Origin of the sequence: Streptomyces sp. SN-593, assembly GCF_016756395.1 — a bacterium.
In the GTDB taxonomy this organism is placed as follows: Bacteria; Actinomycetota; Actinomycetes; order Streptomycetales; family Streptomycetaceae; genus Actinacidiphila; species Actinacidiphila reveromycinica.
Window position 1 is genome coordinate 225574 of the sequence record NZ_AP018365.1, and the last position, 57671, is coordinate 283244.

The 57671-nt window shown below is 75.2% G+C and carries 32 protein-coding genes (2 of these 32 only partly in view); 12 read left to right on the forward strand and 20 right to left on the reverse strand.

Translation table 11 applies throughout. From position 1 onward, the window contains the following. On the reverse strand, window positions 1-310 hold the 5' portion of the coding sequence (locus RVR_RS01045) for an STAS domain-containing protein (protein ID WP_202231968.1). 86 nt of this gene lie to the left of the window's left edge; only the first 310 of its 396 coding nucleotides appear in the window; the start codon lies at window positions 308-310; its stop codon lies beyond the left edge, outside the window. A 267-nt stretch (window positions 311-577) separates the two neighbouring features. Between RVR_RS01045 and RVR_RS01050 the strand changes: the two genes are divergently transcribed. Genes RVR_RS01050 through RVR_RS01060 form a run of 3 tightly spaced genes read left to right on the forward strand, consistent with a single transcriptional unit; the run spans window position 578 to window position 4175 of the window. After that, window positions 578-1855: a lycopene cyclase family protein gene (locus RVR_RS01050; protein ID WP_202231969.1), complete on the forward strand. Its 1278-nt coding sequence runs from the start codon at window positions 578-580 to the stop codon at window positions 1853-1855. Beyond that, window positions 1852-2616: a methyltransferase domain-containing protein gene (locus tag RVR_RS01055; RefSeq protein WP_202231970.1), complete on the forward strand. Its 765-nt coding sequence runs from the start codon at window positions 1852-1854 to the stop codon at window positions 2614-2616. The genes RVR_RS01050 and RVR_RS01055 overlap by 4 nt, the downstream gene beginning before the upstream one ends. Next, entirely contained in the window at window positions 2613-4175 is a 1563-nt protein-coding gene (locus RVR_RS01060) for an FAD-dependent oxidoreductase (RefSeq protein WP_202238293.1), read from the forward strand. Before RVR_RS01055 ends, RVR_RS01060 begins: the two co-directional genes overlap by 4 nt. Window positions 4176-4215: 40 nt before the next feature. Here RVR_RS01060 and RVR_RS01065 read toward each other — a convergent pair whose 3' ends face one another. The 5 genes from RVR_RS01065 to RVR_RS01085 form a co-directional block, all read right to left on the reverse strand. Continuing rightward, window positions 4216-5169: a DUF5914 domain-containing protein gene (locus RVR_RS01065; protein ID WP_202238294.1), complete on the reverse strand. Its 954-nt coding sequence runs from the start codon at window positions 5167-5169 to the stop codon at window positions 4216-4218. A 38-nt stretch (window positions 5170-5207) separates the two neighbouring features. Next, complete coding sequence (locus RVR_RS01070) at window positions 5208-6188, reverse strand: phytoene/squalene synthase family protein (protein ID WP_202231971.1); 981 nt, start codon at window positions 6186-6188, stop codon at window positions 5208-5210. Beyond that, window positions 6185-7744 (reverse strand): phytoene desaturase family protein, encoded by a 1560-nt coding sequence (gene crtI, locus RVR_RS01075; RefSeq protein ID WP_202231972.1) that lies wholly within the window; start codon window positions 7742-7744, stop codon window positions 6185-6187. The genes RVR_RS01070 and crtI overlap by 4 nt, the downstream gene beginning before the upstream one ends. Window positions 7745-7949: 205 nt before the next feature. Then, window positions 7950-9254, reverse strand: a complete 1305-nt coding sequence (locus tag RVR_RS01080) for a polyprenyl synthetase family protein (protein WP_237404497.1) — start codon at window positions 9252-9254, stop codon at window positions 7950-7952. A 217-nt stretch (window positions 9255-9471) separates the two neighbouring features. After that, window positions 9472-10035 carry a Dps family protein gene (locus RVR_RS01085; protein ID WP_237404498.1) on the reverse strand — a complete coding sequence of 188 codons (564 nt, stop codon included), beginning with the start codon at window positions 10033-10035 and terminating at the stop codon, window positions 9472-9474. Window positions 10036-10246: 211 nt separating this feature from the next. On the opposite strand from RVR_RS01085, the gene RVR_RS01090 reads away from it, so the two are divergent. From RVR_RS01090 to RVR_RS01115, 6 genes are all read left to right on the forward strand, one after another. Further along, window positions 10247-11050, forward strand: a complete 804-nt coding sequence (locus RVR_RS01090; RefSeq protein WP_202231973.1) for an alpha/beta fold hydrolase — start codon at window positions 10247-10249, stop codon at window positions 11048-11050. Then, a complete protein-coding gene (locus RVR_RS01095; RefSeq protein WP_202231974.1) occupies window positions 11050-12360 on the forward strand; it encodes a PP2C family protein-serine/threonine phosphatase in 1311 nt (436 codons plus the stop codon). Before RVR_RS01090 ends, RVR_RS01095 begins: the two co-directional genes overlap by 1 nt. 1 nt (window position 12361) lies before the next feature. Next, window positions 12362-12715, forward strand: coding sequence for an STAS domain-containing protein (locus RVR_RS01100; protein ID WP_202231975.1), 354 nt, complete (start codon window positions 12362-12364; stop codon window positions 12713-12715). A 183-nt stretch (window positions 12716-12898) separates the two neighbouring features. Next, window positions 12899-13273: a hypothetical protein gene (locus RVR_RS01105; RefSeq protein ID WP_237405199.1), complete on the forward strand. Its 375-nt coding sequence runs from the start codon at window positions 12899-12901 to the stop codon at window positions 13271-13273. A gap of 265 nt (window positions 13274-13538) precedes the next feature. Beyond that, window positions 13539-14438 carry a SigB/SigF/SigG family RNA polymerase sigma factor gene (locus tag RVR_RS01110; RefSeq protein WP_202231977.1) on the forward strand — a complete coding sequence of 300 codons (900 nt, stop codon included), beginning with the start codon at window positions 13539-13541 and terminating at the stop codon, window positions 14436-14438. Window positions 14439-14985: 547 nt separating this feature from the next. Then, entirely contained in the window at window positions 14986-15723 is a 738-nt protein-coding gene (locus RVR_RS01115) for a GAF and ANTAR domain-containing protein (RefSeq protein WP_202231978.1), read from the forward strand. A gap of 46 nt (window positions 15724-15769) precedes the next feature. On the opposite strand, the gene RVR_RS01120 is transcribed toward RVR_RS01115, so the two are convergent. Both RVR_RS01120 and RVR_RS01125 read right to left on the reverse strand, forming a co-directional pair. Continuing rightward, window positions 15770-16486 (reverse strand): GAF and ANTAR domain-containing protein, encoded by a 717-nt coding sequence (locus tag RVR_RS01120; protein WP_202238297.1) that lies wholly within the window; start codon window positions 16484-16486, stop codon window positions 15770-15772. A gap of 426 nt (window positions 16487-16912) precedes the next feature. Continuing rightward, window positions 16913-17653, reverse strand: a complete 741-nt coding sequence (locus RVR_RS01125) for a Crp/Fnr family transcriptional regulator (protein WP_237404499.1) — start codon at window positions 17651-17653, stop codon at window positions 16913-16915. A 146-nt stretch (window positions 17654-17799) separates the two neighbouring features. On the opposite strand from RVR_RS01125, the gene RVR_RS01130 reads away from it, so the two are divergent. Both RVR_RS01130 and RVR_RS01135 read left to right on the forward strand, forming a co-directional pair. Further along, on the forward strand, window positions 17800-18306 hold the full coding sequence (locus tag RVR_RS01130; protein WP_202231979.1) for a Pycsar system effector family protein: 507 nt from the start codon (window positions 17800-17802) through the stop codon (window positions 18304-18306). A gap of 198 nt (window positions 18307-18504) precedes the next feature. Then, the gene (locus RVR_RS01135; RefSeq protein WP_202231980.1) at window positions 18505-19194 is read left to right on the forward strand and encodes a Crp/Fnr family transcriptional regulator; all 690 of its coding nucleotides are present in this window, start codon (window positions 18505-18507) and stop codon (window positions 19192-19194) included. Window positions 19195-19202: 8 nt separating this feature from the next. On the opposite strand, the gene RVR_RS01140 is transcribed toward RVR_RS01135, so the two are convergent. From RVR_RS01140 to RVR_RS01165, 6 genes are all read right to left on the reverse strand, one after another. Then, on the reverse strand, window positions 19203-20801 hold the full coding sequence (locus RVR_RS01140) for a hypothetical protein (RefSeq protein ID WP_202231981.1): 1599 nt from the start codon (window positions 20799-20801) through the stop codon (window positions 19203-19205). Next, window positions 20798-21862: a protein phosphatase 2C domain-containing protein gene (locus tag RVR_RS01145; RefSeq protein ID WP_202231982.1), complete on the reverse strand. Its 1065-nt coding sequence runs from the start codon at window positions 21860-21862 to the stop codon at window positions 20798-20800. The genes RVR_RS01140 and RVR_RS01145 overlap by 4 nt, the downstream gene beginning before the upstream one ends. 1 nt (window position 21863) lies before the next feature. Then, complete coding sequence (locus RVR_RS01150; protein ID WP_202231983.1) at window positions 21864-22544, reverse strand: vWA domain-containing protein; 681 nt, start codon at window positions 22542-22544, stop codon at window positions 21864-21866. 183 nt (window positions 22545-22727) lie between these two features. Next, window positions 22728-24521: a vWA domain-containing protein gene (locus tag RVR_RS01155; protein WP_202231984.1), complete on the reverse strand. Its 1794-nt coding sequence runs from the start codon at window positions 24519-24521 to the stop codon at window positions 22728-22730. Then, on the reverse strand, window positions 24518-26821 hold the full coding sequence (locus tag RVR_RS01160; RefSeq protein WP_202231985.1) for a hypothetical protein: 2304 nt from the start codon (window positions 26819-26821) through the stop codon (window positions 24518-24520). Before RVR_RS01160 ends, RVR_RS01155 begins: the two co-directional genes overlap by 4 nt. After that, window positions 26818-27747 (reverse strand): nucleotidyl cyclase domain-containing protein, encoded by a 930-nt coding sequence (locus RVR_RS01165; protein ID WP_202231986.1) that lies wholly within the window; start codon window positions 27745-27747, stop codon window positions 26818-26820. The genes RVR_RS01160 and RVR_RS01165 overlap by 4 nt, the downstream gene beginning before the upstream one ends. A gap of 278 nt (window positions 27748-28025) precedes the next feature. On the opposite strand from RVR_RS01165, the gene RVR_RS01170 reads away from it, so the two are divergent. Next, a complete protein-coding gene (locus tag RVR_RS01170; RefSeq protein ID WP_202231987.1) occupies window positions 28026-29582 on the forward strand; it encodes a hypothetical protein in 1557 nt (518 codons plus the stop codon). A gap of 25 nt (window positions 29583-29607) precedes the next feature. On the opposite strand, the gene RVR_RS01175 is transcribed toward RVR_RS01170, so the two are convergent. From RVR_RS01175 to RVR_RS01200, 6 genes are all read right to left on the reverse strand, one after another. After that, a complete protein-coding gene (locus RVR_RS01175; RefSeq protein WP_202231988.1) occupies window positions 29608-30933 on the reverse strand; it encodes a lipase family protein in 1326 nt (441 codons plus the stop codon). 304 nt (window positions 30934-31237) lie between these two features. Then, a complete protein-coding gene (locus RVR_RS01180) occupies window positions 31238-31438 on the reverse strand; it encodes a hypothetical protein (protein ID WP_202231989.1) in 201 nt (66 codons plus the stop codon). Further along, window positions 31438-32196, reverse strand: a complete 759-nt coding sequence (locus tag RVR_RS01185; protein WP_202231990.1) for an SRPBCC family protein — start codon at window positions 32194-32196, stop codon at window positions 31438-31440. Before RVR_RS01185 ends, RVR_RS01180 begins: the two co-directional genes overlap by 1 nt. Window positions 32197-32228: 32 nt before the next feature. Then, window positions 32229-33476, reverse strand: coding sequence for a cytochrome P450 (locus tag RVR_RS01190; protein WP_202231991.1), 1248 nt, complete (start codon window positions 33474-33476; stop codon window positions 32229-32231). A 10-nt stretch (window positions 33477-33486) separates the two neighbouring features. Continuing rightward, complete coding sequence (locus RVR_RS01195) at window positions 33487-33702, reverse strand: MbtH family protein (RefSeq protein ID WP_202231992.1); 216 nt, start codon at window positions 33700-33702, stop codon at window positions 33487-33489. A 3-nt stretch (window positions 33703-33705) separates the two neighbouring features. Next, a protein-coding gene (locus RVR_RS01200) for a non-ribosomal peptide synthase/polyketide synthase (RefSeq protein WP_202231993.1) crosses the window boundary here: on the reverse strand, window positions 33706-57671 show its 3' portion. Its footprint extends 109 nt past the window's final position; only the last 23966 of its 24075 coding nucleotides appear in the window; its start codon lies beyond the right edge, outside the window; the stop codon is at window positions 33706-33708.

Genomic DNA, 57671 nt, shown 5'->3' on the forward strand with positions numbered 1-57671 from the left:
AGACGGCGAACACGTCCTCCGTGCCGGTCAGGGCCAGGAGCTGGCCCACCTTCGGAGGAGGTGCCGCCAGGGCGAGCCACCCCTCGGCCTCCAGCACCCTGCGACGCAACCTCAGCAGCACGTTGAACCCCGTGGAGTCGCAGAAGGTGACCCCCGACAGGTCCAGCACCAGGTGCGGATGGGACTCCAGCAGCTCCGTCGCCCGCACGTACACCTCGGGAGCCGACATCATGTCCAGCTCGCCGTCCAGCCTGGCCACCGCCAGGGGCCCGGAGGTCTCACCCACGCTCAACCGCACGTCATCCGTCACGACTGCTTCGCCTTCGTCCGCCGCCTTCCCGGCCCCGCCCGGGACCGGCGACGGCTCACCGACCCCGCCCCCGGGCGCGCCGCCGCACCACCGCCTACCCCGGCTCACGCGTTCCTCACGCGGCGACACGCGATCCGGCCGTACGGGTGACGTGCGCCACGTCGTCCCTCGCGGGCACCATGCTGGACGCGGCGGCGATCGGCGATCGGCGGAACTCCCGCGCGGCGGGGCGTCGGAGGCCGTCCGCGGCGCGGGAAGGCGGCAGCGATGGGATTCGACGCGGACGTGCTGATCGTCGGCGCGGGCGCCGCCGGCCTGTCGCTGGCACACCGACTGGCCGACCCGTCCTTCCGCGGCCGGCTGGAGGTCCTGCTCGTCGACGCCCCGCCGGGTGCGCTGCGGCCGCCGGAGCGCACCTTCTGCTACTGGGAACCGCCCGGAGGGGAGTACGACGACGTGCTCGCCGCCTGCTGGGACCGGCTGCGCGTGACCGGGGCCCGCGGGCCCGCGACGACCGTGCGCACCGGCCCGCTGCGCTACAAGATGCTCGACTCGCGCGCGTTCGAGGCGTTCGCCGCCCGCCGCCTGGCCGCGGCGCCGTGGGTGCGCCGGAGCGTGGCCCGGGTGCGGGACGTCGCCGACGCCCCGGGGGGCGCGCGCGTCGCGGGCCTGGACGAGCGGGGCCGCCCGGCCGTGTGGCACGCCCGGTGGGTGTTCGACTCACGCCCCCCGGACACGCCCCCGAGGGCCCGGACGACGCTCCTCCAGCACTTCCGCGGCTGGTTCGTGCGCTGCGACCGCCCCGTCTTCGACCCGCGGGTGGCCGAGCTGATGGACTTCCGCACGCCGCGCCCGCGGCACGGGCTGTCCTTCGGCTACGTCCTGCCGCTCGGAGCACGGAACGCGCTGGTGGAGTACACGGAGTTCTCGCCGGCGGTACTGGACGGGGCCGGGTACACGCGGGCGCTACGGCACTACACCGGGGAGGTGCTGCGGCTGCCGCCGTTCCGGGTGGTACGCGCCGAGCAGGGGGTCATCCCCATGTCGGACGCCCGGCCCGCCCGGCGGGCGGGCGCCTGTGTCTTCCGGATCGGCGCCGCGGGCGGGGCGACCCGGCCGGCCACCGGGTACACGTTCGCGGCCGTCCAGCGCCAGTCCCGTGCGGTGGCCGCCGCGCTGGCCGAGGGCCGCACCCCGCTGCCGCCCCCCGCCTACCCCCCGCGCGCCCTGGCGATGGACGCGGTGATGCTGCGGGCCCTGGCCACCGGCCGGGTGGACGGCGGCGACTTCTTCACCGGGCTGTTCGCCGGTGTGCCCGCCGACCGCCTGCTCCGCTTCCTCGACGGCCGTACCCGCCTGCGCGAGGACGTGTCCGTCGGCCTGCGCACGCCCGTCCTGCCGATGCTCCGCACCGCGCTCGAACTGCCGCTCCTACGGCGCCGGCCGCCGGCCGGGTCGCGCGGCGGCCGAGGTCCGTACGGCGCCGCGCCGCGCGTCGCCGTGGCACCGGGTGCCCGCCCCACCGACGAGGAGAACGACTCGTGACGCCGCTTCCAGGAACCGGCCCGTCGGGCCTGTCCGCCGCGTTCGACCGCGCGGCGGCCGGCTACGACCGGCTGACCGCGTTCAACCCGGGATACCGGGCCGACCTCGCCCGCTCGGCCCGGCGGCTCGGCCTGCCGGGCTCCGGCGCCGGGCTGCGCGTCCTGGACCTGGGGTGCGGCACGGGCACGTCGACGGCCGCGCTGCTCTCCGCCGCGCCGGGAGCGGAGGTCGTGGCCGTGGACGCCTCCGCCGGAATGCTGGCCCGCGCGTCCGCCAAACGCTGGCCGGCCGGGGTGAGATTCGTGCACGCCCCGGCCGAGCGGTTGTCGGAGGCCGGTGTGGCCGGGCCGTTCGACGCGGTGCTGGCGGCGTACCTCTTCCGCAACCTCGCCGATCCGGACGCCGTGCTGGCCTCGGTACGCGACCTGCTCGTCCCGGGCGGACGGCTGGCGGTGCACGAGTACACGCTCAGCGGCCGGCCGGTGCACCGGATGGTGTGGAGGGCGGTCTGCGCGGCGGTCGTGGAACCCGCCGGAGCCCTGACCGGCGACCGCGGCATCTACCGCTACCTGAGGCGCAGCGTGCTGGGGTTCGACACCGCCGGCGCCTTCGCCAGGCGGATGGAACTGGCCGGCTACACCGGGGTGCGGGCGCTTCCGATGCCCGGGTGGTCGACGGGCATCGTGCACACCTTCGTCGGCCGGACGCCCCTGGCGCGGCGCGAAGACGCCCGTGGGGCCGGACAGACGGCGGCGTGGTGACCGGCGCACCGCGGTCGCAGCGCGGGGCCGCGGGGGTCCGCCGCGGGCGGGACCGCCGCGCCGAGGTGTGGCCGGCCGGCCCCGGCCTCCCGCGCGTGCCGAGGGACGACCCGCCCCGGGTCGCGGTCGTCGGCGGGGGCATCGCCGGTCTGGCCGCCGCCACCGGGCTGGCCGAACGAGGCGTGCGGGTCGTGGTGTCGGAGCGTGAGCCGCAGTTGGGCGGCCGACTGGCCGCGTGGCCGACCGTGCTCGCCGACGGACGGGCGGCCACGATGAGCCGGGGCTTCCACGCCTTCTTCCGCCAGTACTACAACCTGCGGGGGCTGCTGCGCCGGGCGGACCCCGGGCTGGGCATGCTGACGCCGCTGCCGGACTACCCGCTGTGGCACGCCGGCGGTCTGCGGGACAGCTTCGCGAAGGTCCCCCGCACCCCGCCGTGGAGCGCGGTGGGGTTCGTGGCGCGCAGCCCGTCGTTCGGCTGGCGCGACCTGGCGGCCATGGACCCGCGGGCGGCGCTGCCGTTGACGGACGTGCGGGTCCCCGGCGTGTACGACCGGCTGGACGGCACCAGCGCGAGCACGTTCCTCGACGCGATCGGCTTCCCCGCCTCCGCCCGCCACCTCGCGTTCGAGGTGTTCTCGCGCAGCTTCTTCGCCGACCCGCGGGAGCTGTCGGCCGCCGAGTTGGCCCTGATGTTCCACATCTACTTCCTCGGCTCGTCGGAGGGCCTGCTCTTCGACGTGCCGGCCGAGCCGTTCTCGCGGGCGCTGTGGGAGCCGCTGGCGGCCTACCTGTCCGGCCTGGGCGTGCGGGTGCGCTGCGACGCGCCGGTGGGGACGGTGCGGCCCCTGGGCGGGGGCAGGGTGGCGGTGGACGGCGAGGTCTTCGACGGGGTGGTGCTCGCGCTGGACACCGGGGGGCTGCGCAGGGTCGTGGCGGACTCCCCCGGCCTCGGCGGGGAGGGCTGGCGGGCGTCGGTGGCCGCGCTGCGCACCGCGCCGCCGTTCCTGGTCTCCCGGTTGTGGCTGGACGCTCCGGTGGACCGCGACCGGGCCGGGTTCCTCGGCACCAGCGGCTACGGACCGCTGGACAACGTCAGCGTGTTGGAGCGCTGGGAGGGCGAGGCGGCCCGCTGGACGGCGGCGACCGGCGGCTCGGTCGTGGAACTGCACGCCTACGCGGTCGACGAGGGCGCCGACCGCGCCGCCGTGCAGGAACGGCTCGTGCGGGAGCTCCGCCGGGTCTACCCCGAGACCTGCCGGGCGCGGATCGTGGACGCGCGGCACGAGTGGCGGGCGGACTGCCCGCTGTTCGACGTGGGCGGGTACCGGGGCCGGCCGGGTGTGCGCACCGGGGAGGAGTCCGTGGTGCTGGCCGGGGATCTGGTGCGCACCGGTCTGCCGGTCGCCCTGATGGAGCGCGCCGCGACGTCCGGGTTCCTGGCCGCGAACACGCTCCTGGCCCGCTGGGGCGTGCGCGGGCAGACGTTGTGGACGGTTCCGGACCGCGGCCGCGTCGCCGCCCTGCGGGCCCTGAACCGCGCCGCGTCCAGGAGGTGACCGGCCACCCGACCGCGATCTGCGCCCGGGTGGCCGGACGTCAGCCGGGGAAGCGGCCCGCGGCGCGCAGCGCGTAGCGGCGCTCGGCGTAGGCGAGGTCGTCGCGCCACAGCCGGGCCGCGGCGGCGCGCATCAGCGGACGCAGGACGGGGGCCGCCGCGCGGGCGGCGGGGAAGCCGGGCCGCTCGGAGGTGGCGAGCACCGCCTCGACCACCGCGGTGCGCGGTCGGCCGGCGCCGTCCGTGCCGAGCGGGGTGGCGTGGGTCTCCACGCTGGAGCCGCGCCCTTCCCCGTCGGTGATGTGCATGACGACGGTGCGGGGTTCGGGCGCGGTGAACACCGCCCGGACGGGGACGACGAGCCGCCCCGCGAGCCGGAAGGACACCCGGACGGCGAAGGCGTCCTGGTCGGCGGGCTCCTCCACCGTCAGGTCCACGAAGGAGTAGGGGTGGAACCAGGCCCCGTGCCAGGGGTCGAGCCGGTTGGCGAGCACGTCGGCGGGTTCGCACACCCCCGTCACGTCGTGGACGGCGGCGAGCGTCGCGGCCGGCGCGGGGCGGGCGGGCACGACCGGTCGCCGCGACGGCCGTTCGCCGCCGGCGGCGTCCAGCCGTACCCAGGCGAGCACCCCGTCGTCGTGTGCGGGCAGCGGCGACCAGCCGGGCGCGGTCCCGCCGTCGAGCGCCAGTCCGTGCCAGCGGCAGATCAGGGTGCCGCAGTGCACCCGGGCCTCCTTCAGCGGCGCGCCCAGGTGGGGGCAGGCGCCGGGGCCGGCTTGCAGCCGCCCCGCCGCGTCCCGCCAGGCCACCACCTCCACCCCCGCCACCGTCCGGCCGAACGGCCGGCCGGCGGTCACCGCCGAGGACGCGGCGAGCACGTACCAGTTGCCGGACGGCCGCTCCTGCGCGCGCCGCAGCGCCCCGGCGATCAGCGCCGGCCGCGCCTCGCGCCAGGTGGGGCGCTGGCGCTCCCACGGCACCGCCCGGCCGCGCATCCTCAGCGGCACGCGCGCGCGGCGCGGCGCGGCCCCGCTCACGCCGCCTCCCGGACCGCGACGTGCCCCCGCCGCCTGGTGCCGGCGGCCCGTGCCCGGGCCGCGCCGACCCGGACCAGGCCGTCGAGCGCGACGCAGGCGCGAACCGCGGTCGGGACGGCCGACCGCCGGTGCAGCACCGACCAGCCGTCGCGCTCGACCGCGGTCAGGATGCCGCCGTAGAGGACCGACGCGGTGCGGATGCACGGCCGGGCAACGGGGTCGAGCATGGGGATGCCGGGCAGGGCCTCGCGGTAGACGCACCGGGTCAGGTGGGCGAACTCGCGCAGGACCGCGGTGATCCGCCTGTCGGGGCGGCCGGTGGCGCGGCTCCACCGCAGCAGCGCCCGGTCCGCGCGGTGCGCGGCGAGCAGGTCGGCCGGCAGGTAGATCCGGCCGCGGTCGAGGTCCTCGCCGACGTCGCGCAGGAAGTTGGTCATCTGGAAGGCCACCCCCAGCGCCGCGGCGTGCGGTTCGGCCTCTTCCCGCGGGACGACGTGGCCGAGGACCGGCAGCATCTGGAGTCCGATCACCTCGGCGGACCCGTGCATGTAGCGGCGTAGCGCGGGCAGGTCGGCGTAGTCGGTGACCTGGAGGTCGCTGCGCATGGACGCCATGAAGTCGGTGAAGTGCGCGGGGTCGATGGCGTACCGGCGGGCGGTGTCGGCCACGGCGCGCACCACCGGCTCCTCCCCCGCGCGTCCCGCGGCCAGCCCGTCGCGCAGGGCCGTGTCCAACCGCGTCAGGGCCGCCTCACGGTCGGCGGGCCGGGCCGTGCCGGCGAGGTCGTCCACGATGTCGTCGGCCCATCGGGCGAAGCCGTACAGCGCGTGCACGGCGGGGCGCCGGGCGGGCGGCAGCAGTCGGGTGGCCAGGAAGTAGGTGCGGCCGTGCCGGGCGTTCAGCGCGCGGCAGCGCAGGTAGTCGGAGCGCAGCCGCGGGTCGTCGATGCCGGCGGCATCGAGTTCGCGCCGTGTCATGCCGGTCCCTTCTGCGCCGGGCGAAGGGCGGTGGTGTCGAAGGAGCTGCGGGGGCGCGCGGGACGGGACCGGCCCGCGCCGGTGATGCGGGCGGCGGCGAGCTTCCCCGAGACCAGGGCGGTGGGCACCCCGACTCCGGGGGTGGTGCCGCAGCCGGCCAGTACGGCGTTCTCGGTGCCGCGCACCAGGTTGGCCGGGCGGAAGGGCCCGGTCTGCCCGAAGGTGTGGGCCAGCGAGAACGGGGTCCCGGCCATGTGGCCCTGCGCGGTCCAGTGCGCGGGGGTGACCAGGTCCTCCCGCTCGATCGCGGCCCCGAGTCCGGCCAGGCCGCGGCGTTCCAGCTCCGCGACGACCTGGTCGCGGTAGCGCGGGCCCAGCGACCGCCACGCGACGGCGTCGGGGCCGATGTCGGTGTTGGGGCAGGGCGCGAGCACGTAGTGGACGTGCCGGCCGGGCGGCGCGAGCGACGGGTCGTGGGTGGTGGGCCGGGTGATCAGCAGGGACGGGTCGCTCATCAGGCGGCCCGTCGCGGTCAGCTCCCGGAAGGTGGTGCGCCAGGCGCGGCCGAACGAGAGGGTGTGGTGGGCCAGTCCGGGCCAGGTGCGGTCGGTGCCCGCGTGCAGGACGACGGCGGACGGTGAACGGCGCAGGGCCAGCGGCCGGCGGGGGACGCGCTCCAGAAGGCGGTAGGCGTGGGTCAGCTCGCAGCTCAGGACGACCGCGTCGCAGGCGATGCGGCGCTCGGTGGTGCGTACCGCGGTGACCCGGCCACCGGTCCCGCGCTCCAGGGCGACCGCCTCCTGGCCGTACGCGAGTTCCGCTCCGGCGTCCGCCGCGGCGTCGGCGAGCGCGCGGGGCACGGCGTGCATGCCGCCGCGCGGGAAGAACACCCCGGCGACGGTGTCCATGTAGGCGATCACCGCGTAGGCGGCGAGCGCGCGGGCGGGCGGGACACCGGCGTAGAGGGCCTGGAAGGAGAAGACGCGGCGCAGACGCTCGTCGCGCAGGTGCCGGCCGATCGCCGCGTCGAGCCGGCCGAACCCGCCGAGGGCCGCCAGGCGGGCCAGGTCGGGGTGGAGCAGGTCCAGCGGGGAGTCGAGGTTGGCGTCGATGAACCGGCGCATCTGCACCCGGTACAGCTCCTCCAGCCAGGACCGCAACCGCCGGTAGCCGGCCGCCTCGGCGGGGCCGGCGAAGGCGCGGACCGCCTCCTCCATGGCGTCGGGTCGGGTGTGCACGTCCAGGCTGCTGCCGTCGGCGAACCTCGCCCGGTAGGCCGGATGCAGCTCGATCAGGTCCAACCGGTCGCGCAGGGACTCGCCGACCGCGGCGAACGCCTCGGCCAGGAGGTCGGGCATGGTCAGCACCGTGGGCCCGGTGTCGAAGCGGTATCCGCCCAGGTCCAGTCGCCCGGCCCGCCCGCCGGGCCCGGGGTCGCGCTCGACCACGGTGACCCGCCGGCCGGCGCCGAGCAGGTGCAGCGCCGCCGCCAGTCCGGACAGCCCCGCGCCGACCACCACGACGTGGTCGGTGCGACCGGGCACGGTGCGCGTCACCGGGTGCCCGCTCGTTGGGCATGGATGCCGGTCCGGCACCGCGGCGGGATGGCGGTGGGTGCCCGCCCGAGCGCCGCGCGGGGCGCCCCGCGCCGGTTCGGGCGGTTCGGGGTCCCCCCGCGCCGGTTCGGGGTTGCCCCGCACCAGTTCGGGGTCGCCCCGCGCCGGTCCGAGGCGGCCGGGGCACGGCCCTGCCCGGACGGCGTCATCGCGGGCCCCGGGGGACGGGTCCGCCCGCTGCCGCGTGCAGCACGTCGAGCAGGCGGTCGCGGGCCGCCGGATCGAGGCGCGCGGACCGCAGTTCGACCGCGCAGGCGGCGACGAGGTCCGCGATGCGCTGCTCGACGGCCGCACAGGCTCCCGTGTCCGCGAGGACCGCCCGGACCTCGTCCAGGCCGGCCGGCGACAGCTCCCTGTTGCCCAGCGCCCCGCCGAGGACGCGCAGCGCGTGCCGGTCACCTCGACGACGGGCCCGCCGCAGGGCGAGCGCCACCAGGTGGGTCGCCTTGCCCTGGCGGATGTCGTCTCCCGACGGCTTGCCCGTCACCGCGGTGTCGCCGAAGACACCGAGCTGGTCGTCGCGCAGTTGGAAGGCGAGTCCGGCCGCGCGTCCGACGGAGCGCAGGGTCCGCCGTGTGTCCGGGGGCGCTGCGGCCAGCGCCGCGCCGAGCGACAGCGGGCGTTCCACGCTGTAGGAACCGCTCTTGAGCACCGCGGTGCCCAGCGCGTCGTCGCCCGAGCCGGCGTCCGCGGGGCGCGCGGCCAGGTCGAGGTACTGGCCGGCGACCATCTCGGTGCGCATCTCCCGCCACAGTGCCTGCACCTCGGCGCGCGTCGGCCCGGTCAGCCCGGTCTCGGCGAGGAGGTCGTCCGCCCAGGCGAGGGCGAGGTCACCGACCAGGACCGCCGCCGACCATCCGAACGGGGCGGGGGCTCCGGCGGGAGGCACACCGGCCGCGGGGCGGTCCGTATCCTCGTGGCCCGCGGCGAGCCGCACGTGGACGGCCGGACCGCCGCGACGGCGGGGGGAGCCGTCCATCAGGTCGTCGTGGATCAGGGCGCAGCACTGGATGAGTTCCAGCGCCGCGGCGACCCGGAGCACATGTCCCGGACCGTCCTCGGCGCCCGGGGCGCGGCCCGGGGGTCGCTCCTCGTCACGGGCCGCGCCCCGGTCAGTGTCACGGGCCGCGCCCCGGTCCACCGTTTGGGCGCCGCCTCCGCAGGCCCGCCAGCCCCACCACACCAGGGCCGCCCGTCGCCTGGAGGCTCCGGACAGGGCGAAGTCGGCGAGCGTCCCGGCGACGTGCTCCGCGAAACGCGGGTCGAGGGACCTCGCGTGGTCCGAGCGGTCCTCCAGCACCTCGCGCAACACCTCGGTGACCGCGGCCGCCGGGTCGCCGTCCACCGACGACACCGTCCGCGGCGTGTCCTCGGGCGAAGGGCCGGCGCCGACCGCGACGGACGGGGCGCAGGGCGAGGACGGCACGGCGGCCCAGGCCGAACAGCTCACAGGGTCATCCCTTCTGGAAGGTCGCGCCGCTGCGCCGACGTGCCACGGCGCGCGGGGCGACGTGCACGCGTCGTGGGGAGCGCGTTCGCGCGTCCCGCCTTCCGCCCGGCGTCCCGTCCAGGCGCACGGCCAGGGTCCCGGGAGGCCGGCCGACCGGCGTCACGGCTGACGGGTGGCCGGGTCCGGCGGCCCCCCCGGACCCGGGAGGCCGACTCCCTCAGGCGGAGCTGTCGCCTCCGGCGGCCCGTTCCGCGGCGCCGCGCTCCGTCCCGGCCCCCGCGGTGCTCAGGTCGCCCCCGGCGGTCTCCAGGTGCGCGCGGACGAACCACTGGAAGAGTTCCAGGCTGTGCAGTTGGCCGATGAGCATGTCCTGCGTGACCGGGTCGGTCTCCTCGGTGGCGCGCGCCACGGCGCGGTGCTCCTCGATCAGACCGGTGTAGACCACGTCCAGCGCGCCCAGGTGCGCGATGGCGCCGGCCCGGCCGATCCCGTAGTCGTCCCAGGTCCGCTCGGCGACCAGGGCGCCCGGGGTGCCGTGCGGGGAGCCGCCGAGGGTGGAGATCCGCTCGGCCGTCTCGTCGACCATCGCCCGGACCGCCTCGACCTGCGGGTCGAGCATCTCGTGGACGGCGATGAAGTGCGGGCCGACCACGTTCCAGTGCACGTGTTTGAGGGTCAGGGCCAGGTCGTTGAGCGCGTGCAGGCGCAGGTTGAGGAGTTCGATCACCGCGCCGCCGTCGCGGGTCGACATGCCGGGGACGGTGTACCGCGGCGTGCTCATGGTGTTCTGCCTTCCGTCGGAGGGGTTCGCGCCGCGCGGCACTTCCGCCGGGTGCCGGCCCGCGCCACCCATCCTGGAGCCGGAGCGCCGGTGGGCCGGTTGCCGCGCAGCCGGGCCCGGCTTTCTCCACCCGATCGGCTGTGCCGCCGAGCCGGACACGCGGCGAGGGGCCCCTCCCGGGTGCGCGGGGCCGGATGGGAAACTGGCGGGCATGGACATCCGCCGCAGGAACAACGTCACCGTCAGCGGCCCCGCCGACGGGCCCGTACTCCTGCTGGCGCACGGGTTCGGCTGTGACCAGAACATGTGGCGTCTGGTCCTCCCCGCCCTGGCGCGGAGATTCCGGGTGGTCCTCTTCGACTACGTGGGCTCGGGCCGGTCCGACCCCTCGGCCTGGGACGAGCGGCGCTACTCCGCCCTGGACGGGTACGCCCGGGACGTGCTGGAGGTGGTCGCGGAACTGGACCTGCGGGACGTGACGTTCGTGGGGCACTCGGTCAGCGCGATGGTCGGGGTGCTCGCCGCGGCCGAGGCGCCGGACCGGTTCTCCCGCCTGGTGATGGTCGCCCCGTCCCCGCGCTACATCGACGACGACGGCTACCGCGGCGGGTTCAGCGCGGAGGAGATCGACGAGCTGTTGCAGTCGCTGGAGGCGAACTACCTGGGCTGGTCGGCGTCGATGGCCCCGGTCATCATGGGCAACGCGGACCGGCCGGAGCTCGGGCAGGAGCTGGCCGCCTCGTTCTGCGCGACCGACCCGGACATGGCCCGGGTCTTCGCCCGCACGACGTTCCTGTCCGACAGCCGCGAGGACCTCAAGGCGGTCGCGGTGCCGACGCTGGTCCTGGAGTGCTCGCAGGACCTGATCGCTCCCCGCGGTGTCGGCGCCTACGTCCGCGACGCGATCCCCGGCAGCCGGCTGGTCACCCTGGACGCGGCGGGGCACTGCCCGCAGCTCAGCGCGCCGCAGGCCACCGCGGGGGCGATCACCGACTTCCTCGCCGGGAGCCGGTGATGTGCCGCGCCGGCCGGACGCCCGGGCCGGACGAGGAGCAGGACCGGAAGCAGGGCGGAGAGCAGGACGGGGAGCGGGACAAGGAGGGCACGGACGCGGCGTTCACCGCGCTGCTGGAGGACAGCACGGAGGAGCTGTACGAACAGGCGCCCTGCGGCTACCTGTCGACGCTGATGGACGGCACCGTCGCGAAGGTCAACGCCACGCTGCTGGACTGGCTGGGCCTGGACCGCTCCGAGGTGGTGGGGCGGATGCGGTTCACGGATCTGCTCACCGTGGGCAGCAGGCTCTACCACGAGACGCACGTCGCGCCGCTGCTCCGGTTGAAGGGCGAGGCCAGCGGTATCGCCATGGACGTCAAGGCAGCCGCCGGCCGCATGCCGGTGCTGGTCACGTCCCTGGTGAAGACCAGCCAGGACGGCGCCCCGCTGCTGATCCGCACCACCGTCTTCGACGCCCGCGACCGCCGCGCCTACGAGGCCGAGCTGCTGCGCGGCCGCCAGGCGGCGGAGGAGGCACGCCGGCGGGCCGAGGCCGACCGCGAGCGGCTCCAGGAGGCGCTCGCCGTCCTCCAGCAGAACCTGCTGCCCGCCGAACTGCCCGCCGTGCCGGGCCTGGAGGCCAGCTCCTCCTACCACACCGCCTCCCCGGACCTGCTCGGCGGAGACTTCTACGACCTGTTCCCCCTGGACACCGGCAGGTGGGGGTTCTTCCTCGGCGACGTGTGCGGAAAGGGGCCCCAGGCCGCCGCGGTCACGTCGCTGACCCGCTACACCCTGCGGGCCGCCGCGCTCCACGACCCCGACCCGGTCACCGTGCTGACCACGTTGAACACGGTGCTGTACGAGCGGTACAGCAGCGGCAACGCCCGCTACTGCACCGCGATCTTCGGGGTCCTGGAGCCCGGCGACGGGCACGTCGGGGTGCACCTGGCCTCCGGCGGCCACCCCTCGGCACTCATCCAGCGTGCCGGCGGCACCGCCGACTACCTGCCCACCCACGGCGGCATGCTCATCGGTGTCCTGCCCCAGGCCGAGTTCACCGCCGCGCGCACCCGCCTGCTGCCGGGCGACACCCTGCTCCTCTACACCGACGGCCTGACCGAAGCCCGCGTCGGCCCCGACCGCGGGCTGTACGGCGAGGACGCCCTGCGCGCCTTCACCGCCGCGCAGCCGCCGGCCGGCCCGCACGCCCTGGTCGCCGCGCTGAACGGACTGCTCTCCGGCTTCGGCGACGGCCTCGACGACGACACCGCGCTCCTCGCCCTCGGTGTCCCCTCCCCGCCTCCCACCACCGCGAGTGAAAGCTGACATGACCCCACTGACGATCACCATCCGAGACGCCGGCACCGGTCCCGTACTGGAGATCACCGGCGACCTCGACCACGCCACGGTGCCCGACCTGCGGGCCGCCCTGGACGGTCTGACCCTGGCCGCGGGGCAGTTGCTCGTCGTCGACCTGGCGGCCCTGGACTTCTGCGACTCCAGCGGCATCAGCGGCCTGCTGGCGGCCCGGAACCTGGCCACCGAGCACGGCGCCCGCATCGCCCTGGCCGCGGTCCCCGCCAACACCGCCCGCGTCCTGCGCCTCGTCGGCCTGGACCGGGTCTTCGCGATCCACCCCGACGCCACGACGGCCACCGCCCCCGACTCCGCCACCGGCTGACCCGCCCCCGGACACGGGCGCCGACATCCCCCGCGGGGGACGCGACACGACCTCGATCGCCGTAAATCCCGCTGCGGTGCCGGGAGTTGATCCCTAGACTCCGTTCGATCACCGAATCGAACAAGAGAATGGGGGCCGCTGATGCGGTGGAAGTGGAAGCGGAGACTCGGTGTCGTGGCGGCGATGATCGCCGCCCTTGCCTTCGGTGCCAGTGAGCAGGCGAGCGCCGCGGTGCCGCCCGCCAACGTGGGCTGGCTCTACACGACGAGCGGCAGCGGTGCGGTGTTCTTCGACGCCGACCTGAGCGGCTACCCGTCGATGGAGAAGATCACGGTCTGCGACAACAGGTCCGACGGCCGGGGCATCGTCGCCACCCTCACGGGGACCGATCCCGAGGGCGGCAGTGTGGGCGTCATCATCCGGGACCCCTCGAACAACGGCACCTGCACGGCGGACTACCGGAACTACTTCGCCGACGGCTACTACGTGTACGTCGGCGTCTGCGAGTACTGGGGCGACAACGAGGCGAACTGCGCCTACGGCACGGGCGTGGCCTGAGCAGCGACGGCAAGGTCCCCGCGGGGGCGTCATGGCGCGTGGCCGCGCCGTGGCGCCCCCGCGGCCGTCCGGAGCGGCGGGGTCCGCCGCACACAGGCGGCAAAAGGTTTGCGGCCGCCGCGGTGGGAGAGGCGAACCCTCGTGCTTCGGCAGTGAGGCATACCCGGTTCTCCCGGAACCACAGGCACCGGCCCGCCCGCAGGGCGTCCCCCTCCGCTTGTGGTGGCTACGCGCCACCGGCCGAGACTTCGCGAAGGGTATGACCATGACCACTGCCGCCCGGCAAGAACCCCTCACCCCCGTCCCCGCTGCGGCGGACCGCCCGGGACCCCGGTCCACCGCCGGCCTTCCGGCGGTCGACAACCCCGGGGCGCTGCCGCCCAAGGACGCGCGGGCGCTGACCGGGATCTTCTTCGCCCGGCTGGACGAGTTGGAGGAGGGGACATGGGAGTACCAGTACGTGCGCAACACGCTCATCGAGATGAACCAGTCGCTCGTGCAGTTCGCGGCGCGGCCGTTCCGGCACCGCGGCGGCGACGACGCCGAGGACGTCTTCCAGGTCGGGATGGTGGGCCTGATCAAGGCGGTCGACCGCTTCGACCCCAGCCGTGAGGTGATGTTCCCGACCTTCGCGCTGCCGTACATCCGCGGCGAGATCAAGCGCCACCTGCGGGACGCGACCTGGGCGGTGCACGTGCCCCGGCGGATGCAGGAACTGCGGGTGGAGCTGGCCAAGGCCAAGGAGGACCTGGAGAACGACCTGGGCGCCGCGCCGAGCGTCAGCCAGCTCGCGCGCCGGATGGGGCTGGAGGAGAGCGAGGTCGTCCAGGCCACGACGGCGGCGAACGGGTACTCCACGGCGTCCCTGGACGCCGTGTTCGACGGCGGGACCACCGGCGGGAGCCGCAGTGGCCACCGCTCCCCCGCCGAGACCCTCGGGGCTCTTGACCCGGCGGTGGAGCTCTTCGAGAACTGCCACAGTCTCGCCCCGGCGCTGCGCGAGCTGACCGAGCGGGAGCTGTGCCTGCTCCGGCTCCGCTTCGGCGAGGAGCGGACGCAGCAGCAGATCGGCGACGAACTGGGCTGCTCGCAGATGCACGTGTCCCGGCAGCTCTCCCGGATCTACCTCAAGCTGAGGACGAGCCTGCTGGCCGACCCCGCCTGACCCCCCGCCGCGCCGGGCCCTCCCCGGCGCGGCCGTCACCCCGGCCGTGGCGGCCGCCCGCTCCCCCGGGCGGCCGCCCGCGCGCGGGTCCCGGCCTCGTCACCGCGCCGGTGGCCAGGTGCACGCCGCCGCCGGGACAGGGCATAATGTGACGAGGTCAGGAAGCGGCCACAGGTTACTTAACTTTGTGGAGTTCCCGTGCCCCTCAAGCGTCGTACCCACGATGCCTGCCCGGTCGAAGAGCCGGTCGAACCGGCCCGTTCCGCAGTCCAGCCGGACGCGGGGCGCGGGTCGGCCCTGTGGGCGCCCCTGCGGCCCCGGGCCGCGGCGCAGGGCAGGGACCGATCTCCGGAGATTGCCCCGCCCCCTCCCCGGACGCGCTGCGCGCCCCGCACCGGCCCGGCCCGCAGCAGGCGCTCGTAGCGCACCCAGCCGCAACAGCCGCCCCTCTTCCCCTCTGCGGCGAGCCTGCGCGTGGCGACCCCCTCCGGCAACACCGTCGGTACCCCCTGCCCGCGCCAGGACGCTCCGCTCCACCGAGAACGAGATGACATTGACGGACAGGCCACAGTCCTCGGCACCGGACGTGATCGCGCTGCTGCTGGAGACCGCCACGTTGGACGACTTCCTCCAGGCCCTGGCCGGCCGCTCGCTCGAACTGGCCCCTCACGCCGACGGGTGCGGAGTGACCATCGAACGGCAGGGCCGCCCGGTGACGGTGTCGAGCGCGGGTGCCAGCGCCACGAAGCTGGACGAGGCCCAGTACGGCCAGGACGACGGCCCCTGTCTCCAGGCGATGCGCACCGGACGGATCGTCAGCGTCACCGACACCCTCAGCGAGAGCCGCTGGGGCGACTACCCCGCCTACGCCGCGGCCTGCGGCGCCCGCTCGTCGCTGTCGCTGCCGATAGCCCCGCACACCGACAGCGCCGGGGCCCTGAACCTGTACGCACCGGTCCCGGGCGCGTTCGCCGACACGGACCTGGCCCCGCTGAAACTGCTGGCCGCCCAGGCCACCGGCGCGATAGCACTGGCCCAACGCCTGTCCGACGCCCAGGAGTTCGCCACCGACCTCCAGACCGCCCTGCGGTCGCGGACCGTCATCGACCAGGCCATGGGCGTCATCATGGGGCAGCAGCGCTGCACCGCCGAGAAGGCGTTCGACGTCCTGCGGGCCGCCTCCCAGCACCGCAACATCAAACTCCGCGAGCTGTGCGCGGAGCTGATCGCCAGCATCACCGGCCAGCCTCCGGCCAGCGAGGAACTGCACCCGCGCCGGCCGTGACGGTGGCGGTACCTCGGCGCCCGCCGGCGTGCCGCGCTCCTCGCCCTCACTGACGCGGACGCAGGTCCGGGGCCTGGCCCGTGCCTCCGAAGCGGCCGATCAGTTGTTCGCAGAGGTCGCGCAGCTTGACGTTGCGGTGCTGGGACGCCTGGCGGAGGAGCTGGAACGCCTGCTGGGGGGCGCACCGCTGCTGGGCCATGACGACACCGATCGCCTGGTCGATGACCCTCCGGGAGTCCAGCGCGGCCTTCAGGTCGGCGGCGTACTCGTGGGCGTCGGCCATCTGCTGGGCCAGGGCGATGGCACCTGACGCCTCGGCCGCGAGCGAACGCAGGGCCATCACGTCGATGTCCGTGAACGCCCGTGTCGTCGGCGCGTACAGGTTGAGCGCGCCGGCCGTGTCGCCGCGCTGCGCGAGCGGGATCGAGTACGACGAGTAGGTGCCCTCGGCCGCCGCGAAGGCCGGGTAGCCGTCCCAGCGGTCGTCCGTCGACATGTCGGTGACGCTGACCTCGTGTCCCGTGCGCAGCGCTTCCAGGCAGGGCCCGTCGTCCTGGCCGTACTGCCTCTCGTCCAGCCGCTCCGCGGACTTCCCCGCGCTGGCCACGGTGAGCGGGCGGCGGCCGCGCTGGAGGGTGATGCCGCAGCCGTCGGAGCCGAGCGCGCAGTCCATCGCGCTCCGGGCGAGTGCTTCGAGGAAGCTCTCCAGGGTCCGTGTGCTCAGGAGCAGGCCCGTCAGGTCCGGTGTGCCCGGCTCGTGCATCTTCGTCACTGTGGTGTACCTCACGAGTCCGTCAGGCCGGTCGGCGGGATGGGCCGCCGGGGGCTTCGGGTCGTCCGTCGCGGAGGGCTCCTCCGGCGTCATCCCCTCACCGCCCGGGGATGGGCGGAGGTCCGGCGACGTCCTTCCACCCACCCTCCCACTTCCGGGCCCTTCCGGCGGTCCGCGGGGCGACCGCCGTACCTCAGGCCGCCGCACGGGTCGAGGGCGGAAGGTGCCGTGAGGCCGATCAGGACAACGGTCATGCCGCTCCGTCCACCGGGGGTCTCGGGCGGCGCCGCGCCCTGCTGGGCATGGCCGACGCACCCACGGATCCGTTCACCTGCCCCGCGGTCGCCGAGGTACACCCCCTCGCGGCCCACGACGTGCGGCGGCTGCCGCGGCCCCCGGACGCCGAGGCGGCGCGTCTCAGCGGTGGCAACGGCCTGCCGGCGCCCCCGGGCGCCGGTGCGGGGTGCGAGCGCCCGGCGGGTCGGTCCAGTGGGCCAGGGCCCGCAGGTCGTGCACGGTGATCCGGCCGCGCGCGGTGGAGACGACCCCGTCGCGCTGGAGTTGCCGCAAGGCCCGCACCACCGACTCGCGGGAGGTTCCGGAGGCGCTCGCCACCTCGGACTGGGAGAGCGCGACGACGCGGGCGCCGGGCGCGCGGGGAACCCCGGCGCCGTGGTGCAGGGCCAGGTCCAGCAGGACGCGGGCGACCCGTGCCTGCGCGGGCAGGGCGCCCTGGTCGGCACGCAGCCGGTCGGACGCGCGCAGCCGGCCGGTGATGCTGCGGACCAGGCTGAGGGCCAGGGCGTCGTGCTGCTCCAGCAGGCGGAGGAAGCGGTCGGCGGCGATGACGGTGCCGCGCACCGGTCGCACGGCCATCACGGTGGCCGAGCGGGGCCGCCGGTCCAGGCAGGACAGTTCCCCCACCAGTTCCCCGGGACCCCGCACGGCGAGCAGGCTCGTGTACCCGCCGGGGGTGTCGGCGGTCGTCTTCACCAGGCCCTCGTGGATCAGGACGACGCCCTCCGGAGGACCGCCCTCGACGAGGACGACCGCGCCGGCCGGCCACTCCTTCGGCCGGCCCGCGCCGCGCAGCAGCGCCTCCTCGCCGGCGGAGAACGCCCTCGCCGCCGCTCCCCGCGGCTCCCGCACCCCGTTCACCACGAGCCTCCTCGTACCAAGAACCCGCACCCGATCGGAACCGACGCGCCGTGCCCGCTGTGTGTCAGGCGCGGCAGAGGCGGGGCCCGGTGTCGTCGAAACTGGTCCCGGGAGCGGAATCGCTCCACGGCGACCGGGGAGCGAGCATGCCAGGTGCGAGCGCACAGCAGCAGGCGACGGAATCCGCCTGGCGGCTCCTCGGAACCCTCATGGACTGGACGGGGAAGGCGGACACCAAGGCCGCGGTCGTCCTCAGCCTGGAGTCCGCGGTGGCGACGACCCTCGTGGTGCTGTCGGACGGCTGGCCGCCGCCGTCCGCGGGGCGGGGGGCGGCCGCCCTCGCCCTGTGCCACTGGGCGGGGACCGCTCTGCTCGTCGTGTCGGCCGCGGTCTGCGTCCTCGCCGTCACGCCGCGGTTGGACGGCGCCGCGCACAGCCGGCGACGGTCCGTCGACTGCGTCTACTTCGGCCACCTCCGCAACTGGGACCCGGCGGACCTCGCGGACGCCCTGCGCGCCCACGACCCCCTGCCGGCGCTCACCCGGGAGCTCGTCGCCGTCTCGCGCATCTGCTGGCGCAAGCACCGCCTCCTTCAGGTGTCGATCGCCCTGGCCTGCGCGGGAACCGTCCTGGCGGCCACGGGCGCCGTTTAGGGCCTGTCCGGCGGCCTCGCGGCGCGGATCACCGGGGCGCAGGATCGCCGGGGGCTCCCGGCCGCCTGGTGTGTGCGAGATGGGGCGAATGGATGCTTGTGGGAGGGAACGGGTGCGACACTGGCCGTTCGCAGGGAGGGAGGGCGCGTGGCCGTGACGAGGGGGACGCCGGGCGCGTTCCAGGGGGGTGGGCGGCACGTGAACACACCCGTGTGGTCCGACCCGGTCTTCTGGTCCGCGCTCGGTGACGACGACCGGACCGCACTCGAAGGGCTCGCCCGCCGTGGCGGCGTGGTCGCCGACCGGCAGCTCTTCGCACAGGGCGACCCGTCCGACGACCTGATCGTCGTGGTGCGCGGCTGGATCAAGGTGGTGTCCCACTCGACCGGCGGGTACCGGGCGCTGCTGGCACTGCGCGGCCCCGGGGACCTGCTGGGTGAGCAGGCCGGAATCGCGGGGCACCGCCGGACGGCCGCCCTGCACACGGCCACCGAGGTCGATCTGCTCTGGTTCACCGCCGAACGTTTCCACGCCTACGCCCGGGACCACCCCGCAGTGACCCGCGCGCTGGAGCAGACCCTTTCCGGACGGCTGCACGAGGCCGACCGCCAGCGCGCCCACATCGCCGAGCCCGTCGCCGGCCGCCTGGCCGCGCTGCTGCTCGACCTGGCGGCCCGCTGCGGCGAGCCGGGAGAGGCGCCGGGAGAGATCCGCATCGCCCTGCCCCTGTCGCAGGAGGACCTCGCCGGGCTGCTGCTCAGCTCCCTGCGCACGGTGAGCCGGGTGCTGGAGCAGTGGCGGGCCGAAGGGCTGATCGTGACGGGCCGCCGTTCGCTTCGGCTGCCGGCGCCGCAACGGCTCGAAGGCTTGACGGCTCCCGGGCGGTGACCCGGCCCTCACGAGGAGTTCGGGCTGTCGAGGGGCGTCCCCGCCGGGCACGCCGGGGGCCCGGGGGCCTTCGCGTCGTAGATCTTGTACGTGCCGTCGCCGTACGCGCTGAGCCGGTACGTCACCTTCCACAACGTGCAGGTCTGTTCCGAGGCGGATGTCGGTCCGTGTCCCGACCTCTGCTCGCTCTGGAACGTGACGGACGCCGTGACGTCGCCTGTCGCGTGCCTCACCAGGGCGTGCAGGCGTACGTCGGAATCCCAGGTGCCGCTGTCCTCGAACTCCTGCATCCACTTCGCCTTGCCGCCCTTCTCCTTGAACATCTTCCCGTCCCGGTCGATCTGGGCGGCCGCCAGTTCCAGGTCGGTGTTGATCCCTCCGAAGTACGCGCCGAACATCTCGGCGACGGCGGCGCTGCCGGCGACGCCCTGCACCGCGGGATCGACGTACACCGGTACGTCAAAGGGCGGGGTCGACGGCGACGTGGAGGGTGGGGCGTCGGGCGACGCGTTCACCGGGGCGCCGCCCTCGGAGGTCGGTTGGCCCGCGTACGGGGCGGAAGCGGTGAAGCCGGGGGCCTGGGTCCGTGCGTCCGCGGACGACCCGGGCATGATCTCCGACTTCAGCCACCACACGACCCCCACGACCTGGACGACGGCCATGGCGGCCGCGAGAAGCCGCCTGGAGCGGCGCGCCGGCGTCGGTGCAGGCACCGGTGTCGGTGTCGGTGCAGGCGCCTGCGCGTCGAGCGCCTCCTCCAGCGGTCCGAGCCACTCCCGCACCCGCGGCCGGCTGTGCGGTTCGCCCTCGTCCAGCGCCCGCTGGGCGAGGGCGGCGAGTTCCGGCGACACGGCCCGCAGCGGGCCCGGGTCGGTGCTGCTCTGGTCCCGGTTGAACAGGCGGACGGCGAGCAGGCCGTACTTGTAGGCGTCGGAGTCCTCCGTGGCAGGGTCCTCCCCGCACGGCACCGCCCAGGAGCCGGTCTCCACGGGCGGCACCGCCGAGCGGCCGCGCAGCCGCATCGAGTCGCAGTCGATCAGCAAGACCCGCGGGTCCGGGGAGAGGGCGACCAGGAGGTTCTTCGGCGACAGGTCGCCCACCACCGCTCCGTTGCGGTGCAGGGTGTCGATCGTGCGGGCCACGTCGGCCAGCAGTCCGAGGCGGTCGGCCGGACCGGTGTCGAACCGCAGGGCCCCGCGGTGTCCGACGGCCGCCATGTTCCGCAGGTGGGCGGACCCGTTGAGCAGGAACTGCATGGCGGCGGTCGGCGCGTGCGGATCACCGGGGTCGAGGAGGAACCGCCCGGGCACCCGCCGCATCAGGAAGCCGGTCACCCGGCCGCCGTCCTCCACCAGCGCGGCCGGCCAGGCCAGCCTCTCGTCGAGGAAGGACCGCTCGGCGGCCGGCAGCCCGGACAGGAACCCCGTCATCTCCTCCAGCACGGCGGCGTCCACGTCGATGTCGCGGCGGTACGCCTTGTAGACGTACTCCCCGGTCAGACCGCCCGGCGCGCCGGACACCGCGTACACGTGGCCCTGGCCACCGGTTCCCAGGCGGTGTTCCTCGTACGGTCCCAGATCCTCCGGAGAGCAGCGGATCACCGTCATCGGGACCGGGCCTCCTGTGCCGTCGGCGCCGGGCCGGCGCCCTCCGGCGGGCCGGCTGCCGGCCACAGCGCCAGCAGCGTACGGTCGTCGTCGAAGGTCTCGCGGGAGAAGTCGAGCAGGTGGGCGAAGCGCAACGGCGGGACCGGCGTGCGCAGTTCGCGGACGAACAGTGCCGCCACCGGACCCGTTCCCTCGTCGTCCAGGGCGTCGCCGAAGCCGTCGGTGCCCACGAGCACCACCGTGTCCCGGTCGAGGCGGAAGGTCCGGGGGCTCGGGCCCCGCGCGGGCACGCGGGGCATCGGTTCGACCACGGAGGACACCGGTTCGCCGGGCCTGCCGTCTTTGCCGCCGAGCAGCCGGACGATCCGGTCCCCCCTGATCCGCCAGGCACCCGAGTCCCCCACCGAGACCACGGCGACCTCGACACCGTGGGCGGTCGGCACGGCCAGTCCCGCCACCAGGGTCGAGGCGAGCAGTTCCTCGGCCTCGTCCGGCCCGGCGTCGGGCCGGTGCAGGATGCGTCGGGCCTGGTCGACCAGTTGCCAGTGCACCGTGGCCAGCAGCCGGTCCCAGTCGAGGTCCGGGCCACGGCCGGCCCTCACCTGGGAGAGCATCTCCTCCACCGCACTGCGACAGGCCAACTGCGATCCGATGTGCGGCTGGGTGGCGTGGGACACCCCGTCCGCCACGGCGAAGGCCACCGCGCCGCTGCCCGGGTCGCAGGCCACGGCGGCGTCGTCCTCGCGGGGGCGTCCGCCGTACCGGTGGTCGTAACCGCGCACCGATGCCAGCCGCATGTGCAGGTCGGGGGTGGACCAGCCGTCGCAGACGGTGTCGGGACGGTAGGACAGCCCGGAGGGCGGCCGGGGCTCGAACCGTGCCACCGGCCGCCCCAGCGGCAGCGGATCCCAGGCGGCGCCCCGGGCGCCGGGGGCATCGCCGGGCGCGTTGCCGGGCCCCGCGCCCCGGCCGGCGGAGGGTGGCGCGTCCAAGCCGTCCGGGCCGTCCGGGCCGGGCCGCGGCTCGGGCGCCACGGCCGGGTTGCGGGGGAAGAGCACCATGTCAGATCACGTCCATCGCCATCGTGAAGTGCTCGGGCCGGTCGACCGTCAACCGCGGGTCGGCCGCGTCGAGCGCACGGCTCGACGCGATGACGCTGGTGGTCAACGAGGTGCAGAACCTGGCGATCGCCTGACCGACGTCCGCGTCCGGATCAGCGATGAAACCGAACTCGTGGGCCGTGGCGACCGCGTCGATGACGTGCGGGTCCGCGTCGCCGACGCCGCAGGCGATGATGTTGGGCGCCGCCGGGGTGACGCGCTTGTCGGTCAGCCGCCCGTACGGCCCCTCCCAGCCGTCGCCGTCGTTCGGCACCCCGTCGCTGAGGAAGAACACCGCGGGGCGGTGGACCTGGAAGCCCTCGGCCTTGAGGGCGCCGACGTCCTGCGGCACCCGGACCAGCAGGTCCTCGAAGACCGCGGCGTAGCTGGTCGAGCCGCGGGTGCACAGCCGCGGGAAGGTGTCCACGTCCCTCAGGTCCACCATCCGCAAGCGCTCCTCCACGTCGTCGGCGAATCCGAGGACGGAGAAGCGCACCTTGGCGGACGCCATCGGCTCGACGGCCAGCGCCGCGTGCAGGGACCGCAGACCCGCGTTGAGTTCGTCGATGTACGGGTTCATCGAGCCCGACTCGTCGGCGAGGACGTAGATGGGGAGCAGCCGTGCCCGGTTGGTGTCGCTCACCGGTGTTCTCCTTTCCCGGAGCCCGTGGAGGCCCGGCGTGTCCGATGGGGTGCGGAGTCCGGCGGGAGCCGGACGCCGGGCGCGGGCCGGGCGGTCCCCGCCCGGCCGGTACGGCGTGGCGCGGCCGGGGACCGCCGCGCGGACGGCCCGGTCGCGTGCCGCCGCGCGGGCGGACCCGCCCGCTCACAGCGCGTCTCCCGCCGGCCGGAAGCCGTCCGGCCCGGCGAGACCGAACTCGGTGCCGCCCGCCGCCAACCGGCGGCCGTAGTCGCGGACCCGGTCGCGGACGAAGACCGCCCACGTGTGCGCGGCCGCGACCGGCTCGCTGGGGCGGGGGGCCATGTGCGCGAGTTCCGGCCGGGAGGCGATCCGGCTGATCGCGAGGGGATCGGCCTCGCCCAGGCCGCAGGCGATGATCCGGGGCGCGGAGGAGTGGCTCGCCTCGTCGGTCAGGCCGTGCAGGGCGTCCTGCCATTCCTCGCCGTCGGCGGGTTTGCCTCCGCTCAGGAGGAACACCACCGGCCGCAGCACCCTGGCCCCCTCCGCCCGCACCAGCGTCACGTCCTGGGGCAGCAGCGTCCGCAGCGAACGGAAGGCACGCTCGTACGACAGCCCGGAGCGGCGGAGCAGGATCGGCGTCCGGGTCCCCGGGCCGACCCGCGCCAGGCCCAGCCGGACGGCCGGGTCGCCCGCCATGCCCACGACGCACAGCCGCAGGGCCGCCGACACGGCCGGGTCGGCGGACAGGCCGTCGTGCAGGGAGCGCAGCCCGCGGTTCAGTTCGTCCAGGCACGGCGTGTCCAGCGACTCGTCCAGCACCAGGTAGACCAGCGCGGTCAGCGGGACGGCGGACACGGGTGTCACGGGGGGCGCCGCGAGCGTCGGCTCGTACAACCGGGTGTCCGGGGCGCCCGGCAGGGCACCCGGGGCGCCGGCCGGCTGCCAGGTGCCCTCCGTGCCCAGCGGCGCGGCCCACGGCGTGGTGGTCCCGGCGGGGAGCGCGGGTGCCGCGGCGGCCGGCCCCGGCAAGGCGGCCGGCGGGGCGGCGCCGGCCGCCCGCCCGGCCAGCCCGAGGAACTGGTCGCGCATCGTGTTGAGGTCTCCTGGCAGGATCATGTCCTTGTTCACCAGGAGTTCCAGCAGGGTCATCGCCTGGGTCTCCTGCTGCTCGGCACGGGCCGCGCGCGCCGACTCCAGCCGCATCCGCATCTCCACCGCACCCGCGGTGTCCGTCGGGTGCATGGCCAGGTGCTGGTTGACCAGGTCCTCGGCCGAGGTCAGCAGATAGGCGAACGCGTTCCGGCGCTGGAGGGCGGCGGCGATGTCGGCCTCCTGCCGGATGGCGCCCAGTTCGATCGACCGCCGCTGCTCCCCGAGGTCGGGCACGTGCTCGGCCCTGCCGGTGCGTTCCCGGCGTTCGGCCTCCAGCAGCGTGTCCAGGAAGGCCAGTGACCGCGCGTCCGGCCGGACCGCCACCCGCACGTCGGAGAGGATCAGGCCCGCCCCGATGTCGGCCGGTTCCGCGAACCGCGCGTTCAGCTCGGCCTCCAGGCCGGCCGCGTCCTCGATGCCGAATCCGCCGCCCGCGCCCCGGCAGACGCCGGTGATGTACCAGTGGACCGTGGGCAGCGCGTCCACCAGGCCGCTGCGCACCCACTCCTCGGCCCCCTTTGGGCCGTTGAGGCCGCACTCGAAGGACACCCGGACGTCGAAGAGGTGCACCCCGTCGCTGGAGACCAGGGGATTGCGCCCGACCCGCGCCTCGCCCGAGAAGCCGCGCAGGTCCACCTCGTAGCGGTGCCGGTACCTGGAGAACCACAGCCGGGTGGACGGCACCGGGCGGCCGTCGAAGCACATCACGTCACCCGCGGCCGTGGCGTAGACCACGGCCACGTGCGGCGAACGGGCTTTTGTGGGGGCCAGTGTCGCCTTGGGCACCGGGGTCCGGCTGAGGGTCAGGACGACCGCTTCGCTCACCGGGGTTCTCCTCTCGGGTCCGACGGGACGGGTGCGGCCCGGCGGGGGTTGAGTTCGGCGCGCAGCAGCCCCGCCGCCCGCCGCAGCGGACGCGGCATGTGGTCGCCCTCCCAGCCGTCGGCGTAGCGCAGCAGCAACTGGCGGACGCGGGTGTGCCGTTCGGCCAGGTGGCGCAGCATCCGCAGCAGGTCGTCCATGAGGCCGGCGTCGTGCTCGGCCTGTGCGGCCCAGCGGCCGAGCACCTGGGACGTCTCCTCGTCGAACAGGCCGCCGCCGATCACCTCCGACCACAGCCAGGCGAGCGTCTCCCGCAGTGCGGGGTCGTGGACCGACAGGTGCAGCAGGGTGGGGCGGGCGCCCTGGTCGCCGGGGGCCGCCGGCTGCGCACCGGCCGCCAGGGCGTCCACCAGGATCAGGAAGCACAGATGACCGGTGGCGCGGCTGCGCCGCTTCCCGAACATGCCGGTCAGGGCGTCCAGCACCACCGCGGCGTTGCGCTCCACGTCGGCGACCATCAGGTCGGCGAGGCTGTCGCCGATCGCCACGGCGACCCCCAAGTGGTCGACGCGGGCGAGCAGCACGAGCGACTCGACGGCCGAGGCGAGGTCGCCGCCGCCCAGGCACAGCCCGTAGGCACGGGCCGCGGCTGCCTGGGCCTGCCAGTCGCCGTCCTGGAACCAGCCCTCGACCAGGGCCCGTACGCCGTCGTGCAGGGCGGGGTCGTCCACGCACATCCGCAGCGCGTAGCCGACCGCTTCACGGCGCCGGTCACCGGACTCCGCGTGGCAGATCCACTCGGGGAAGACGCGGCCCGCCAGCAGGTCGAAGGACTCGGTGGCGAGCAGCCCGAGGGCGGTACCGGCGAAGCCGCGGACCTGGAGGGACGGGGAGTCCACCAGTTCCCCCACCCACTCCAGCAGTTGGGCCTGCACCCGGTACTGCGACCAGACGTGCCGGATCACCCGGCGCGGCATGGCGTCGTCCCGGTACTCCGCGACGGTGCAGGGCAGCCACCCGCTGTCGCCGCGCACCAGCGAGGGGACGGTCCGCGCGCGCAACCGGTCCAGGTGGTCGTCCAGGGGCAGCGCGAACGGGTCCCGCGCCCTGGGGACGGTCCGGTCCGCCGCGGCGGGGAGGCCGATCAGCCGGCCGCCGCTCTCGAACCGGCGCAGCAGGGCGTCCGCGGCGAGCGCCACGTCCTCCCGCGGCAGGCCGTTGAGGAAGGCCAGCGCGATCGCGTGGGTGCGCAGCACCGGGTCGCCGAGGCTCTCGAACCAGGTGTCCGCGTCGTCGCCGTCGCCTTGCGCGAACAGGGCGCGGACCGACGCGGTGTCCAGGATGCCGTCCGCCAGGATCGCGGCGAGCCGTGCGGCGTCGCGGCAGGCCGCGGAGCCGCCGAGCAGGGTGTCGGCCAGGCCGGCCACCCTGCTGTCGGCCAGCAGCGCGGCGGCGGTGTCCTCGTCGGTGCGGTGGGCGAGGTGAGCGGCCATCACCGCGCCGAGGTCGTCCGGGCGGGCCAGTTGCTGGACGTACTCGGCCAGGGTCCGGTCGAGCCGGACCTCGGGGCCGACGGTGAGCACCAGCCTGGCGTCGGCCCGCTCCAGCAGACCTTCCAGGTTCTCCAGTTGCGGGCCGCGCAGGTCGGCGGCGTCGCGGGGACTGCCGACCACGAGGCCCGCTCCGGGCGCGAGGTCGTCGAGGGTGGTGAGTCCGGCGAGTTCGGCGACCGAGTCCACGGCGTACCAGGACGCGGTGCCGGCCGCCTGGAGCAGGCGGACGGCTGCGGCGCTGCGGCCGCTGCCGGCCGGGCCGCGCAGCACCACCGAGCGCTGGCGCCATGCGGCGGACCGGATCTCGGACCAGCGGGGCGGGTCCTGGAAGGCGAAGCGGGCGGCCTGCACCGTGGCGTCCGACAGCGCGCGCAGCGTGACACCGCGGTGGCCGCCCGCCACCACGACGATCTTGTCGCCCTGCACGGCGTCGCCCCGCACCACACGGACCCGGGCCTCCCGCAGCGCGATGCTGCGCGCGCTGCCCAGCCCGGAGCGGGCGGTGGCCCGCGCCGCTCCCCCGCCCGCACCGACCTGGTGCCGCGGGGCGGACGAGCCCGCGGCGCGGCCGGCCGCCGCCCCGCCGGAGGCGGCCGGAGCGCCGCCGGGCCTTCCTGGAGGGGGTGCGCCGGCGCCGGGTCCCGGTGCGGACGGGCCGGCGGGACCGGCCTGAGCGGGGGTCGCGGCCGGGGCGGGGGCGGGAGCGGAGGCCGGGGCGGGAGAGGCGGCGGGGGTCGCGGGCGTGCTCACAGCCGGACCGGTCCCTTGGCGTGCACGGTGATGCGCTTGTCGCCGTGCACCTGGTCGCCGCCGACCTTCGCGCCCGCCACGTAGTCGCCTCCCTCGACCCGCACGTGCAGGTCGCCCGCCTCCCCGCGTCCGTTCCGGGCGTGGGGCGGGGACGCGAGGCCGCCCGGCAGGACGTCCCGCGCCGGGACGGCGGGCGGAGCCGCCCCCTCACCACCGGCTCCGTCGTCTCCGGCTCCGTCGTCGCCGTCCGGGCCGCCCGGCGTGTCCGGTCCCCGCCCGCCGCCGCGTCGCCCCGTCCCCTTGGTCCCGGGCTCCCCGGGGCGGGCGAGTCCGGGAGGGGCCGCGTAGCCGGGCACCGTGATCCAGCCCCGGCGTTCCTCCTGGTGCTTGGTGACGAAGTCGAACGGCAGGTACGCCGCCGGGTCGATGCCCGGGAACCGGCCGCGGACCGTCGCCTCGTGCAGCGCCTCGGGCAGCACCAGCGTGAAGTGGGCCCGCTTCGCCGCCTTGAGCACCTTCCTGACGGGGTCCGCGTCCACCAGCCGGGCCAGGTCGTTGACGGCCGAGCCGGTCCACAGCTTCCCCTTCCGCACCACCGGGCCGTGGTGCAGGCCCACCCGCAGCCGCATCCGGTAATCGGGGGCGTGCTTCTGGTTGTGCTCGACCAGCGCGTCGTCGAGCCCGCGCACCATCTCCCGCAGCAGCAGCGTGGGGCTTACGGTCGGCGGCAGCAGGACCAGCATGCCGTCCCCGCGGTCGGTGAACCGGTGGCCGGACGGGGTGACCCCCGCCCGCTGGACGAGGGCGAAGGTCGTCACCTCGTGGACGGCGTCGTGCAGGGCGACCTGCACGGCGTCGGGACGCGGGCTGTAGTCCTCGATGTCCACCAGGACGATGAAGTATTGGTGCGAGTCGGGCGTGACCACGGTCGTACTCCTCACGGGCGGGGACTCCGAACGCCCCGTCACGTCCATGGATAGGACCGGTCGGAAGGCCCGTCCACGCCAACTGGCGTGCTGGCGCTCGGGAACGGTGGGCGCCGGGCGCCGCGCGCGGGTCGGCTCGATTCGCCGGACCGTCCGACGGACCGCCCTCCGGCGTCCTACAGTGGGGCGCGGGAGCGGTCCCGCGGGTCCGGCGGTTCCCCGGCCCGATCGGGCTCCCGCCCCTGGGACGGGGAGGACCCCCGCGCGGAGAGACGTCCATGGCCCTGGTCCCCACCGAACCGGTCAACCGCACGATCCTGCTGCTCGACATCGAGTCGTTCACCCAGCGGGACAACGTGGAACAGGTCTACCTGCGCCGGGGGCTCTACGACGTGGCGGAGGAGATCCTCGCCGCCGCGGGCGTCGGACCGTCGCAGCAGTACCGCGAGGACCGCGGGGACGGGCTCATCATCCTGCTGAGCGGCGACATCTCCAAGGCGGTGCTGCTCAAGACGCTGCTGTGGTCGACGCCGGACATCCTGCGCGGCTACAACCGGCTCGCGGCGCGCAGCGCGCAGATGCGGCTGCGGATCGTCCTGGCCTCCGGGGAGGTCGGCCTCGATCCGCGCAACGGCACGGTCGGCGGGCTCGTCGGGCACGATCTGAACCAGGCGTGCCGCCTGCTGGACGCCCCCGTGCTGCGCGACGCGCTCAGGCAGCGCCCTGAGGAGTTCGTGCTCTGCGTGTCGCGGTCGGTGTACGAGGGCGTGGTGCGGCACCACTACCCGGGGCTGCCGCCGGAGGACTTCCACAACGTCACGGCCGCCGTCAAGAAGGACGTCCTGGACGCCTGGCTGCACGGCCCCGTCCCCCACGGTGCACCGCGCCCGGAGGAAACGTCCGGGCGCGGTGCGGCCGCCGAGCCCGCTGCGACGGTGGAGGCGCCGCCGCCGGGCGGTCGCTCCCCCGGTGACGGCCGCGCCGCACCACCGCGCCGCCGGTCCGGGCGGACGTACGTGACGGCCGGTCTCGTGGTCGCCGCGCTGGGGGCCGGCGCGGTGATCGGAGCGTGCCTGGCCGCGCGGGGCTCCCACGCTCCGGAGGCGGGCGGGCCCGCGTCGCCGCAGGTGTCCCCGGTGTCGCCCCGCCGGGCGGTCCCGGCCTCGCCCGGCGCCCCGGCGTCCCCGTCCCCCAGGGGCGCCGTCTCCTCCGGGTCGGCGCCGGTCGCACCGTCGGATGCCGGCGTGTTCTACCACGAGCAGTTCACGGACCACTCCCGGTGGACGGACGACGGCGACCGCGAGGGCGCCAGCTACACCACGGCCTCCTACCTCGTGTACTCCGGGATCTCCTCGGTACGGACCTACGTGATCGGATATCCCGCGCACGTGGCGCAGCTCTACCCGAAGGCGCCGAGCGACCTCGGCATCGAGGTGTGGGCGCGCCACGACGCGGACTCCGACAACGGCTACGGCGTGGTGTGCCACGCGCACGCCGACAAGTCGGGCTACTACTTCACCGTCTGGGGTGACAGCGCCTCCATCGAGAAGAAGGCCCCCGGGAAGCAGGGGTGGACCACACTGGCCACCGTCCGGCACAGCCCCGCGATCCGCCAGGTCGGCCAGAACCACTTCGCCGTAAGCTGCGCCGACGCCCCGGACGGCCGCTCCGTCGCACTGGCGTTCTCGCTCAACTCCACCCTGCTGGACACCGTCACGGACCGGACCGGCCCCCTCGTCACCGAGGGCACCGTCGCCCTCGCCGCGGGCTCCGACCCGTCGACGAGGACGCCGGACAACGTGGAGTTCTCCAGCCTGGCTCTCAAGCGCCCCTGAACGGTCCTCCGGGGGCGCGGCGGGGTCAGGGCTGGAGGGGCATGCTCCAGCAGTTGGAGACGGGCGTCTTCCCGTCGAGCCGGTCGGTCAGCCAGGTGACGGCGTCGCCCTGGTCGGTGAGCAGCGGTCCGAAGTGGTTGAGGAGCGCGTCACCGGCGTTCGGGAGCACCACCGGCTGGTAGGTGAGGTTGACGCCCTTGGCGCACCAGTCCACGGCGAGGTCGCGCGCCTGGGAGTGCGGCACCAGGTTGTCGTTGACCCCGGTGGCCAGGCGGATCGGGCTGGTCGGCTTCGACGTGCCGATGCGCTGCTCGTCGAGGTAGCCGCGGATCGCGGGCTGGGCGTCGATGATGTCCGCGAGGCTCTCGCCGTCGACGGTCCAGTCCGAGGTCTTGCTGAAGGCGTAGCCGAGGATGCCGTCGCCGACGCACATGGTCGACAGGTCGGCGAGCGCCGCCCGGCCCTTGGCGCTCAGGTAGGCGTCGGCGATCGGCTGGAGGGCGGGGTCGGACTGGAGGAACCCGTTGAGGGCCCAGCCCACCGCGGCGGCCAGGTCGCTTCCGTCGATGGCCTTGGTGACCACGTCCAGGTCGGCCGGCGGCGCACCGGCGTAGGTGCCGGACAGGGTGATCTCGGGGGCGTAGGCGGGCTGGAGTTCGGCTGCCGCGGCCGTCGCGCCGCCGCCCTGGCTGTAGCCGAAGAGCCCGACACGGGAGGCGGAGGTGACGGAGGCTCCGCCGACGGAGTGCACCGCGCGGACCGCGTCGAGGACGGCGTGGGCCTCGTCGAGGCGGTTGACGTAGGTGTGCAGGCGGTCGGTGGCTCCGAGCCCGACGTAGTCGGTGACGGCGACGGCGGTGCCCTGGGCGAGGAGCCGGTAGATGGCCAGATCCTCGTAGCCGACCGAGACGGTCTGACCGTTGAGCTGGAGGGGGTGTTCCAGCCCCATGGACGCCGCGCACTGGTCGCCCTGTCCCATGGTGCCGGGCGCGACGACCACCAGGGGCCGCGGTCCGGGGCCCTTCCACGGGGCGCTCGGCTCGATGTAGGCGCCGGTCACGGCCACCGGCTTGTCGTTGGAGTCGGTGGACTTGTACATGATGCGGGTCGCGGTGCCCGGCAGCGGGCCGCCGGCGGCGGGCAGGCTCAGGGCCAGGGGCAGCGGCTCGCTGCGGATCAGGGTGCCGTTGGCCGCGGGCAGTTCGGCGGGCGGGTTGTAGAACGCGGGGATGGTGACGCCCCGGGAGACCTCCGTGTCCGATCCGGTCGCCGCGGCGGCGGGCAGGGCCTGCGCGCCGAGGCATGCGGCCGCGGTGAGCGCGACCGCGAGCAGGCGGGTGGTGAGGGGCATGCGGAACCTCCTGGGGGAGAGGGCAGCCGGAAGGGCCCGCGCGTCGGGTCGCGGAGCGGAAGGCCGGACCGGCGTCGCTCCGGCGCGGGGTGACTGGACGATACCCACGTCCGAGTTACCCGCGGTAGCACCTCGTATATTACGACTCGGTAATATAACGGTGTGTCGGCTGGCGGGCCCCCGGTCCTCCCTGGTGGTGTCCCCGGCCGCGTGCGCCGTCTCGCGGAGGCCGGCCCCGGTGCGCCGGCGCCCTCGGCGAAGCGCCCCGGGCCGGCGAAGGCCCCCGGCCGGCCTCCGGAGCGGACTACCAGCGGCGGCGCTGCGTCCCCGGGCCGAGCTTGGCGGCCAGCGCCGAGAGGAAGACCGGGAGCTTGTCGACCATGGCCTTGGGGACCGGGGTGGTCTGGACGGTGCCCCGGACGACGTCCCGGACGACGAGGGCGTAGCCGCCGTCCTCCTCGACGAGTTCCGCGGCGAACAGCAGTGTCCGCGTGGAGGTTTCCATCACAGCTCCTCGGCGTGGGTCTCGTCGAGCCAGGCGGTCCACGCCTTGGTCGCCTGCTCCTCGTCGGCGTCCTCGCCGAACAGGTGGTGGCCGAGCCAGGTCGGTACCTTCCAGGTGCCGCCGTTGAAGAACCGGTACAGGGCGTCCGGGCCGCGCAGTCCGACGAAGTCGGCGCTGAGCCAGTCGACGACCACCTCCACTCGGGCGCGCTCCGGTCCGGGGGCGAGGAGGGCGAACCGGTCGCCGACGGCGGCGTCGTCGGCGAGGCCGAGGCGCCGGCGCAGCGCGGCGAAGTCGTCCGGGCCGGCGGGGGGACCGGGGCGCGTGGCCCTGACGTAGGCGGCGGGGCGGCCGGCGAAGTGCCGCAGGTACTCCGCGAGTCCGTGCTGGTAGAAGTCGACGTGCTTCTCGGCCGCGTCCGTCTTCGCGTCCCAGGCCCACGCCTCGTCCACGACCCCGGTGTGCACCCAGTGGATCCCCATCCGCAGGCGGCTGGCTCCGCTGCCCGCCGGCTCGACGTGGTAGCCGAGCGTGTTGGAGAACCCGCCGTCCTGGGTCGCGCGCAGGGCGAGGTGCCGCGGCGGCTCCCAGGCCAGGACGGTGGCGTCGCCCCGGGTGGCCTTCCCGCCGACACGCGGCTCGATGTCCATCGGGTAGAGCCAGCCCAGGTTGCCGGCGCCGGTGGCCACCGCGTCCCAGACCTGCTCGGGCGTGGCGGGCAGGTCCTGCTCCCGGCGGACCTCGAACTCTCGGGCCATGGTCGGTGGTGCTCCTTCGTCGTCGTTCACGGTCAAAAAGCCAGCGGGAGGGTGCTCAGGCGCCGTTGCAGCGGGTTGGGGCGCCACTCCAGGGCCGCCCCGTCGGCCAGTCGCAGGTCGGGCAGCCGGCGCACCAGGGTGCCGACGGCCACCTCCGCCTGGAGCTTGGCCAGCGGGCCGCCGAGGCAGAAGTGCGGGCCGTGGCCGAAGCTCAGGTGCCGGTTGCCGGGGCGGGCCAGGTCGAGCCGGTCGGGGTCCGCGAAGCGCTCGGGATCGCGGTTGGTGGCGCCGAGGAAGAGGTACACCAACTCGCCTTCCCGCAGCGTCCGCCCGCCGATCTCCAGGTCCTGCGCGACGACCCGGACCACCGCCTGGGTCACCGTGTCGTAGCGGGCCAGTTCCTCGACGGCGCCGCGGATCAGGCCGGGGTCCGCCCGCAGCCGGGCGAGCTGGTCCGGATGGCGCAGCAGGGCCAGCACGCCGTTGCCGATCAGGTGGGTGGTGGTCTCGTCGCCGGCGGTGATGAGGATGAAGCAGGTGGCCAGCAGTTCGGAGTCGGTGAGCCGGTCGTCGCGGGTCTGGGTGGCGACCAGGGCGCTCACCAGGTCCTCGCCCGGTTCGCGCCGGCGCCGCCGGATGAGCGCGGACAGGTACTCCTCGTACTGGTCGATCGCCTCCTCGGACCTGCCGATGTCCTCGCTGAGCCGGCCGAAGCGGCAAAACCAGCTCTTGACCTGCGGCCGGTCCTCCTCCGGGATGCCGAAGAGCTCGCAGACCACCGACATCGGCAGCCGGGAGGCGAACGCCTCGATCAGGTCCACGGCCGGTCCGGCCGCGACGGCCTCGTCGACGAGCCGGTCGACGATCCGCTGGACGCCGTCGCGCAGGGCCTCGACGCGCCGGGCGGTGAAGGCCCGGTTGGCCAGTTTGCGCAGCCGTGCGTGGTCCGGCGGGTCGGTGTTGGTCATCACCCGGCCGAGGCGCTCGGTGAGCCGGCTGAGGGCCTTGAGGTCACCGCCGAGGGCACTGTAGGCGCGGGTCATCCGGTCCCGGTCGTTGGACAGCCGCAGGTCGCCCAGCGCCGCCTCGACGTCGGCGTACCGGGTGAGGTACCAGATGCCCTGGGGGCTGCGGTGGACCGGGTCCTCGCGCCGCATGCGGGCGTAGAGGGGGTAGGGGTCCCGCCGCGCCTCGGGGGTGAGCAGGGCGGCGGCGAAGTCGGCCGGCGGGGCGGGGAGCGCGGTGTCCCGGACCCCGCCGGCTGTCTCGGTGGCGGTCACGTCGGCCGCGCTACCGCTGGGCGTCCATGGCGTCGGCGAGGCTCTTCGGACGCATGTCGGTCCAGGCCCGCTCGACGTACTCCAGGCAGGCGGCGTGGGTGTCGGGGCCGTGGGCGGCGGTCCAGCCGGCCGGGACGTCCGCGAACTGCGGCCACAGCGAGTGCTGGTTCTCGTCGTTGACGAGGACGAGGAAGGTGCCGTCCTGGTCGTCGAAGGGGTTGGTCACGGGTCAGTCCTCCTGGTGGGAAAGGGTGGTGGCACGGGCGTCGCCGGTGCCACGGGCGTCGCCGGCTCCGCGGGCGTGTGCGGTGTCGCGGACCGGGCCGGTGTCACGGACGTGTCCGGTGGCCTCGGCGATCCTGGCGGCCAGGATCGGTCCGATCTGGGCCAGCGAGCCCGCCTTGGTCATCTGGTCGTGCCGGGTGGTGATCTCGTGCGACTCGATCCGGCCCGCGACGTACGGGCGCCAGGCGTCGGGACCCGCGTCGTCGTCGCCCCGGTCGATGGTGGAGTTGAACAGCAGCAGGTCGCCGTCGTGGCGGCCGGGGACGAAGTCGACCGACAGCTTGGCGTTGTTGATCATGATCTGGACGATCACCTCGACCTGGCGCTCGTCCAGGCCGGCCAGCGCGCTGCCCCGCCGGTTCAGCACCTCGGCGACCTCGGCGTAGGTGATCTCCCGGTCACCGAGTTCGTCCGGGTCCACGTCCAGCACCCCGACGAGCACGTCGCGCACGGTCGGCACCGGCTCCTCCTCGAAGCGCACCTCCTTCACCGGGTAGGCGTCGAGGATCGCCAGCAGCGCGGTCCGCTCGCCGCGCGCCCGCAGTTCGCAGGCGAGCGCGTGGGCGATCAGTCCGCCGGCCGACCAGCCGAGCAGCAGGTACGGGCCCTCGGGCTGGATCTTCTGGACGTGGTCGGCGTAGTCGGCCGCCATCTCCTCGAAGGAGGCCGGCAGCGGTTCGGGGCGGCCCAGGCCGCGCGCCTGGAGGGCGTAGACCGGGTGCTGCGGGCCGAGGTGGTTCAGCAGCCCGCTGTAGGACCAGCTGATGCCGCCGCCGGGGTGGACGCAGAACAGCGGTGCGGCCGTCCCCGTCGAGCGCAGCGGCAGCAGCACGTCCAGGGCGTCGTCCGGGTCGTCCATGGCCAGGCGTTCGGTGAGCCCGGCCACGGTCGGCGCCTCGAAGAGCATGCGCAGGCCCAGCTCCAGTCCGAGGGTCTCGCGGACGCGGGAGGCGAGCCGGGCCGCCAGCAGCGAGTGGCCGCCCAGGTCGAAGAAGCCGTCGTCGATGCCCACCTGCTCCCGGCCGAGGACCTCGGCGAACAGGCCGCACAGCATCTGCTCCCGGGGGGTACGGGGGCCGCGCCCGGCGTCCTGCGCACCGTAGTCGGGAGCCGGCAGCGCGGCCCGGTCGAGCTTGCCGTTGGCGGTCAGCGGCAGCGCGTCCACGGTGACGAACGCCGCCGGCACCATGTAGTCGGGCAGCTCGCGGCGCAGCCGGCCGGCCAGCTCGGCCGTCTCGGGCGCGCCCTCGGGCGCGGGCACCAGGTAGGCGACCAGCCGCTTGTCGCCGGGCCGGTCCTCGCGGGCGACCACGGCCGCCTGGGCGACGCCGGGGCAGGCGGCCAGCACCGCCTCGATCTCCCCGGGCTCGATCCGCAGGCCGCGCAGCTTGACCTGGTGGTCGACCCGGCCGGCGAACTCCAGTGTGCCGTCGGGCAGCCACCAGGCGAGGTCGCCGGTGCGGTACATCCTGCTGCCGGCCGGGCCGTACGGGTCGGCGGTGAAGCGCTCCGCGGTCGGCCCGGGCCGGCCGAAGTAGCCGCGGGCCACGCCCGTGCCGGCCAGGTACAGCTCGCCGACCATGCCCGTCGGCACCGGCCGCAGCCGGTCGTCGAGCACGTAGGCGCGCATGTTCGCCATCGGTCCGCCGATGGGCACCGTCGAGGCGTTCTCGGGGAGCGCGCGCACCGGGTGGCGGGTGGCCAGGGTGGTGGCCTCGGTGGGCCCGTACCCGTTGACGACCTCGGTGCCGGGGCAGGCCGCGAGCACGCGGGCGGCCGCGGCCGGGGAGACCACGTCGCCGCCGGTCCACACCTCGCGCACCCCGGCGAGCAGGCCCGGCCGCTCCTCGGCGACCAGCCGGAAGAGTCCGGCGGTCAGCCACAGCCCGGTCACCTTCCGGCTGCTGATCGTGTGCTGGAGCAGGTCGAGGTCGAGGTGCCCGGGCGGTGCGACCACGATCCGGCCGCCGCGCAGCAGCGGCACCCACAGCTCGTAGGTCGACAGGTCGAAGGCCGTCGGGGAGTGCATCAGCACCCGGTCGTGTCCGCCGCCGCCCCACTCGGGGGACAGCGCGAGGCCCACCACGTCCCGGTGGGTGACGCCCACGCCCTTCGGCCGGCCGGTCGAGCCCGAGGTGTACATGATGTACGCCAACTGCCCGGGCCGGCAGGCGGCGCCGACGCCCGACGGGGCCTCGTCCGCGGACCCCGCCAGTGCGGCGAGCACCTCCCGGGTGAGGACCAGGGCGGCCCCGCTCTCCCGCAGGATCAGGTCGATCCGGGAGGAGGGGAAGCGGGAGTCCAGCGGGAGGTAGGCGCCGCCGGCCTTGACGATCGCCAGGATCGCCACCACCAGTTCGGCCGACCGGTCCAGCAGGACCGCGACCGGCGTCTCCGGCCGTACGCCGTGGCTGATCAGCGCCGTCGCCAGGCGGTCGGTCCGCCGGTCGAGCTCCGCGTAGGTCAGTTCGGTACCGCCCGCCTCGACCGCGACCGCGTCGGGGGTGGCCCGCACCTGGCGGGCGAACAGCGCGGGCACCGAGCCGGACGGGACCTCGGCGACCGTGTCGTTGAAGCCGTGCAGCAGCCGGTGGCGCTCGGCGTCGGACATCAGGCCGATCCGGCTGATCGGCCGGGCCGGGTCGGCGGCCGCCGCGCGCAGCAGGCGGGCCCAGCGCTCGAACAGCCGCTCCACGGTGGGCGCGTCGAACAGGTCGGTGGCGTACTCCACCGCGCCGACCAGGCCGCCGGCGGCGCCGTCCGGGCGGAACTGCTCGGCGAGGCTGAACGTCAGGTCGACCCGCGAGGTCCCGGTCGGCGCCTCCAGGTGGTCCGTCGACAGCCCCGGCAGCGCGAACTCGCCGAGCGGCGCGTTCTGCAGGGCCAGCATGACCTGGAAGAGCGGGTGGTGGGCGAGCGACCGTACCGGGTTGGCCACCTCGACCAGGTACTCGAACGGCACGTCCTGGTGGTCGTAGGCGCAGAGCGCCTTCTGCCGCACCCGGCCGAGCAGTTCGGCGAATCCGGGGTCGCCGCCGGTGTCGGTGCGCAGCACCAGGGTGTTGACGAAGAAGCCGACGAGGTCGTCCAGCGCCTGGTCGGTCCGGCCGGCGACCGGGCTGCCGATCGGGATGTCGGTGCCGGCGCCGAGCCGGGTGAGCAGGGCGGCGAGCCCGGCCTGGAGCACCATGAACATGCTGGCGCCGTGTGCGGCGGCCAGCTCCCGCAGCGCCTGGTGCAGTTCGGGGTCCAGCCGGACCACGACCCGGTCGCCCCGCTGGGAGGCCACCGGCGGCCGGGGCCGGTCGGCGGGAAGCTGCACCTGCTGCGGAACGCCCGCCAGCTCCTGTTTCCAGTAGGCCAGTTGCCTGGCGAACAGGCTGTCCGGGTCGTCCACGTCACCGAGCAGGTCGCGCTGCCAGCCGGTGTAGTCGGCGTACTGCACCGGCAGCGGGGCCCACTGCGGCCGCTCGCCGCGGCAGCGGGCCGCGTAGGCCGCCGCGAGGTCGGCGGACAGCGGCCCCATCGACCAGCCGTCGGCGGCGATGTGGTGCACCACGACCAGCAGGACGTGCCGGTCGGGGGCGAGTGCGTACAGCTCGGCGCGGAGGGGCGGCTCCGCGGCCAGGTCGAAGCCGCGACGGGCCGTGTCCGCCAGCCGCCCGGCCAGCGCGTCCTCGTCCAGGTCGGCCACCGGGAGCTCCGGGTGTGCCTGCGCGGCGCTCAGCACGACCTGGTGGGGGACGCCGTCGCTCTCGTGGAAGACCGTCCGCAGGCTCTCGTGCCGGGTGACGACGTCCGCGAGCGCGGCGTGCAGGGCCGACCGGTCGAGGTCGCCGGTCAGGCGCAGGGCGAGCGGCATGTTGTAGGTGGCGCTCGGCCCGTCCATCCGGTGCAGGAACCACAGGCGGCGCTGGGCGAAGGACAGTTCCACCTGCTCCGGGCGTGCCCTGGCGGCCAGCGCGGGCCGGGCCGCCCCGGAGCCGTCCAGGCGTGCCGCCAGGCCGGCCACGGTCGGGGTCTCGAACAGGGTCCGGACCTCCAGTTCCGCGCCGAGGGTGGCCCGCACCCGGGAGGCCAGCCGGGTCGCCAGCAGCGAGTGCCCGCCGAGGTCGAAGAAGCTGTCCTCGACGCCGACCTGCGCGAGCCCCAGCACCTCGGCGAACAGTTCGGCCAGCAGTTGTTCCTGCGGGGTGCGCGGCGCCCGTCCGGCCGCGGACCGGCCGAGGTCGGGGGCGGGCAGGGCGCGGCGGTCGAGCTTGCCGCTGGCGGTCAGCGGCAGCGCGTCCAGCGCCACGAACGCCGACGGGACGAGGTAGTCGGGCAGCCTCGCGCGCAGCCAGTCACGCAGTTCCCCGAGGAGGGCGCCGGTGCCGCGGCCGCCGACGGGGCGGTTGGTCAGTGACGACAGGGTCCGGCCGGTGGTCCCGGCCGACCGGTACGCCTCGACCGGGGAGCCGGGGGCGCGCGGGTCGGCCAGGAGCACGTCCACGGCGTCGGCCGAGGTGGCCGACCAGGTGACGGTCACCTCGCGGCCGAACTCCCGCCCGAGGGCGTGGAAGTCCTCCGGGTCCGGCGGGCCGCTCTCCTCCGGGGTGTGCGCCCGCTCCAGCAGCGGCGCGAGCGGCTCGTCGCCGTCCTGCACCGCCCGGGCCAGGGCCGCTTCCGCCACCACGCGCCGGTTCGGCACCCCGGTGATCCGCAGCACCTCGGCGGGCGGCCGCGCGAGCAGGTCGCGCAGCCCGGCCGGACCGGTGATGTCCCGCCCCCACGCCAGCTCGACGGACCTGCTCGGCACGTGGGGGACGACCGGCTGCTTGTGCAGGGTCACCTCGTAGCGGTAGCGGGTGAGCTCGTTGTGGTGGCGGCCCCGCTTGACCTCCACCTGCACCGCGCCGATGTCCGCGGGGAACCGCTCGCGCAGGACGGTGAAGTAGTCCGGGTCGACCAGGAGTTCCTTCTCCACCCTGAGAGCCTGCTCCACCGCGCGGCGCACGCCCGCGCGGTCGGCGCCGTCGCCGGCGCGGTGCAGGTGGACGGCGGTGGCCAGCGGGCGCAGCAGGCGCAGGTTGCGGACGTCGCCGACGAAGAGCGCGCCGCCCGGGGCGAGCAGGCGCATCAGCTTCCCGATCACGTCCGCGAGGTAGTCGGCGGACGGGAAGTACTGCACCACCGAGTTGATCACGACGGTGTCGAACTCTCCGGCGGGCAGCCCCTCGGTGTCGTGGGCCGGGCGGGTCTGGAGCACCACGCGGCCGGCCAGTCGCTCCTCCCCCGCGACCTGGGCGGCCAGGGAGTCGATCGCGGTGGCGGAGAAGTCGGTCGCCCAGTAGGTGTCGCAGTGGGGGGCGATCTGCGAGAGCAGCAGGCCGGTGCCGACGCCGATCTCCAGTACCCGGCGCGGGCGCAGGGCCAGCACGCGGGCCACGGTGGCGTCCCGCCACTCCCGCATCTGTTCGACGGGAAGGGGGCTCGCGTCGTAGCTGCTGTTCCAGCCCACGAAGTCGTGTCCGAAGGCCGCGTCGCCGGCGGCGATGGGCAGGGCGTCGTAGATGCCCTGCCACTCGTCCACGTGGTCCGCCTCCAGCCCGCTGTCGCGGGGCGTGTCCCGGCGGGGGACGACGTAGCCGACGAGCCGGTCGTCCTGGGCGAGGACCGCGGCGTGGGCGACGGCGGGGTGCTCGGCGAGCGCGGACTCGACCTCGCCGGGTTCGACGCGGAACCCGCGCACCTTCACCTGCTGGTCGGCGCGGCCGGCGTACTCCAGCTCGCCGCCGGACCGTTGGCGCACCAGGTCGCCCGTGCGGTACATCCGCTCGCCGGAGCCGAACGGACAGGCGACGAACCGGCCCGCGGTCAGGTCCGGACGGTTCAGGTAGCCGCGCGCCAGGCCCGCGCCCGCGACGTACAGCTCGCCGGTCACGCCCGGCGGCACCGGCCGCAGGCGGTCGTCCAGGACGTACACCCGGGCGCCCGTGATCGGCCGGCCGATCGGCGCCGTGCCCGTTCCCGGCGCGAGCGGGTCGCTCATGGTCGCGCACACCGTGGTCTCGGTCGGGCCGTAGGCGTTGATCATCCGGCGGCCGGGCGCCCAGCGCTCCACCAGCTCCGGCGGGCACGCCTCGCCCGCCACCACCAGGGTCGACGCGGCGACCGCGCCGTCCGGTACGGCCGCGAGGACGGACGGCGGGACCGTCACGTGGGTGACGCCGAGGTGCGGGTCGGTCAGCGCGGCGAGCGGATCGGCCGCGGGGGGCAGCACCAGGGTGGCACCGCCGAGCAGGGCGGTGCAGATCTCCGACACCGAGGCGTCGAAGCTGGGCGAGGCGAACTGGAGCACCCGGCTGCCGGGTTCGATCGCGAAGCGCTCGATCTGTCCGGCGACCAGGCCCGCCACGCCGGCGTGGCTGACGACCACGCCCTTGGGCCGCCCCGTCGAACCCGACGTGTAGATCACGTACGCCGGCTGCCGGACGTCCACCACCACCCCGGGATCGGTCCCAGGCCCCCCGCACCCGGCGACCACCGCCGGATCATCGACCACCACCACCGGCCGCGCGTCCTCCACCATGAACTCCACCCGCGCCCGCGGATACCCCGGGTCCACCGGCAGATACGCCGCCCCCGCCTTCAACACCCCCAACACCGCCACCACCGACTCCACCGACCGCGGCAAAGCCACCGCCACCACCTGCTCAGCACCCACCCCCCGCGCCACCAACCACCGCGCGAACCGGTTCGCCCGACCATCCAACTCCGCATACGTCAACGCCACACCACCACACACCAACGCCACCGCCCCCGGCGCCGCCGCCACCCGCGCCGCGAAGGCGTGCGGCACCGGGACGGCCTCCACGGCCCCGGCGGTCGCGGTGCCCTGCTCCAGCAGCCGGTGCCTCTCGTCGGCGTCGAGGAGGTCGATCCCGCCGATCGGCCGTTCCGGGTCGGCGGTGACGGCCTTCAGCAGCGTCGTCCAGCGCCGGACCAGCGCGGCGACCGTCGAGCGGTCGAAGAGGTCGGTGGCGTACTCGACGGTGCCGGCGACGCCGGCCGGGCTTCCGTCCGGGGCGAAGCGTTCGGCCATGCTCACGCCGAGGTCGAACTTGGCGGTGCCGGTGCCGACCGCGTAGGTGGCGACGTCCAGGCCGGGCAGCGAGAACCGGCCCATCGGCGCGTTCTGCACGGCCAGGATGGTCTGGAACAGCGGGTGGTGGGACAGCGAGCGCGACGGGTTCAGCACCTCCACCAGGTGCTCGAACGGCACGTCCTGGTGCGCGTACGCCGACAGCGCCGTCTCCCGCACCCGCCCCAGCAACTCGGCGAACGACGGATCCCCACTCGTGTCCGTACGCAACACCAGCGTGTTCACGAAGAACCCCACCAGATCGTCCAGCGCCTCGTCCGTACGCCCCGCGATCGGACTGCCGATCGGAATGTCCGTCCCCGCACCCAACCGCGTGTACAACGCCGCCAACGCCGCCTGGAGCACCATGAACAGACTCGTCCCCGTACCCCGCGCCAACTCCAGCAGAGCCGCGTGCAGGTCCGCGCCGAGTTCCAGGCCGACGTGGTCCCCCTGCCAGCCGGGGACGGCCGGGCGGGGCCGGTCGGTGGGCAGTCGGAGGAGTTCCGGCAGGTCGGACAGTTGCCCGCGCCAGTAGTCGAGTTGCCCGGCGAACCGGCTGCGGGGGTCGGCGGCGTCTCCGAGCAGCTCACGCTGCCACAGCGTGTAGTCGGCGTACTGCACCGGCAGGGCCGGCCGGTCCGCCGTCCGGCCCTCGCGGCGGGCGGCGTACGCCTCCGCCAGGTCGCGGGCGAGCGGCCCGGTGGACCAGCCGTCGGCGGCGATGTGGTGGATGACCAGCAGCAGGACGTGCTCGTCCGGCGCCACCGCGAACAGCTCCGCCCGCAGCGGGGGTTCCGTCGCCAGGTCGAAGGGGTGCCGGGCGCTCTCGGCCAGCCGCCGCGGGAGTTCGTCCGGCGCCGCCTGGATCGGCCGGGCCCGCAGGCGCACCGGTGCCGGGTCCAGCAGGCGCTGGCAGGGGACGCCGTCGATCTCCGGGAAGACCGTCCGCAGGCTCTCGTGCCGGGCCACCACGTCGGCCAGCGCCAGGTCCAGCGCCGGGCGGTCGAGGTCGCCGGACATCCGCAGCGCCAGCGGGATGTGGTAGGTCGCGGCGGCGGCGTCCATGCGGTGCAGGAACCACAGCCGGCGCTGCGCGAAGGACAGCGGCACCGCCCGGGGGCGCTCGTACGCGGTCAGCGCCGGGCGGGCGCGGCCGGCCCCGGCCAGCGCGTCGGCCAGCCCCGCCACGGTGGGCGCCTGGAAGAGGGCGCGCAGGCCGAGCTCCACACCGAGCACGGAGCGCACCCTCGCGGCCAGCCGGGTGGCGAGCAGGGAGTGGCCGCCCAGCGCGAAGAAGTCGTCGTCGAGGAAGACCCGCGGCAGGTCGAGCACCTCGGCGAACAGTTCGGCGAGGATCTGCTCCTGCGGGGTGCGCGGCGCCCGGCCGCCTCCGGTCGCGGCCGGCTCCGGGGCCGGCAGCGCCGCCCGGTCCAGCTTCCCGTTCGGCGTCAGCGGCAGCGCGTCCAGCACCGTGAAGACGGCCGGCACCAGGTAGTCCGGCAGCCGCTCGCGCAGGTGCGCGGCCAGCTCCGCGGGGCGGACGGCCTGGTCGGGACGGGTCGTCACATAGCCGACGAGCCGGTCGTCGCGCGCCACGACGGCGGCCTGGGCGACGGCGGGGTGCTCGGCGAGCGCGGACTCGACCTCGCCGGGTTCGACGCGGAACCCGCGCACCTTCACCTGCTGGTCGGCGCGGCCGGCGTACTCCAACTGGCCGTCGCGCAGCCGCCGCACCAGGTCGCCGGTGCGGTACATCCGCGTACCGGGCCGGCCGTACGGGTCGGCGACGAACCGGCCCGCGGTCAGGTCCGGCCGGTTCAGGTAGCCGCGCGCCAGGCCGGGCCCGGCGACGTACAACTCCCCTGTCACACCCGGTGGGACGACACGCAGCCGCGCGTCCAGGACGTACGTCCGGAAGCCCGCGACCGCCCGCCCGATCGGCACCGCGCCCGTTCCCGGCGCGAGCGGGTCGCTCATGGTCGCGCACACCGTGGTCTCGGTCGGGCCGTAGGCGTTGATCATCCGGCGGCCGGGCGCCCAGCGCTCCACCAGCTCCGGCGGGCACGCCTCGCCCGCCACCACCAGGGTGGTGGCCGTGGTGGCGGCGCCGTCCAGCGCGGCCAGGGCGGAGGGCGGCAGCGTCACGTGGGTGACGGAGAGCCGGCGGTCCGTCAGGGCCTCCAACGGGGCCTCGGCGGGGGCCAGCACGAGGGTGGCGCCGGTGAGCAGCGCGCCGCAGAGGTCCCAGAAGGACGCGTCGAAGCTGGGCGAGGCGAACTGGAGCACCCGGCTGCCCGGCGCCACGCCGAGCCGGGCGGCCTGCTCGGCGACCAGGCCCGCCACGCCGGCGTGGCTGACGACCACACCCTTGGGCCGACCCGTCGAACCCGACGTGTAGATCACATACGCCGGCTGCCGGACGTCCACCACCACCCCGGGATCGGTCCCAGGCCCCCCGCACCCGGCGACCACCGCCGGATCATCGACCACCACCACCGGCCGCGCGTCACCCACCATGAACTCCACCCGCGCCCGCGGATACCCCGGGTCCACCGGCAGATACGCCGCCCCCGCCTTCAACACCCCCAACACCGCCACCACCGACTCCACCGACCGCGGCAAAGCCACCGCCACCACCTGCTCAGCACCCACCCCCCGCGCCACCAACCACCGCGCGAACCGGTTCGCCCGACCATCCAACTCCGCATACGTCAACGCCACACCACCACACACCAACGCCACCGCCCCCGGCGCCGCCGCCACCCGCGCCGCGAACAGCTCCGGCAGGCCGGGCCCGGCCGCCCGCTCCGCAGAGGCGGCGGGCAGCAGTTCGCCGCGCTCCTCGGCGGACAGCAGGTCGATCCCGCCGATCGGCCGGTCGGGTGCGGCGGCGACCGCGGCCAGCAGCCTGGTCCACCGGGCGGCCAGGACCTCGACCGTCGCGCGGTCGAACAGGTCGGTGCTGTACTCGATCGTGCCGGTGATTCCGGCCGGAGCGCCTTCGGGCCCGTGCTCCTCCACGAACCCGAAGGTCAGGTCGAGCCGCGCGGTGCCGGTGGGCACGGCGACACCGGCGACCCGCAGTCCGGGCAGCTCGAAGTCCCCGCCGGGCGTGTTCTGCACGACCAGACCGGTCTGGAACAGCGGGTGGTGGGACAGCGAGCGCGACGGGTTCAGCACCTCCACCAGGTGCTCGAACGGCACGTCCTGGTGCGCGTACGCCGACAGCGCCGTCTCCCGCACCCGCCCCAGCAACTCGGCGAACGACGGATCCCCACTCGTGTCCGTACGCAACACCAGCGTGTTCACGAAGAACCCCACCAGATCGTCCAGCGCCTCGTCCGTACGCCCCGCGATCGGACTGCCGATCGGAATGTCCGTCCCCGCACCCAACCGCGTGTACAACGCCGCCAACGCCGCCTGGAGCACCATGAACAGACTCGTCCCCGTACCCCGCGCCAACTCCAGCAGAGCCGCGTGCAGGTCCGCGCCGATCCGGACCTCCAGCAGGTCGCCGCCGTACGACATGGTGGCGGGGCGCGGCCGGTCGGCGGGCAGGCGCACCTGCTCGGGCAGCCCGGCGAGCGCCCGCTTCCAGTAGGCGACCTGACGGGCGAACAGGCTGTCGGCGTCGTGCTCGTCGCCCAGGATCTCCTGCTGCCACAGCGTGTAGTCGGCGTACTGCACCGGCAGCGGCGGCCACGCGGGCGCCCGGCCGCCCCGCCGGGTGGCGTAGGCGGCGGCCAGGTCCCGGGCCAGCGGGCCCATGGACCAGCCGTCGCCCACGATGTGGTGCATGACCAGCAGCAGCACGTGCTCGTCCGGCGCCACCGCGAACAGCTCCGCCCGCAGCGGCACCTCCGAGGACAGGTCGAAGCCGCGCACCGACGCCTCGCGCAGCAGGGCGGGCACCTCCGCGTCGCCGGCCGGGCGCACGGTCAGCGCAACAGCGGCCTCGGCACTGTCCAGCACCCGCTGGTGCGGAATCCCGGCGGTGTGCGGGAAGACCGTGCGCAGCGTCTCGTGCCGGGCCACCACGTCCACGAGCGCGGCGCCGAGCGCGGCCCGGTCGAGGTCGCCGGACAGCCGCAGGGCCAGCGGCATGTGGTAGGTGGCGCTCGGCGCGCCGAACTGCTGGAGGAACCACAGGCGGCGCTGGGCGAAGGACAGCGGCACGGGTTCGCGGCGGGGCCGCGGCACCAGGGCCTGCCGCGCGGTCGCGGCGTCGTGCAGCCCGGCCGCGAGGCCGGCGGGTGTGGGGGTCCGGAAGAGGGCGCGCAGCTCCAGTTCCACCCCGAGGGCCGCGCGGACCCGGGAGACCAGGCGGGTGGCGAGCAGCGAGTGCCCGCCGAGGGCGAAGAAGTCCTCGTCGGCTCCGACCCGGGCCAGGCCCAGCACCTCGGCGAACAGCGTGCAGAGGATCTGCTCCTGCGGGGTGCGCGGCGCCCGGCCGCCTCCGGTCGCGGCCGGCTCCGGGGCCGGCAGCGCCGCCCGGTCCAGCTTCCCGTTCGGCGTCAGCGGCAGCGCGTCCAGCAGCAGGAAGGCGGACGGCACCATGTACTCCGGCAGGCGCTCACGCAGGTGCGCCCCCAGGGCCGCCGCGGTCGCCCCGCTCCCGTCGGAGGGGACGACGTACGCGACGACGCGGTCCTCGCGGGCGAGCACCGCCGCCTGGGCGACGCCCGGGTGCGCGGTCAGCTCGGCCTCGATCTCCCCCGGCTCGATCCGGAACCCGCGGACCTTGACCTGGTGGTCGATCCGGCCGGCGAACTCCAGCTCTCCGTCGGCGCGCCAGCGCACCAGGTCACCGGTGCGGTACATCCGCGTGCCGGGCCGGCCGTACGGGTCGGCGACGAACCTGCCGGCGCTCAGCCCGGGCCGGTTCAGGTACCCGCGCGCCAGACCCGCTCCGGCGAGGTACAGCTCGCCCAGCACTCCGGGGGCCGCCGGCCGCAGCGCCGGGTCGAGCACGTACGCCCGGCAGTTCGCGATCGGGCGGCCGATCGGTACCGGCAGCGGGCAGTCGGCCGGGTCGGCCGGGAGCGCGTAGGCGGTGATCACATGGGTCTCGGCCGGCCCGTAGTGGTTGTGCAGCCTCCGGTCCGCCCGGCCCGCCCGGAAACGGCGTACGGCGCCGCCCAGCCGCATCGCCTCTCCGGCCTGCGCGACCAGCCGCAGGTGCGGCAGGGCGAGCCCGGCCTCCTCGGCGGCCTCGGCCAGTGCCTCGACCACCAGGTTGGGCGCGAACAGCTCCTCGACGCGGTGCCGCTCCAGCCAGTGGGCGAACAGTTCCGCGCTGCGGCGCTGCTCCTCGGTCGGCACCACGAGGGTCTTGCCGTACAGCAGCGCGGAGAGCATCTCCTGCACGGAGACGTCGAAGCCGACCGCGGTGAACTGCGCGGTGCGCGTGCCGGGTCCGCCGCCGACGGCCCCGTGGTGCCACTCCAGCAGGTTCAGCAGTCCGGCCGCGGGCATCACCACGGCCTTGGGCCGGCCGGTGGAACCGGAGGTGTAGATGACGTAGGCCGGGTGCCGGGTGTCGGCGCGGACCACCGGGTCGTGCTCCGGCAGCTCCCCGTCGGGGGTGACGGCCGCCAGGTCGTCGAGCACCACGGCGGGACGCGCGTCCGAGAGCATGTACGCGATGCGTGCCGCCGGGTAGTCCGGGTCGACCGGCAGGTACGCCGCGCCCGCCTTGAGCACCGCGAGGACGGCGACCACGAGCTCTGCCGAGCGCGGCAGTCGCAGGGCCACGACCTGCTCCGGACCCACGCCGCGCGCGAGGAGCGCGTGGGCCAGTCGGTTGGCCCGGCGGTTCAGCTCGCCGTAGGTGAGCACGGTGTCCTCGAAGACCACCGCCGGGGCCTTCGGGGTCCGTCGGGCCCGCGCCTGGAACATCGCGGGCAGCGTGGCGTCGGGGGTGGGGCGGGCGGTGGCGTTGCGGGCCACCAGCAGGTCGTGCCGCTCCTCGGGGGTGAGGACGTCGACCCGGCTGAGCGGACGCTCCGGATCGGCGACCACCGCCGCCAGCAGCCGCAGCCAGCGTGCGACCAGCGTCTCCACGGTGCCGGGGTCGAACAGGTCGGTGCTGTACTCGACCCGCCCGACGATGCCCTCTGCTGGCCCGCCGCTGCCGCCGCGCTCCAGCAGGTGGAAGCCCAGGTCGAACATGGTCGTCGGGGTCCGCACGAGGAGGACCTCGGAGGTCAGGCCGCTCAGCGCGAACTCGGTGCGCGGCACGTTCTGGAGCGCGAGCAGCACCTGGAACAGGGGCTGGCGGGCCGGCGACCGGGACGGGTTGAGGGCTTCGACGACGTGCTCGAACGGCAGGTCCTGGTGCGCGTACGCGCCGAGCGCGCCCTCGCGCACCCGGACCAGCAGCTCGGCGAAGGACGGGTCGCCGCTGGTGTCGGTGCGCAGCACCAGGGTGTTGACGAAGAATCCGACGAGGTCGTCCAGCGCCTGGTCGGTCCGGCCGGCGATCAGGCTGCCGACCGGGACGTCGGGGCCCGCGCCGAGCCTGTCCAGCAGCGACGCCAGGGCCGCCTGGAGCACCATGTAGACGCTGGCGCCGTGGGCCCGGCCCAGCCGGACCAGTCCGGCGTGCAGTTCGGCGTCCAGGGCGATCGGGAGGTGGCCGCCCGCGTGGGAGGGGGTGGCGGGGCGGCGGCGGTCGGCGGGCAGCCGGATCTGCTCCGGCAGCCCGGACAACTGTGCCTTCCAGTAGGCGAGTTGCCCGGCGAACCGGCTGTGCGGGTCGTCGGGGTCGCCGAGCAGTTCGCGCTGCCACAGGGTGTAGTCGGCGTACTGCACCGGCAGGGGTGCCCACCGCGGCTCCCCGCCCCGACGGCGCGCCGCGTAGGCGGTGGCCAGGTCGGCGGCCAGCGGGCCCAGCGACCACCCGTCACCGGCGATGTGGTGCATCACCACGAGCAGCACGTGCTCGTCGGCCGCGACCTGGAACACCTCGGCGCGCAGCGGGGGTCGGGTGGCGAGGTCGAACCCGCGCGCCGCGGCCTTCGTCAGCAGTCGCGGCAGGTCCGACCGGTCGGCCCGGGTGACCGCCAGCTCCGGACGGGCGCGGCCGGCGGGCAGCACCTGCTGGTGGGGCACGCCGTCGGCGGCGGGGAAGACGGTCCGCAGGGTTTCGTGCCGGTCGGTGAGATCGCCCAGCGCCGCTTCGAGTGCCGCCAGGTCCAGCGGCCCGCGGAGCCGCCACGCGAGCGGCATGTTGTAGACGGAGTCGGCGCCTTCCATCTGGCGCAGGAACCACAGCCGCCGCTGGGCGGACGACAGCGGCACCGGATCGGGGCGCTCCACCCGCTCCAGCGCGAGCCGGGCCCGGTCGGCGCCGCCGAGTCCGGCGGCCAGCCCCGCCACCGTCGGGGTGCGGAACAGGGCGCGCAGCTCCAGCTCCACCCCGAGGGTCGCCCGGACCCGTGCCACCAGCCGGGTGGCGAGCAGCGAGTGCCCGCCCAGCGCGAAGAAGTCGTCGTCGGCACCGACCCGCGGCACGCCCAGCACCTCGGCGAACAGCCCGGCCAGCACCTGTTCCCGCGGAGTGTGCGGCGCGCGGCCGGCCGGCGTCACGTCGGCGTCGGGCTCGGGCAGGGCGCGCCGGTCGACCTTGCCGTTGGCGTTCAGGGGCAGCGCGGCGAGGGGGACGAACGCGGACGGCACCATGTACTCCGGCAGCCGCTCGCGCAGGTACGCCCGCAGGTGCTCCGTCCGCGGCTCCGTCCGCGGCTCCGACCCGGAGGCGGGTTGCAGGTAGGCGACCAGCCGGGGGTCCCCCGGCCGGTCCTGCCGGACGAGCACGGCGGCCTGGGCGACGTGCGGGTGTGCGGTGAGGGCCGTCTCGATCTCGCCGAGTTCGACGCGGAAGCCGCGGACCTTGACCTGGTCGTCGGTACGGCCCAGGAACTCCAGGTTCCCCTCCGTGTTCCACCGCACCAGGTCGCCCGTGCGGTACATCCGCGACCCGCCCGCACCGAACGGGTCCGCCACGAACCGCCCCGCCGTCAGGCCCGGCCGGTTCAGGTACCCCCGCGCCACCCCCGCACCCGAGAGGTACAGCTCACCGGGGACACCGACCGGCACCGGGCGCAACGCGGCGTCCAGGACGTACAGTTCCGTACCGCCGAGCGGTCGGCCGATCACCTGCCGCGGGCTGGACGCCAGCGGCGCGTGGACCGAGTCCACCGTGCACTCGGAGGGGCCGTAGAAGTTCAGGGATGTCACCCCGTCGGCCGCGCGCAGCCGTTCCCACAGCGGTTGCGGGACGGCCTCGCCGCCCAGTGCGACCACCGAGGGGCGCCACCGCGGGTGGTCCAGCAGGCCGTGCTCGACGAGGACCTGGAGGTAGGAGGGGGTGCCGCCGACCGTGTCCAGTCCGGCGCGCGCGGCGTACGCGAGGTAGGCGCCGGGGTCGGACCAGGTCGCCTCGTCCAGGACGTGCAGCTCGTGGCCCGCGAAGAGGGCGAGGATCTGGTCGCAGGAGGCGTCGAAGGACACGGAGGTGGTCATCCCCACCCGCATCCGCTCGGCCGTCCCGTAGACCAGGGCACGCTGGTTGGCGAGCAGGTTGGCGAGGCCGCCGTAGGTGGCCACGACCCCCTTGGGCCGACCCGTCGAACCCGACGTGTACATCACGTACACCGGATGGCGCGGATCGACCACCACCCCCGGATCACCCTCCGGACACCCCGCCACCACCGCCGCCGTCGCAGGATCGTCCACCACCAACTGATCCACCCCACCCACCGGCAACCCACCCCCGATCCGCACATCCGTCACCACCAACACCGGACACGCGTCCTCCAACAAAAACCCCACCCGCGCCGCCGGATACCCCGGATCCACCGGCACATAAGCCGCCCCCGCCTTCACCACCGCCAAGACCGCCACCACCAACTCCACCGACCGCGGCAACACCACCGCCACCAACCCCTCAGGCCCCACCCCCCGCGCCACCAACGCATGCGCCAACCGATTCGCCCGCACCTCCAACTCCCCGAACGTCACCACCACATCCCCACACACCAACGCCACCGCATCAGGAGCCCGACGCACCACAGCCCCGAACAACCCCGGCAGACCCACCCCCGCAACCCCCACCACCGGGCCCCTCCCCCAAACCCCCAACCGACGGCGCTCCTCCACCGACAGCACATCGATCCGCCCGATCCGCTGCCGCGGGTCGGCGACCACGGCGCGCAGCAGCCGCTCCCACCGGCCGGTCAGCTCCTCGACGGCGGCCGGGTCGAACAGGTCGAGGGCGTACTCGACGGACCCGTCGATCCCGTCCGGGGAACCGTCCGGGGCGTGCCGCTCGGACAGGGTGAGGATCAGGTCGAGCTTGGCGGTGGCCGAGGCGGACGCCACCTCCTCGACGCGCAGTCCGGACGGCGCGAAGTCGGCCCGGGGCGCGTTCTGCAACACCAGCATGACCTGGAACAGCGGGTGGTGGGCCAGCGACCGGGTCGGGTTCAGGACCTCGACCAGGTACTCGAACGGAAGGTCCTGGTGCGCGTATCCGGCCAGCGCGGTGTCCCGGACCCGGCCGAGCAGCTCGGCGAACGTCGGATCGCCGGAGGTGTCGGTGCGGAACACCAGGGTGTTGACGAAGTAGCCGACCAGGTCGTCCTGCGCCTGGTCGGTGCGACCGGCGACGGGGCTGCCGACCGGGATGTCGTCCCCCGCGCCGAGCTTGCTCAGCAGTGCCGCCAGCGCGGCCTGGAGGACCATGAACAGGCTGGTGCCGTGCGCGCGGGCGAGCTCGCGCAGGCCGCGGTGCAGGTCGGCGTCCAGCGCGGCACGCACGGAGCCGCCCCGGTGCGAGGCGATCGGCGGACGGGGCCGGGTGGTGGGCAACTGGAGCCGTTCCGGCAGTCCGGCCAGTGCCTTCGTCCAGTAGTCCGCCTGGCCGGCGAACAGGCTGCCGGCGTCGGAGGGGTCGCCGAGCAGTTCCTGCTGCCACAGGGTGTAGTCGGCGTACTGGACCGGCAGTTCCTCCCACCGCGGCTCCTCGCCGCGGCGGCGCGCCGCGTAGGCGGCGGTCAGTCCCCGCGTGAGCGGGCCGAGCGACCAGCCGTCGCCCGCGATGTGGTGGAGCACCACCTGGAAGACGTGCGTGTCCGGCGCCAGTTCGAACAGGGCGCCCCGCAGCGGCACATCGACCGCCAGGTCGAACCGGCGGTCGCGCACGTCCGCCATGGCGGCCGGCAGTTCGTCCTCCGTGACGGGGCGCACGGGCAGCGGCGGCCGTGCGGTGTCGGGGTCGAGCACCCGCTGACAGGGCACGCCGTCCACCGCCGGGAAGACGGTGCGCAGGGCCTCGTGCCGCGCGACCACGTCGGCCACGGCGGCGTCCAGGGCCTGCCGGTCGAGCGTCCCGGACAGCCGCCAGGCGAGGGAGATGTGGTAGTTCGCGCCGGAGCCCTCCAACTGGTGCAGGAACCACAGGCGCCGCTGCGCGAACGACAGCGGGACCCTGACGGGGCGCTCGCGCCGGGCCAGGGCGGCCTGCGCCGGGCCGGCCGCCACCAGGGCGGCGGCCAGGCCCTCGGGGGTGGGCGCCTCGAACAGGGTGCGCAGCGGCATCTCCACGCCGAGGGTCGCGCGGATCCGGGCGGCCAGCCGGGTGGCCAGCAGGGAGTGCCCGCCGAGGTCGAAGAACCCGTCCTCGACGCCGACGGCCGCCACCCCCAGGACCTCCGCGAACAGCTCGCACAGGACCTGCTCCTGCGCGGTGCGCGGCGCGCGGGAGGGGGCCGCCGGGGCGGGGCCGGGGGCGGGCAGGGCCCGGTGGTCCAGCTTGCCGTGGGCGGTCAGCGGCAGCGCGTCCAGCGGCACGAACGCGGACGGCACCATGTACTCCGGCAGCCGCTCGCGCAGGTGGCGCCGCAGGGCGGCGGGCCCCGGCACGGCGCCCTCGGCCGGCACCAGGTACGCGGTCAGCCGGGTGTCGTCGGCGCGGTCGCGCCGGGCCAGGACGGCGACCTGGGCGATGCCGGGGTGGGCGGCCAGCGCGGCCTCGACCTCGCCGGGTTCGATCCGGAAGCCGCGCACCTTCACCTGCTGGTCGGCCCTGCCGACGTAGCGCAGGCTCCCGTCCGCCGCGCGGCGCACCACGTCGCCGCTGCGGTACATCCGCGTCCCCGGCGCTCCGAACGGGTCCGCCACGAACCGTCCGGCGGTCAGTGCGGGCCGGTTCAGGTAGCCGCGCGCCAGGCCGGGCCCCGCGACGTACAGCTCGCCGGGCACGCCCGGGGCCACCGGCCGCAGGCCGCTGTCGAGCACGTACGCGCGCAGGTCCGGGAGGGCCTCGCCCACCTGGCCGGGGGCGGTGCCGGACCGGTCGAGCGCCGCGTACGTGACGTGCACCGTGGTCTCGGTGATGCCGTACATGTTGACCAGCCGCGGCGCGTCGTCCGGGTGCCTGCGGTACCAGCCGGCCAGCCGGGCGTGCTCCAGCGCCTCGCCGCCGAACACCACGGTGCGCAGCGCGAGTTCGCGGCCGGTCTCCGGGGTCCCGGCGTCCGCCTCCATCAACGGGTAGAAGGCGGAGGGGGTCTGGTTGAGCACCGTCACCCGCTCCCGGGCGAGCAGCTCCAGGAACCGCCCGGGCGAGCGGCTGGTCTCGTGGTCCACGACCACCAGGCGGCCGCCGTGCAGCAGCGGGCCCCACAGCTCCCACACCGAGAAGTCGAAGGCGTAGGAGTGGAAGAGGGTCCACACGTCCCGCGCGGAGAAGCCGAACAGCTCCCGCGTGGTGGCGAACAGGCGCACCACGTTGCGGTGCGGGACCACCACGCCCTTGGGGTCGCCGGTCGAGCCGGAGGTGTGGATGACGTACGCCGGGTGGCGCGGGTCGACGGCGACCCCGGGGTCGGTGTCGGGCAGGCCGTCGAGGTCCGCGGTGTCCAGCAGCAGCCGGTCCACGTGCTCCGCGCCCGGGAGGTCCCCGATCCGGCTCGTCGTGACGAGCAGCGGGGGCCGGGTGTCCCGGAGCAGGTAGGCGATCCGGGCGGCCGGGTACGCCGGGTCCACCGGTACGTAGGCGGCGCCGGCCTTGAGCACCGCGAGCACCGCGACGACCAGGTCCGCCGAGCGCGGCAGGGCCAGTGCCACCAGTCGCTCAGGTCCCACGCCCCGGCCGGCCAGGGCGTGCGCCAGCCGGTTGGCGCGGGCGTTCAACTGCCCGTAGGTCAGCGCGGCGCCGCCGTCCGTGAGGGCGACGGTGGCGGGGTCCGCCCGCACCTGCCGCTCGAACAGCGTGTGCAGGCAGCTCTCGGGCGCTTCCCCGTCCTGGTCGGCGGCGGGAGGCAGCAGGGCCCGGAGCTCGTCGGCGGACAGCACGTCCACCTGTCCGATCCGCCGGCCGGGGTCGGCGACGACGGCGCGCAGCAGCCGCAGCCACCGCTCGACGATCCCGCCGACGGTGGCCGCGTCGAACAGGTCGGTGCTGTACTCGACCACGCCGCAGAGCCCGTCCGCCAGCGCGTCCGACGGCGCGTCCGACAGCCCGTCCGACAGCCCGCCGCCGCCCGGCTGTTCGGCCAGCACGAAGGTGAGGTCGCACTTGGCCGTCCCGGTGGGGACCAGATCGGTCCGCACCCGCAGCCGCGGCAGCTCGAAAGTGCCGGACGGCGCGTTCTGCAACGTGAGCATGGTCTGGAACAGCGGGTGGTGCGCGAGCGTCCGGGTCGGGTTCAGCGCCTCCACGAGGTGCTCGAACGGCACGTCCTGGTGCGCGTACGCGGCCAGCGCGCCCTCGCGCACCCGGCCCAGGAGTTCGGTGAACGTCGGGTCGCCGGACAGATCGGTGCGCAGCACCAGGGTGTTGACGAAGAAGCCGACCAGGTCGTCCAGGGCCTCGTCGGTCCGTCCGGCGACCGGGGTGCCGATCGGGACGTCGGTGCCCGCACCGAGCTTGCCCAGCAGGGCGGCCAGCCCCGCCTGGAGCACCATGAAGAGGCTGGCCGAGCCGTCGCGGGCCAGCGCGCGCAGGCCGCGGTGGAGTTCGGCGTCGATCCGGAACGGCAGTTGGGCGCCCTGGTAGGACATCGCGGCCGGGCGGGGCCGGTCGAAGGGCAGCTCGACCTGCTCGGGCAGGTGCGCCAACCGCGTACGCCAGTAGGCGAGCTGACCGCCCAGCAGGCTGTCCGGGTCGGCGCCGTCGCCCAGCAGCTCCCGCTGCCACAGGGCGTAGTCGGCGTACTGCACCGGCAGCGGCGGCCACTGCGGCCGCGCGCCCTCGCTGCGGGCGGCGTAGGCGGTCGTGAGGTGGCGGGCGAGCGGCCCGGTCGACCAGCCGTCGCCGGCGATGTGGTGCACCACGAGCAGCAGCACGTGGTCCCGCGCGCCGAGCCGGAACAGTTCGGCGCGCAGCGGCGGTTCCGCGGACAGCTCGAAGCCGTGCCGCGCCCCCTGTGCCAGCCGGTCGGGCAGGTCGCGCGCGCCGGCCTCGGTCACCCGCAGCCGCGGCCGCGCCGCGTCGGGGTCCAGGACCCGCTGGTGCGGCACGCCGTCGACCACCGGGAAGACGGTGCGCAGGCTCTCGTGCCGTTCGACCACGTCGGCCAGGGCGTCTTCCAGGGCCCGCCGGTCCAGGCTTCCGGACAGGCGCAGCGCCAGCGGGATGTTGTAGGTGGCGCTCGGGCCCTCCATGCGGTGCAGGAACCACAGCCGGCGCTGGGCGAAGGACAGCGGGACGGCTCCGGGCCGCTCGCGCCGTCCCAGCGCCGGGCGGGCCCGGCCGGCGGCGTCCACCGCGGCCGCGAGTCCCGCCACCGTCGGGGTGTCGAACAGGTCGCGCAGCCCCAGTTCGACGCCGAGCACCGACCGGGCCCGGGCGACCAGGCGGGTGGCCAGCAGGGAGTGCCCGCCGAGGTCGAAGAAGCTGTCGTCCGGGCCGGGTTCGGCGACGCCCAGCACCTCGGCGAACAGCCCGGTGAGCAGGTGCTCGACCGCGGTGCGCGGGGCGCGGCCCGGCGACGCGGGCCGGTACCCGGGCTCCGGGAGCGCGCGTCGGTCGAGCTTGCCGTTCGGTGTCAGCGGCAGGGTGTCCAGCACCACGTACGCCGAGGGGACCATGTACTCCGGCAGCCGTTCCCGCAGCAGGGCCCGGAGCGTGTCCTCCCGGAGGTCGTGTCCCGCGGTGGGGAGGACGTGGGCGACCAGCCGGGCCTCCTCGTCGGCGCGCACCGTGACGGCGGCCTGGGCGACGTGCGGGTGCGCGGTGAGGGCCGCTTCGATCTCGCCGAGTTCGACGCGGAAGCCGCGGACCTTGACCTGGTCGTCGGTACGGCCCAGGAACTCCAGGTTCCCCTCCGTGTTCCACCGCACCAGGTCGCCCGTGCGGTACATCCGCGACCCGCCCGCACCGAACGGGTCCGCCACGAACCGCCCCGCCGTCAGGCCCGGCCGGTTCAGGTACCCCCGCGCCACCCCCGCACCCGAGACGTACAGCTCACCGGGGACACCCACCGGCACCGGGCGCAACGCGGCGTCCAGCACGTGGAGTCGGGCGTTGGTGACGGGCCGTCCGATCACCGGGCGCGGGCTCGCGTCCATGGGCGCGGCCACCGTGTTGACGGTGCACTCGGACGGTCCGTAGAAGTTCAGGCACCTCACCGTGTCGGCCGCGCGCAGCCGCTCCCACAACGGCGCCGGGACGGCCTCGCCGCCCGCCGCGACCAGTGCGGGGCTGGTCGCCGGGTCGTCCAACAGGCCGTGCTCGACGAGGATCCGCAGGTAGGACGGCGTGGCCTCGACGTAGTCCACCCCTCGGCTGGCCACGTAGTCGACCAGGGCCCGCGGGTCGGTACGGGTCTCCTCGTCCAGGACGTGCAGCTCGTGGCCCGCGAAGAGGGCCATGAGCTGGTTCCAGGAGGCGTCGAACGACACCGAGGTGGTGAGGGCGACCCGCAGCCGCGGCCGGTGTTCCAGCAGCGGCGCGAACTGCGTCAGGCGGTGGTCGGCGAGCAGGTTGGCGAGGCCGCCGTAGGTGGCCACGACCCCCTTGGGCCGACCCGTCGAACCCGACGTGTACATCACATACACCGGATGACGCGGATCGACCACCACCCCCGGATCACCCTCCGGACACCCCGCCACCACCGCAGCCGTCGCAGGATCGTCCACCACCAACCGCTCCACCCCACCCACCGGCAACCCACCCCCGGTCCGCACATCCGTCACCACCAACACCGGACACGCGTCCTCCAACACAAACCCCACCCGCGCCGCCGGATACCCCGGATCCACCGGCACATAAGCCGCCCCCGCCTTCACCACCGCCAAGACCGCCACCACCAACTCCACCGACCGCGGCAACACCACCGCCACCAACCCCTCAGCACCCACCCCCCGCGCCACCAACGCATGCGCCAACCGATTCGCCCGCACCTCCAACTCCCCGAACGTCACCACCACATCCCCACACACCAACGCCACCGCATCAGGAGCCCGACCCACCACAGCCCCGAACAACCCCGCCAGACCCACCCCCGCAACCCCCACCACCGGACCCCTCCCCCAAACCCCCAACCGACACCGCTCCTCCACCGACAACAGATCGATCCGCCCGACCGGCTCGTCCGGGTCGCAGTCGGCGACGGCGTCGAGCAGGGCAAGCAGGCGCTCCTGGTGCGCGGCGAGGTCGTCGTCGCCGTACGCCTGCGGCGCGCCGTGCAGCCTGAGGAGGGGCGGGTTGCCGTCCCGGTAGTCGAACACCCAGACGGCCAGGTCGGTCGTCGACCCCGACACGAAGTGGCGTACCGAGGCGGGGTGCCCGGCGAAGCTCGGCCTGGCGTTGAAGGCCATGATGTTGACGATCAGCGGGAACGCCGTGCCGATGCCGCCGGGCGTGCCGAGGTCGCGCAGCAGGTCCTCGCTGCGGTAGCGCTCGTGTGCGACGGCCGAATCGACCTCCCGCGCCACCTGGGCGACGAGGTCGCCCCACGACATGTCAGGCCGCACGGCCAGCCGCAGCGGCACCACGTTGGACATCGTGCCGGGGACCGCCGTCAGGTCGCGGTCGCCGCCGCGGCGGGCGGTGACGGGGAGGGCGAGCACCACGTCCTGGGCACCGCTCAGCCGGTGGGCGTAGAGCGCGGTGGCCGCGACGACCACCCGGGACCAGCGGACACCGGCCCGCTCGGCCGCCGCCCGCAGCGCCTCGGGGCGCCGCAGCGCCCGCTCCCCGGCCAGCCGCAGGGCCTGGTGCGGGTCGGCCGCGGCGCCGGCGGTGAGCCGTGTCGGGGCCGGCGGATCGGCCAGCCGTCCCATCCAGTAGGCGCGGTCGGCGGTGAAGTCGGCGGAGGAGCGGTACGCGGCGTCGCTGTCGACCAGGTCCCGCAGGGAGCCGAACGGGCAGGGCGGGACGGCGGCGCCCTCGGCGAGGGCCGAGTACACCTCGCCGACCCGCTGCCGGACCATGGAGCTGCTGATCGCGTCCAGCACCAGGTGGTGGTAGTTCAGGTACCAGAGGAACTCCGTCGGCGACAGCCGGATCAGCGCGTGCCCGAACAGCGGGTCGCGGGTGGGGTCCAACGGGCGGGCCAGGTCCCGCTCCATCCACGCGGTGGCCGCCGCCCGCGGGTCCGGCTCCGCGACGAGGTCGAGGTGGACCGGCGCCCAGTGCCAGGACTCGCGGAGGATCTGCCGCGGGCCGTCGCCGTCGTCGGCGAAGGTCACGTGCAGGGCGTCGACCTCGTGGACCACCCGGCGCAGCGCGGTCTCGAACAGCTCCGGGTCGATCGGCCCGTGGATCTCCAGGC

Excerpts from the sequence above, each read along its gene's own strand:
- RVR_RS01050 (WP_202231969.1), top strand. The coding sequence starts at position 578 with ATGGGATTCGACGCGGACGTGCTGATCGTCGGCGCGGGCGCCGCCGGC.
- RVR_RS01065 (WP_202238294.1), bottom strand. The coding sequence starts at position 5,169 with ATGCGCGGCCGGGCGGTGCCGTGGGAGCGCCAGCGCCCCACCTGGCGC.
- RVR_RS01070 (WP_202231971.1), bottom strand. The coding sequence starts at position 6,188 with ATGACACGGCGCGAACTCGATGCCGCCGGCATCGACGACCCGCGGCTG.
- RVR_RS01085 (WP_237404498.1), bottom strand. The coding sequence starts at position 10,035 with ATGAGCACGCCGCGGTACACCGTCCCCGGCATGTCGACCCGCGACGGC.
- RVR_RS01090 (WP_202231973.1), top strand. The coding sequence starts at position 10,247 with ATGGACATCCGCCGCAGGAACAACGTCACCGTCAGCGGCCCCGCCGAC.
- RVR_RS01095 (WP_202231974.1), top strand. The coding sequence starts at position 11,050 with ATGTGCCGCGCCGGCCGGACGCCCGGGCCGGACGAGGAGCAGGACCGG.
- RVR_RS01100 (WP_202231975.1), top strand. The coding sequence starts at position 12,362 with ATGACCCCACTGACGATCACCATCCGAGACGCCGGCACCGGTCCCGTA.
- RVR_RS01105 (WP_237405199.1), top strand. The coding sequence starts at position 12,899 with ATGATCGCCGCCCTTGCCTTCGGTGCCAGTGAGCAGGCGAGCGCCGCG.
- RVR_RS01110 (WP_202231977.1), top strand. The coding sequence starts at position 13,539 with ATGACCACTGCCGCCCGGCAAGAACCCCTCACCCCCGTCCCCGCTGCG.
- RVR_RS01115 (WP_202231978.1), top strand. The coding sequence starts at position 14,986 with ATGACATTGACGGACAGGCCACAGTCCTCGGCACCGGACGTGATCGCG.
- RVR_RS01120 (WP_202238297.1), bottom strand. The coding sequence starts at position 16,486 with ATGCACGAGCCGGGCACACCGGACCTGACGGGCCTGCTCCTGAGCACA.
- RVR_RS01130 (WP_202231979.1), top strand. The coding sequence starts at position 17,800 with ATGCCAGGTGCGAGCGCACAGCAGCAGGCGACGGAATCCGCCTGGCGG.
- RVR_RS01140 (WP_202231981.1), bottom strand. The coding sequence starts at position 20,801 with ATGACGGTGATCCGCTGCTCTCCGGAGGATCTGGGACCGTACGAGGAA.
- RVR_RS01145 (WP_202231982.1), bottom strand. The coding sequence starts at position 21,862 with ATGGTGCTCTTCCCCCGCAACCCGGCCGTGGCGCCCGAGCCGCGGCCC.
- RVR_RS01170 (WP_202231987.1), top strand. The coding sequence starts at position 28,026 with ATGGCCCTGGTCCCCACCGAACCGGTCAACCGCACGATCCTGCTGCTC.
- RVR_RS01175 (WP_202231988.1), bottom strand. The coding sequence starts at position 30,933 with ATGCCCCTCACCACCCGCCTGCTCGCGGTCGCGCTCACCGCGGCCGCA.
- RVR_RS01180 (WP_202231989.1), bottom strand. The coding sequence starts at position 31,438 with ATGGAAACCTCCACGCGGACACTGCTGTTCGCCGCGGAACTCGTCGAG.
- RVR_RS01185 (WP_202231990.1), bottom strand. The coding sequence starts at position 32,196 with ATGGCCCGAGAGTTCGAGGTCCGCCGGGAGCAGGACCTGCCCGCCACG.